Below are 57,671 nucleotides of genomic sequence, written 5' to 3'. Positions count from 1 at the left end.
GCAGGCGGAGGTCACCGGCCAGGCCGGCGGTGGCCTCGTGACCGCGACGGTGAAGGGCACGGGCGAGGTCGTGTCCGTGAAGATCGATCCGAAGGTCGTCGACCCCGAGGACGTCGAGACCCTGCAGGATCTGGTGGTCGGTGCGATCGCCGACGCCTCGGCGAAGGCCCAGGAGATCGCGGCCGAGAAGCTCGGTCCGCTCGCGGGTGGGCTCGGCGGCGGAATCCCCGGCCTGCCCGGTTTCTAGAGGTCGGCGTTGTACGAAGGACCGGTACAGGACCTCATCGACGAGCTGGGCAAGCTTCCGGGCGTCGGCCCGAAGAGTGCCCAGCGCATCGCGTTCCATCTGCTCTCGGTCGAGCCGCCCGAGATCGACCGCCTGCAGGCGGCGCTGCAGCGGATCCGCGACGGCGTGCAGTTCTGCGAGGTCTGCGGAACGGTCTCCGACCAGCGGCGTTGCCGCATCTGCTCCGATCCTCGCCGCGACCGCACGGTGATCTGCGTGGTCGAGGAACCGAAGGACGTGCAGGCGATCGAACGCACCCGGGAGTTCCGGGGGCGCTATCACGTCCTCGGTGGTGCGCTCGACCCGCTCAATGGCGTCGGCCCCGACCAGCTGCACATCCGCGAACTGCTCACCCGCATCGGCAACCAGGAGGACGGCGTCGACGTCTCCGAGGTGATCATCGCGACCGACCCCAATACGGAGGGCGAGGCGACGGCCACCTATCTGGTGCGTATGCTGCGCGACTTCCCGGGGCTGAGCGTCACCCGCCTCGCGTCGGGTCTGCCGATGGGCGGCGATCTCGAGTTCGCCGACGAGCTGACGCTCGGGCGAGCGTTGTCGGGGAGGCGGGCGATGTGACCGTGCGCAGCACGGAGGCATCGCACCGGGGTGAGCCCGAGAAGCGTCGCCGGACTTCCGACGAGACCCGGAAGCTGATCATCGAGGCTGCGGGGAAGGCGTTTGCGACGCGCCCCTACCGCGACATCACGCTCAAGGACATCGCGGAGGAAGCGGGGGTCAGCGCCCCGCTGATCATCAAGTACTTCGGCTCGAAGGAGCAGTTGTACGAGGAGCTCGTCGACTTCCAGTACGGCGCGCAGGTGCTGTTCGACGGGCCGCTCGAGAGCCTGGGGGAGCGGATGGTCGCGATGCTCGCCCGCCCGCTCGAACCCTACAAGCCGTTGTCGATGAACATCCTGTTCATGAGCGGGGGCAGCGAGGAGAGCAACCGCATGCTCCGCGACAACTACTCCGCGCAGATGGTCGACGCGCTCGCCGCGCGGCTGCCGGGGTCGGATGCCCGTCTCCGGGCCGAGCTGGCGATGTCGGCGGTGATGGGGTTGGCGATCATGCGGCGCCGCATGATGCAGGAGCGCGCGACCGGCACGGTCGAGGAAGTTGTGGCCATGTACGCGCCGCTGGTTCAGCGGTTGCTCGACGGAGACGGTTCTTAGCGGCACGAATGACCTTGGTCACTACTCTTGAGGGTAAATAGCCGTTCACCTAATGTGGTGAACGGCTATTTACCTGTTTGGCGAGAGGGGGTGTCGATGTCGATCTCGCTCCCCCTGCGCCTGCACGTGGCGGGTAGGTCCGCCGCCGCGCCGACGCGCTCAGCGTCCGGAACGACGAAGGTGAGCGGACCGGCGGAGAAGAAGACGCGCAACCTGCGGCATCTCGTCTTCCCGGTTCTCGCGGTCGGCGCCGTCTTCCAGGCCATCATGCAGACCGTTATGGTGCCGCTCCTGCCGAGCATGCCGGGCTTCACCGGCGCCGGAACCACCGCCGTCTCGTGGCTGGTGACGAGCACCCTGCTGGTCGGTGCGGTGATGACGCCCATCTTCGGCCGTCTCGCCGACATGATCGGCAAGAAGCGGATGCTCCTCATCGCGTTCTCGCTTATGACACTCGGCTCGTTGATCTGCGCGCTGACCTCGGACATCGGACTGCTCATCGTCGCCCGTGGCCTGCAGGGCGCCGGCGCGGCGGTGCTGCCGATCGGCATGGCGATCCTTCGCGAGGTCCTGCCCCGTGAGCACGTGGAGCGCTCGATCGCGATGCTCAGTTCCACCCTCGGCATCGGCACCGCGGTCGGTATCCCGTTCGCTGCCGCCATCGTCCAGTTCGCCGATTGGCACCTGCTCTTCTGGACCACCGCCGCCATCGGCGCCGGTGTCGCCCTCGCGGCGTGGATCGTCATCCCGGAATCGGACACCCGCACCGGCGGTCGCTTCGACGCCGTGGGCGCCGCCGGCCTGTCCGCCGCCCTGGTGTGCCTGCTCGTGCCCATCACCCAGGGCAGCACGTGGGGCTGGACGAGCCCCGCGGTGCTGCTCTCGTTCGCCGCGTCGGTGCTGCTGTTCGTGCTCTGGGGAGTGCAGCAGCTGCGCAACCGCAACCCGCTCGTCGACCTGCGTGTCTCGGCCCGCCGTTCCGTCCTCGCGCCGCACCTGTCGGCACTGCTCGTCGGGTTCGCCTTCTACGGCAACACCCTCATCACCACACAGTTGCTGCAGGCGCCGTCCGGGCACGGAGCCGGATACGACCTGACCATCCTCCAGGCCGCGGCCTGCCAGCTCGCCGCGAGCTTCGCGATGATGATCTTCGCGATCGTGGCCTCCCGGATCACCGAACGTTTCGGACCCAAGATCACGATCATGACCGGAGCGGTCTTCCTGCTCGCCGGCTACAGCGTCCACGCGGTGCCCGGCAAGCCGCTGTGGCTCGTCGTCGCCGCCATCTTCGTCGCGGCGATCGGCACGTCGCTCGTGTACTGCACGCTGCCGGTGCTCCTCCTCGGCGCGGTGCCGCTGTCGCAGAACGCCGCGGCGAACGGCGTCAACGTCCTGCTCCGCACCGTGGGCAGCACCGTCTGCAGCGCGGTCGTCGCCTCGGTGCTCGCGGCTCACACCCTCGGGGGCGGGCTCGGCATCGGCACCGCGGGCTTCGTGATCGCCTACCTCGTGTGCGCCGGTTGCGCCGTGGTCGTCTTCGTCTCGGGCTTCGCACTCCCGTCGAAGCAGGCCCTGCGGCCCGTCGAGAACTGACCCCGGCCCGCTCCTCCCGGAACAGTTACGGCCCTGCACCCCGGTGGTGAAACCGGAATGCGGGGCCGCCCCTCCTGTCCCCCAGGTCTGTCGGTGCGTCAGTGTTCGACGCCCAGATCGTTCGGACGGTAACCGAGGGGGTAACCCGGATACGTCCGGTTGGTGGCGTTGCCCGCCGACAGCGACACGCGTCGCTTCGGCAGTCGCCGCACGAACGCCGACCGTGCCCGCAGCGCGCCCTCGACGATCTCCGTCACCTGCGGTGAGCTCTTCGGGAAACCGAACGCCGACGCCATGCGGTCGTCGATCAGCGCGAAAACGACCTTCTCGATGCCCTTGTTCAGCACCTTCGGGTACCACGACTGGAACAGGCGCAGCGTGTAGGTGCCGATGGCGTGGTTGTCGTCGCTGTAGGTGAACTTCTCGCGCTCGTATTCGAGCTTGAACCGGTGGAACTCCTGGAACGACTCCGGGATGTCCTTGATGCCCATCCGGATGCCCACCTGGCGGTAGAAGTAGAACGACGCCAGCCGCTCCTTCGGGTGCAGGCGACGCCACCCGTAGCGGTCGATCCAGTCGAGCGGGTCGTACACGAAGGTCGACAGGACGTACAGCATGTCGTCGTTGTCGATCGAGTACTTGCCGTGCATCCGGTTGATGTTGCGCAGCGACTCGCGTCCCCGCTCGGCGTCGTAGCCGTGCTCGACCAGCTCGGCCATCAGCAGCGCCGTGTCGTCGTACCGCTTCTGCGGCCGCTTCTCGAACTCGCCGGTGCGGGCGAGCAACTCCGAGATGCTGGGCACGCAGTACGTGCGGAAGAGGGCGAACTCGAGCGACCGCTGGTAGTCCCACGGGAACTCGTAACCGGCGGTGATCCGCACGATGTCCTGGTGCTGTGTGACCGGGTCGAGCTCCTCGATCACCTCGACCCAGCCCATCCGCCCACGCTTCGGGTGCGGGTCCCTGTTCGGGGGTGGGAACGTACCGGCCTTCTCGATGCGTGCCTCGGGCTTCGCGACGACGGCGGCCTTTCGGCTGCGAGTGCGCGGGGGAGTGGTCGTCATCGGCTCACCTTCCGTGCATGAACTGGAGCATCGCTCGCGAGATTTTCAGATCGCGCTCCGGACGCTCGAGGCTCATGAGTTTGAGCGGCGAGCTGAACTTCGCCACCGTGACCGACTTGGGACGGCTGAACTCGCGCAGGCCGTCGGCGCCGTGGATGCGGCCGAAGCCGGACTCGCCGATACCGCCGAAGGGCAACGAGGCGATGGCGGCGAAGCCGAGCACCGAGTTGACCGACACCATGCCGTTGCGCAGGCGCTCGGCGAGCTGACGGCCTTTCTTCTTGTTGCGCGTGAAGATCGACGCACCGAGACCGTAGTTCGTGCCGTTCGCGCGTTCGACGGCCTCGTCGAGGTCGCGAACCTTGTTGACGACGACCGTCGGGCCGAAGGTCTCCTCGCACACCGCGGCCGAGGTCTCGGGCACGTCGGTGAGGATGACGGGCTCGACGATGCGCCCCTGCACCGAATCGAGTCCGCCGAGGACGGCCTTGCCACCGGACTTCAGGGCGTCCTCGATGTGACTGCGCACGATGTCGACCTGGCGCGGAAGCGTCATAGGGCCGTAGGTGGAGTCCTCGTCGCCGCCCGGCTTCGCGCGCCGGACGGTGGCGGTGAGCTTGTCGAGGAACTCGCGGTAGACCGGATCCTCGACGTAGATGCGTTCGACACCCGCGCAGGTCTGGCCGGCGTTGCCGAAGGCGCCGAAGGCGGCGAACTCGACGGCTTCGTCGATGTTCGCGTCGGCCGCGACGATCATCGCGTCCTTGCCGCCGCACTCGGCGACGAGCGGGGTGAGCGACTCGGCGCACACCGCCATGACCTTGCGGGCGGTGGGGCCGGAACCGGTGAACGCGACCTTGTCGACGCCCGAGCGGACGAGCGCGGCACCCGTCTCGCCCAGGCCGGTGATCACCTGGAAGACGGGCTGGGTGGGAGCGATCGAATTCCACTTGTCCTCGAGCCACTTCGCGACACCCGGAGTGAGTTCGCTCGGCTTGAACACGACGGCGTTGCCCGCTGCGAGGGAGTAGGCGATCGACCCCATCGGGGTGTAGACCGGGTAGTTCCACGGGCCGATCACGCCGATGACGCCGAGCGGCTTGTATTCGAGGGTGGCGGCCTGATTGAAGCTCGCGATGCCCGAGGGGACCTTTCGCGGCTTGAGGACCTTCTTCGCGTTCTTGGCGGCCCAGTCGAGGTGCTCGACCGCCAGCATGACTTCGAGGAAGGCGTCGCCGAAGGGCTTACCGGTCTCCTTCGCCACCACCGATGCGAGCGAGGTCGCGTCGGATGCGATGGCCTTCTTGAACTCGAGGAGCCAGTCGCGGCGGCCGCGGAAGCCCTGCGCCTCCCACCAGCGCGCGGCGACGCGGGCGCGCTCGACGGCCGCGCCCACGGCGGCCTCGTCGGCGACCGGATACTCGGCGATCACCTCGCCGTTCCGGGGGTCGAGGCTGGCGAAGGTGTCGGTGCTTGCTGCCGTGGATGCCTTGTCCGAGCTGCTCTTCGCGTTCTTCGGACTGGTGAGGTTCTGGGTCATGTTCGACACTTCCTGGTGAACCACATCACATATATTTGATGTGATAGCTGTAGTGGACATCACATTAGGCGTTCGCGGGACAATTGGACAACCCCCGTGCGCAGTTGTCCGGATTCCTACAGGAGACACGATGGCGGCACCGACACGTAGCCCCGGGACAGCGGCGGATCACGCTGCGGCATCCCGACGTTCGGAGGGGGCCGTACGGCGCCGTCCGCAGCTTTCCGACGAGGTGGCCGGTCACCTCCGCGGCTCGATCATGTCCGGCGTATTGCGTCCGGGCGACTTCATCCGGCTCGACGAGACCGCCGTCGAACTCGGCGTCAGCGTCACCCCGGTCCGGGAGGCGCTGCTGACGCTGCGCGGGGAGGGGATGGTCGAATCCGCCCCGAACCGCGGCTACCGGGTCTCGCCCCTCACGCGCGGCGACATCGACGACATCTTCTGGCTGCAGGGACAGATCGCCGTCGAGCTCGCGCTCCGGGCGGTCGATCGGGCCACGCCGGCCGATCTCGCACGGCTCACCGAGCTCAACGAGCGGCTGCGCATGCTCGTCGTCCTCCCGGACGGGGTGACGCCCGACGTCGAACGGATCGCCGATGCGGAGTTCGACTTCCATCGCGAACTCAACCGCGTGGCCGACAGTCCGAAACTGGCGTGGTTCCTCAACACCGCCTCGCGCACGATTCCGTATCGTCTCTACGCCCGCGACGTGGAATGGGGCACGCTGGCCGTTCGGTCGCACACGAAATTGATCGAGGCGATCGGTGCGCAGGACCACTGCGAGGTGATCTCGCAGACGCTCGTCCAGTTCGAGGACGCTGCCGCACGCCTGGTCGCCCATCGGAAGAAGACCGGCGCCGACCTCCCGGAGGGATAGGCACTTGCCTATCTGAGTACGGGTGTGCACAATTCGAAGGACAGTGCTGCATCCGTACTTTCACCGTCAGGAGATCTCCCATGACGATCCACGCCGAAGACCTCGCATCGAGCGCCGCCGCGCCCGACTCGGGTGCCGAGATCGAGGAGCGCGACCCGGGCGTCGCGGTGTCCTCTGCGGCAGGATCGGTCGACCTGGCCGATTTCGTCGGTGAGTCGATGCTCCTGCTCGGCGCCGGCGCGACCGTGCTCCTGCAACTCGCCTCCCCCGGCGTGGGGCACGGCGTCGCCGATCACAGCACCACGCTCCAGCGTCCCCTGGACCGGCTGCGCACCACGATGACCTACGTCTACGCCGTCACCCTCGGTACCCCGGAGGAGAAGAAGCAGATCGTCCGGATGGTCAACAAAGCGCACGTCCCGGTGCGTTCCGAGACCTACAACGCCTTCGATCCCGAGCTCCAATTGTGGGTCGCGGCAACGCTGTACCGCAACGGCGTCGAGATGTACCAGCGGATGTTCGGGCCGCTCACCGATGCCGACATCGAACGGCTCTACCACCAGTCCGCCGTCTACGGCACTGCCCTGCAGGTCAAGGAGGACATGTGGCCCCGCACGCGTGAGGAGTTCGACGAGTACTGGGACGAGATGATCTCGACCTTCGAGGTCGACGCCGAGGTGCGTTCCTTCACGCGCAACCTGCTCACCGGCGGCGATTCCCCACTGCCCGTCCGGGCGCTCATGCCCTTGCAGCGCTTCATGACCATCGGCCTGCTCCCGCAGCGCATGCGCGACGAGTTCGCCCTGCCCTGGACCCCACGCGACCAGCGCCGGTTCGACCTGTTCTGGAAGGTCGTGCCGCCGATCTACCGCGCGGTCCCCAAGCCGATCCGTCAGCTCTCGGCCACCTATTACCTGCGCGACATGCGTCGCCGGATGAAGGCGCACGGGCGAGTCATCTGACGCCCCACGCACGACGACGTGGCCGGACCCGAGGTCCGGCCACGTCCGTGTCCTGCGCCGATCCGATCACACGGCGGTGTCTCGTTCGAGACCGAACCAGTAATGCTCACCTCCGTCGAACACCAACGGACCCTTGCCGTTCATCACCCCGACCACGGTGTTGTCGTCGACCTTCTTGAAATGGTCGAAGACGGGCATTCCGTCGTAGACCATCGTCGCCGTCACCTCGCCGCGGAAGACGACCTCCCACAGACTCGCCTCGCCCCTGCCGGTCTTCTTGTCGGAGAACAGTTGTCCGTCCTCGTCGTAGCACACGAGCGGCTGCACCTCGGACGCGGAGACGAAAGTCTTCCCGTACCAGCGGGACTTGCCGAGCAGGTCGTGGGTCCGGTGGCCGGTGTCGAAACTGAATCCGCGCCACCGGTATCCGACGAGGTCCTCGATGCGGGCAGGAGTGAGCCGGTCCCAGAGGGAATCGAGCTCACGAGGATCGATCCGATCGGTACGAGCACGCAGGTCCGAGAGTCGCTGGACGATGTCCATGTGTTCCCCTAGATGTCGAAGGTGAGTACTGCCTTGACGACCTCGCCGGAGGTGACGGCCGACAGGGCGTCGTCGAGTTTCGTGAAGTCGAAGGTCTGCACGAGTTCGTCGACGGGAAAACGTCCGTCGCGCCACAGTGCAGCCAGTTCGGGAAGGAACCGCTGGGGATCGGCGTCGCCCTCGATGACCCCGGTCAGGGTGCGACCGGACAGCAGATGGGTCTGGTCGACGGAGACGGGATTGCGGCCGGCCCTCAAGCCGAGCGTGGCACACACTCCGGGGCTGGCGAGAGCCGACAGAGCTTGCCGGATGACGGCTTCGGTGCCCACGGACTCGACGGCGTAGTCGGCGCCACCGCCCGTGAGCCGGCGTACGCGGCGTCCGATGTCCTGCTCGTCGTGAGGCGAGAGCACTTCGGTGGCACCCAGTCTCCGCGCGAGGTCGTGCCTGCGCGGGTTGGGGTCGACGCCGACGACGGTCGCGCATTCGGCGATACGCGCCGCCATGATCGCCGCCATCCCCACGGCGCCGAGCCCGAATACGACGACGGACGAACCGGATTCAGGCCGCAGTACCCGCAGTACGGTTCCGGCGCCTGTCGCGATACCGCACCCCAACGGACCCGCGATCGTCACCGGAACGTCCGCCGGTATCCGCACGGCATTGCGTTCGGTGGCCACGACCAGCGACGAGAACGACGACTGCCCGAACCAGTTGCCGTGCACCGGAGCACCGGTGGCATCGCGGAGGACGGTCGTCCCGTCGCTCCGCACACCGCCGTAGTTGAGCGGGGCGAAATGTGTGCAGTAGGCGTTTCGGCCCCGTGCGCAGTTGCGGCACGTCCGGCACGAATCGAACCCCAGAACGACCCGATCCCCGACCGCGAGATCCGTCACGGCCGAACCGACTTCGTCGACCACTCCGGCACCTTCGTGACCGAGCACAGCAGGAGTGGGAATGGGAACACCTCCCGCCGCGGCGGTGAGATCGGTGTGACAGATACCCACCCCGTGGATTCGCACGAGCACTTCGTCGTCGCGCAGTTCGGGGACGGTCACCTTCTCGAGGCGCAGGGGGGAGCCGTACTCGCGGAGTACCGCCGCGGTGGCGGTGCGTGTCATCGCGTCTGCCCCTGCGCTCCGGCCTCCCCGAGCAGCACCGCGAGCATCAGTTGCTGCATCCGGCGTTGCCGGGACTCGGTGGGCAGGAAGCGCAGGAGACTTCCCGTGTCGAGGACGAGGTTGAGGGCGCCGTGGACGAGGAAACGACATTCGACGGCGGACAGTTCGGGCCGCAATTCGCCGACGAGGCGGGCCCACTCCTCGATGTTGAGTCGTTGGATGTTCCGCAGATCGCTGCGGTGGTGCGCGGGAAGATTGCCGACCTCCGCGAAGTAGACCGACATCAGTTCACTGTGCTCGAACGACAGACGCACGTAGACGTCGGTGAGAACGTCGAGAGCCTGCGCCGGGGTGGTCGACTCGGCGAGTGCCTCCCCGACGATCATCGCGACGCGATCGCCGGCCCGGTGGAAGGCGGCCGCGAGCAGGTCGGCCTTGCTCGGGAAGTGCCGATAGACACCGGAGGCGTTGATACCTGCTGCCGCGCCGATCTCCTCGATGCTCACCTCGTGATAGCCGCGTGCATCGAACAGGAGGACGGCTTCGTGGAGCAGGACCTCGCGTTTGTTCGCCACCGGTAAGCCCCGTCGTTCGGGGAGCTGTGCGGGCTCGCCGACGTCGGGTACGAGTTCGGTCGCCGCGACCGCCCGGCACGCCTCGAGCAGCAACTGCTGCAGGCGCCGGTTGGACAGTGGCGCCCGGTGGGTCGTGATCGATCCGATGACGCTGAGCATCGCACTGCTCAGGAGCACGTAGTCGGCGTCGGCGAGGTCGGGGCGCAACCGGGCGAGAGTGCGGGCGAGATGACGGTTCAGTGCCTTCATCTTCGTGCGGATCTCGCCGCGGTCCTCGTCGGTGAGATAGCGACGTTCCCAGCGGTACAACCCGCCCGTACGGCGGTTGTCGATCGTGGTGCGAACGAGGGCGAGCAGTTTGCGGTCGAGTTCCCCGGCAGGATCGAGCGGCGCCCTCCCGCCGCTGCCCTCGCCCTGCACACCGTGCTCGTCGAACTCGGCCAAAGCGCTTCCGAGAGCATCGGCCAGGGTGACCACGGCGTGGTGGAACAGTGCGTACTTGTTCGGGAAGTGCCGGTAGAGAGCCGGGCCCGAGATGCCGACGGCCGTGGCGATCTCGTCGATGCTCACACCGTGGTAGCCGCGTTCGCTGAAGGCCTCGGCCGCGACCGCGGCGATCTGCGCCTTGCGGTTCTTCGGCCGGCGCCGCACGGCGGGGGCAGGGGATTCGGTTCTCGTGACCGTTCGAGCCCCGACCTGCGCTTGTTCGGGCACCGTGCCTCCTTGTCCTGGGTCCTGCCGCGGGTCGTGATGTCGCAGTGGATGTTCGTCGGACTCAAAGGTAACAGCCACACCCTCCGCGCAGAAACACTACTTTCGAGTAAGAAAGCGTAAAACTGCAGGACAGAACGCATTGACAAACCAGTACCCAGCCAGCAAAGTTAACACCAATTCTTCAACAGCGTCACCGCTGATCACATGCGGAACCGTCTCGACGGCGGCACTTTTCGAAGGACCCAGGAGGACTCGTGAGAACCCGATTCACCGAGATGTTCGGGGTGGAGCATCCCATCGTCCAGGGCGGCATGATGTGGGTCGGCCGAGCCGAACTCGTGGCCGCCGTGGCCGAGGCGGGGGCGCTCGGCTTCATCACCGCACTGACCCAGCCCACGCCGGAGGATCTCGTACGCGAGATCGAGCGGACCCGCGAACTCACCGACAAGCCGTTCGGTGTCAACCTCACGATCCTGCCCTCGATCAATCCTCCGCCGTACGCCGAGTACCGTCAGGCGATCGTCGACTCCGGCGTGAAGATCGTCGAGACCGCCGGGTTCAACCCGGCCGACCACCTCCCGCATTTCAAGGACGCCGGTATCAAGGTGATCCACAAGTGCACGAGTGTGCGTCACGCGGTCAAGGCCGAACGGATCGGCGTCGACGCGGTGAGCATCGACGGATTCGAGTGTGCAGGGCATCCGGGAGAGGACGACGTTCCGGGTCTGATCCTGATCCCCGCTGCGACGAGCAAACTCACGATCCCGGTCATCGCCTCGGGTGGCATCGCGGATTCCAGGGGGCTCGTCGCGGCGCTCGCCCTCGGGGCCGAGGGAGTGAACATGGGAACACGCTTCATGTGCACCGTCGAATCGCCCGTGGCGCAGGAGGTCAAGGAACAGATCGTTCACAATACCGAACTCGATACCGAGCCCATCTTCCGCACGCTGCGCAACACCGCGCGTGTCGCCTCCAACGCGGTCAGCGAAGAGGTCGTCGACATCGAGTCGCGCGGAGCCGAATTCGGCGACATCGCGCACCTCGTCGCCGGCGCTCGAGGACGCAAGGTGTTCGAGGACGGCGACATCGACGCCGGTATCTGGACGGCCGGGCAGAGCCAGGGGCTGATCCACGACATCCCGACCGTCGCGGACCTCGTCGAACGCATGGTCACCGAGGCCGAGGCCGTCATCACCGGCCGCCTGAACGACATCGTCGGTGCCGACCGGACGGTGCGGGCATGACCGCGAGTACGACGGAGAGTCTGCGCTCCGAACTCTCGGACGGCATTCTGCGGCTGACCATCACACGGCCGAGGCGGATGAACGCCATCGACCTGTCGACGATGAAGGCTCTCGACGACGCGGTGAAGGAAGCCCGGGAGGACGATCGCGTCCGCACGATCGTCGTCACCGGTGAGGGATCTGCCTTCTGCACGGGCGCGGATCTGGCCGCGGGAGCGGCGGACCCTCGGGATCCCGGTGTCGTGATGGACACCGCCAACGACCTGGTGCGCACCATTGCGTCCGTCCCGGTGCCCGTGATCGCTGCCGTCAACGGCCCTGCGGCCGGTGTCGGTGTCTCGATCGCGCTCGCCGCCGACTTGACATATGCGGCCGAGAGTGCCTATTTCCTGCTGGCCTTCGTGAACATCGGACTCATGCCCGACGGGGGAGCGAGTCTTCTCGTGCCCGCGGCGATCGGCCGGGCTCGGGCGGCCGAGATGGCACTGCTCGGCGAACGTGTCTCCGCTGCCGATGCCGACCGCTTCGGATTGGTGGCGCGCACACTGCCCGATGCGGAACTCGGCGCGCACGTCGACGCGATCGCGGCGCGAACCGCGGCCGGCCCGCGACGGGCACTGGAGTTGACGAAGCGTGCCCTCAACGCCTCGACGCTGGCCGCACTCGACGCCGCGCTCGCGCGCGAGAAGGAAGGCCAGGTCGAACTTCTCGGCTCACCGGACTTCGCGGAGGGTGCCATGGCGATGCTCGAGAAGCGCCCCGCCCGTTTCGCCTGAGAGCGGCCTCCACGGGATTGACAATGCACTTCCCGGGCGGGAGCCGATGCCCGGCCCTGTCGCCGGAGCATGCGCTCCCGTCCGGTGAATTCCATGCTCGAGCACCATTTACGGCGCTCGCCGACGCCTCGGCGTCTCGTGACCACGTCGTGACGATCCGATGCGCGAATCGCGGAATCTTCGTTAACAAAACCTCTGGCCCAAACCTATCCGGGCCTGTAATGTGCCTCACACATCGACGGCTCGGCACCGGCCGTGTCCGCACTCCTGCCCCGTCACGAGAGGATCATCGATGGTTCCCCCCTCTGTCGTTTCCGAAGCGGTCGGTAACGAAGCCGCCCGCTTCCGTAGCAACAACTGGAACAATCAGCTGGCTCGTCACGCCCTGATGATTCCCGAGCGCACGGCATTCCGGTTCCGCGGTGAGAGCATCACCTGGTCGCAGCTGGACACGCGTGTCGAGAAGCTCGCAGATGCGCTCTCGCGCCGCGGTATCGGCTTCGGCGACCGCGTGATCATCCTGATGCTCAACCGGCCCGAGTACATCGAGATCGTGCTCGCCGCCAATGCCCTCGGCGCGATCGCGGTGCCGGTGAACTTCCGTCTCACGGCACCCGAAGTGGCGTTCCTCGTGTCGGATTCCGGCGCGAAGGCGATCGTCGCGGAGGGCCCTCTCGTTCCGCTCGCCGATGCCGCGCGTGCCCAGGCCGAGGGGCTCGAACTCTCCATCACGGTCGGGGTCGATCCGCAGGGCGACTCCCTCGCGTACGAGGCGCTCGTCGCCGAAGAGGGCGAACCGCACCCGCATGCTCCGATCCCGAACGACACCCCGGCCCTCATCATGTACACCTCCGGCACGACGGGCCGGCCCAAGGGCGCAGTGCTCACCCATTCCAACCTGGAAGCCCAATCGCTCACCTGTATCCGCGCCTTCCGGTTGTTCGACGAATCCGGCATCGGTTTCTGTGCGTCGCCGATGTTCCACATCGCGGCCCTCGGCTCGATCGCCCCGAGCCTGATGCTCGGTACGCCCACGGTGATCCATCCGGTCGGTGCGTTCGATCCGAACGAATTGCTCGACGTCCTCGAAGCCGAGAACGTCACCAGTCTGTTCCTCGTCCCGGTGCAGTGGCAGGCGATGTGCGCGGCACAGCAGGCGAATCCCCGGAAACTGAAGCTGCGCAACATCTCCTGGGGAGCCGCTCCGAGCTCGGACACCATCTTGCAGGCGATGGCGGAGACCTTCCCCGACGCCTTCAACGTGGCGGTCTTCGGGCAGACCGAGATGTCGCCCATCACATGCGTTCTCGACGGCGACGACGCCATCCGCAAGCTCGGTTCCGTGGGCCGGGTCATCCCCACCATCCAGGCGCGCGTCGTCGACGACGAGATGAACGACGTCGCACCCGGTGAGGTCGGCGAGATCGTCTATCGAGGCCCCACGATGATGCGCGAGTACTGGAACAACCCCACGGCCACGAGCGAGGCGTTCTACGGCGGGTGGTTCCACTCCGGCGACCTCGTGCGCGTCGACGACGAAGGTTTCGTCTACGTCGTGGACCGCAAGAAGGACATGATCATCTCGGGTGGAGAGAACATCTACTGCGCCGAGGTCGAGAACGTGCTCTTCGGACATTCCAAGGTGCTCGAAGCCGCGGTCATCGGCCGTCCGGACTCGAAGTGGGGCGAGGTGCCCGTCGCCGTCGTCGCGCTGAAGTCCGGCCACGACGACCTCAGCATCGAGGAACTGCAGCCCTATCTGAACGAGCACCTCGCTCGGTACAAGCATCCCAAGGAAATCGTGATCGTCGAGGCCCTGCCGCGCAACGCCAGCGGCAAGGTCGTCAAGGGTGAGCTCCGCGGCGGTCTGCCTGCCGTCACTCAGGGCTGATCTCGGGGCGCAACATCGCGCGACGGGGACCGGACCGTGGCAATCGCGTAGGAGGGGTGGCCGGTGACGTTCGAACTGCCCAAGGCGAAAGGGCCGGTACACGACCTGGCCATCCAGGTCGGCGCACTCGTCGGCTTCTCTCTCGAAACCCTCGTGGCCGCGGTCCGGGTTCTCGTCCGGCGTCGCCTGTCACTGGGCGAGACGATCACTCAGGCGCTGTTCATCGCAAAGGTGTGCAGCGGACCGGCCCTGCTGCTCATGCTGCCCGTCGGTGTGCTGATCGCGGTGTCGGTCGGCTCACTGGCGGGCCAGCTCGGCGCGGGCGCCTATTCCGGGGCGATCGTCTCGTTCGTCGTCGTCGGGCAGGCTGCGGCGCTGGTGTGTGCGCTCATGCTCGCCGGGGTCGGCGGATCGGCGATCTGCGCCGATCTCGGCTCACGGACGATCCGTGAGGAGATCGAGGCGATGGAGGTGATGGGACTCGACGTCATCGAGCGGCTCGTCGTCCCGCGCCTGCTCGCCTCGGTTCTCGTCTCGCTCATGCTGTGTTCGCTGGTGACCCTCGTCGGTGTCACCGCGTGCTATCTCTACGAGATCTACCTGAACGACGGTTCTGGGGGTGCGTTCCTGCGGACGCTCGGCGAATACGGGCGCTTGTCCGATTTCGCCACCGCCATGGTCAAATCCGCGTGCTTCGGCATCACCTCCGCGCTCATCGCGTCCTTCAAGGGACTGCATGCGAAGGGAGGGCCGAGCGGCGTTGCCGATGCCGTCAACGAAGGTGTGGTGCTCGCGTTCGTCATGGTCTTCGTCGTCAATACCGTGCTGTCCCAGCTCTACACGGTCATGGTTCCGGCGGTCGGTACGTACTGATGATCTCCTACACCACTTTCGAACGCGCGCGCTCGACCACTCGCAGGCCGGTCGCCGCCACCGTCGACGGCTTCGCGGCGATCGGCCGCCACGTCGTCTTCGGATGCAAGGCGATCGCCGGCATCCCCACCGCGCTCCGACGGTATTTCAAGCACGTCATGTTCCACATCGGTGACGTGAGTTTCGGCTACGCCTCTCTGCTCGCCGGCGGCGGAACGATCGGCATCGTGTTCGCGATGTCCGCCGTCGCGGCGATGATGGTCGGCGTCGAGACCCAGCGCGGACTCGAACTGATCGGCATGACCTCGCTGTCGGGCATGCTCTCGGCCATCGCCAACACCCGCGAACTCGCTCCCGTCGTCGCCTCCATCGCTCTCGCCGCCAAAGTGGGAACCGGCTTCACCGCTCAGCTCGGCGCGATGCGCATCTCCGACGAGATCGACGCACTCGACGCGATGGCGGTGCGCTCCATCCCGTTCCTCGCGAGCACGCGGCTCGTCGCCTCCGCGGTGTGCGTGATCCCGATCTACATGGTCGGCCTGCTCGCCTCGTACGTGGCCACACGTCTGATCGTCGTGAACTTCCAGGGCAACTCGGCCGGAACGTACGACTACTACTTCCATCTCGCGCTCTCGCCGTCGGATCTGTGGTACTCGCTCACGAAGGCCGTGGTGTTCGCCATGATCGTCGCGGTCGTCCACTGCTCCTACGGTTTCTACGCCTCCGGCGGACCCGAGGGGGTGGGGCGTGCAGCCGGACGAGCGCTGCGGACGAGCATTCTCGCGATCGGTGTCACCGACGTCGTGCTGACCTTCGCCCTGTGGGGGCTCGTCCCGACCATCCCGGGGGTCGGCTTGTCATGACCGCCGGCTACCAGCAACCACCGCCCGTGGCCTCCCGGACGAGGCCGGGGCGCGTGAACCGTGCGGCCGGTCCAGGTCGCGCCGCTCTCGCGGTGATCGGTCTGGTCTCGACCGTGGTCATCGTCGTCTCCGGTGCCCTGCTCGTGGCCTCCGGATCCGACATGCTCTCGCGCGATCCGGAGATCACCGCGAATCTGCCCGCCTCCGCGGGGCTGATCTACGGTGCCGCCGGTGTGCAGTATCAGGGTGTCCACGTCGGAAGCATGTCCGCCATCGACGCGGGCGTCACCACCTCGCGGGTGACGATGAAACTCGACCCCGAGGCGCTCGCCGAGATTCCCGCCGCGGTGAGTGTGCGGGTCGTGCCCCGCACACTGTTCGGGGACGTCTTCCTCGAACTCGTGCCGCCGGAGAACCCCGAATACGGTCCCAGGCTCGCGGCGGGTACCGAGATCCCTGCCGACACCTCGGCCGAAGCAGCTCAACTCGCGAATCTCTACTACCGGGCCGCCGATCTCATGCAACAGCTGCGGCCCGAACAACTCGCGGTCGCTCTCGACGCGATGAGCCAGGCACTGCAAGGACGTGGCGCCGCTCTCGGCGAGACCATCGACCGGATGGCCGTGTTGTCGGAAGATCTGGGGCCGCTCGTCGATGCCGGCATCGCCGCTGCACCCCAGGTTGCCGCTGTCACCGAGTCGATGTCCGCGGCCACCGACGACGTCATCGCCGTGATGCGCAACGCATCCGAACTGTCGCAGATCGCGCTCGGCAACGAGGACGGTATCCGCCGTCTGCTGACAGGCGGGGCGTCGCTCGGGCAGCAGAGCGCAGACCTGTTCGCCGCCAACACCGGAAACATCATCTCGGTGGTCCGCAACGGTGCTCCGGTTCTCGGTGCGTTCGCAGCCGACACCCCCGGTCTCGACGACACCCTGCGGTATCTGTCGATCTTCGGCGATGCGGGCGGGCGCGTCTTCCAGACGGGGCATTTCGACATCACCGCCGCGGTGGACTTCTCCGATCCCATGCCGTACACCTCGGCGGACTGTCCTCGCTACGGGCCGTTGGCCGGGTCCAACTGCGGTGATCCGGTACGGACCTCGCCCGCGACCGGCGGGCAGATCGTCGCTGCGAACGCCGAGCGCGGTCCGCTCGGCTTTCTCGAGCAGATCGCCAGGGGAGCGGATCCGGACGATCCGGCATCGCGGGATGCCGGCCCGTCGACCGCCGCCTCGACCCTGCTCGCACCGTTCGTCCGTGGAGCGGAGGTGAGTATTCCGTGAGGGCACCGACGTGGCCGGCCCTGCGTTTGACGGCGTTCTGTGTCCTCGGTGTGCTGGCGGCGGTCGTCGTCGGCAACACTCTCGACCGGCCGGTACGCGGGGCGACGCGCGAGTACGCGGCCGAGTTCACCGATGTGGAAGGTTTGACTCCGGGCAGTGACGTGACGCTCGCGGGTGTGCGCGTCGGGCGGGTCGCCGATGTGCGTTTCCAGCCGCAGGACGACGGAACCTCCCGCGCCCGTGTCGAATTCGAGATCGAATCGGGCCACGCGCTGACCGCCGACGTGACCGCGAAGATCAACTACGGCGACATGATCGGAGTGCGCTACGTCGCTCTCCGCCTGCCGGAGAACTCGGCCGGGAACGCGCTCGAGGAGGGGGCGACGATTCCGGTCGAGCGGACGCAGCCACCGGTGGATCTCACCGCTCTCGTGAACGGATTCAAGCCGCTGTTCGAGGCGATGGACCCGGCCCGGGTCAACTCCCTCGCCCTCTCCGTTGTCGACGCCTTCCAGGGGCAGGGAGGCACGCTCGAATCGCTTCTGCTGCACGTCGCTGCAGTGAGCACCGACATCGTCGACCAGGAGCAGGTGTTCAACGAGGTCATCGCGAATCTCGAACAACTCGCCACGGTCGTCGACCGGCGGAACGAGGACGTCGCGTCACTGATCTCCGGGCTGGGTGTCGTGAGCGAAGCCCTCGCGGGCGATTCCGCCAGGCTGGCGACACTGGTCGACCGGGGTGCTTCGTCGGTCCGTGCGACCGCCGCGCTCATGTCCGGGGGTGCCGCGCCGCTCGGAACCGCGGTGTCCGACCTGCGCACGATGACCGATGCGTGGATCCCGCAGACCGACGACTTCGACCGGGCGATGGCGAATCTGCCGCAGTTGGCCGACAGCATCAACCGGGTCGGCGATTACGGTGGCTGGCTCAACCTCTACATGTGCAACTTCACCGTCATGGCCGATGGTTTCGAGGCGAATCTCTTCGGTTCGGCGTACACGGAGGTGTGCAAGTGAACATCGTGCGGAAATCGAAGGATGCGGTCGCGGCGATCTTCTCGGGACGCCACGACCGCAATGCCGATCCGATCGCGCTCGGCATCGTCGGCATGGTGCTCGTCGCGGTGATCATGCTCGTCGCGGTCTCCCTTCCGCGAGTGAGTTATCTGATCCGTACCGGCTCGTACACAGCAGAATTCGCGAACGCCGCCGGATTGGCGCCGAACGATCCGGTCTATGTCGCCGGTGTTCCGGCCGGACGCGTCGAGACCATGGAACTGGCCGGCGACCGCGTTCTCGTGAAGTTCCGGGTCGACCGGGGGCAGGATCTCGGCGACCGCACCGCCGCGGAAGTCAAGCTCAGGACGATCCTCGGCAAGCGGTATCTGTCCGTCACCCCGGCAGGCGCGGGTGAACTCACAGGCGATCGCATTCCCCTGTCCCGCACCACGGTTCCGTACAGTCTCGACGAGCTGACGACCGACGCCCAGCGGATCGCGGAGGGCCTCGACGTCGACGCGCTCGAGGCCATGATGAAGACCCTTACCGAGACGATGCCGACGAATTCCGAGCAGGTCTCCGACGCCCTCGCCGGTGTCGAGGCCACCTCCCGGATGATTGTCCGCAACGACGAGCGGATCACCTCGCTGCTCCGGTCGGCGAAGTCGCTGAGTTCGATCGTCGGTGAGCAGAGCGAGGATGTCGCCCGGCTGGCGGGCAACAGTACAGCGGTCGTGTCGATCCTCGCGGCCCGGAAGGAAGCGCTCGTACTGCTCGTCGACGACCTGCGGCAGTTGCTCACCACGGCGGAGAGTTTCCTCGCCGACAACTCGGCCGACATCGACGCCCTGCTCGTGAATCTCGAATCGGTGACGGGAACGCTCGAGGACAATGCCGCCAACATCGACCAGGTGCTCGCGAAGTTCCCGGCGGCCCTGCGGGCAGCGGCCGACGCATCCGGTAACGGCAACTGGGTCGATGTGCACGCACCGGCCGGCCCGCTTCCCGACAACTTCCTGTGCTCCGTCGGAGTGATGGAGGGGTGCAATTGAGTACCACCGCGAAGACCTGGACCATCCGTGGATTCGTGATCGTCGTCGTGCTCGCGCTCTGCGCGGCGGGGCTCTGGTACGTGGTGGGCCCGGACCGCACTCGCACGATCGTGGCGCAGTTCGCGTCGGTCAACGGCATCTATCCCGGCAGCAGCGTCGCGGTGCTCGGTATGCCGGTGGGCACGGTCGAGGAGGTGAAATCCGCCGGTCGCGTCGTCGAGGTACGCATGAGCATTCCTCGCGACATCGTCCTGCCGGCGGAAGTGTCGGCCTTCGTGATGAATCCGTCCGTCATCAGCGACCGTTTCGTCGAGCTCGGGCCGGCCTACCGGGAGGGACCGACCTTCGAGGACGGTCACGTCATCCCCGTCGAACGTAGTCACGCCCCGATCAACTGGGACGAGCTGCTCGAGAACGTCGATGTGCTGGCCACCGCACTCGGTCCGGAGGGCGGGGAGATCGGCCGCACGCTGGAGGTCGCCGCCGACGCGACCGACGGGATGGGCGAGGAGATGAATCGTGCCATCACAGCGCTGAGCCAGGCCACCGCGGTGGTGGGCGTGAAGTCCGAGGACATCGGGCAGGTCGTCGACGATCTCGCCGTCGCCCTGGCAGCGATCGAGTCCCGCGAAGGCGACCTGTCCGAACTCGTCCGGGGAATGGGGGAACTCGGGGAAGAACTGCAGCGGCAGAATCTCGACGTCGCCGGGCCGGTCGATCAGCTCGCGGCGATCCTCGACCGGCTCGACGTTCTGCTCGCCGACCGCGGAGGCGACATCGACCGGATCATGGCGAACGCCCGCACGCTGACCGACACCTTCGCCGCGCACGAGGTGGGCTTCGCCGAGATCTTCGATGTTCTGCCGCTCACCGCACAGAACATCGACAACGCGATCGGCGAGAACGGACGTGCCCGGATCCGTCTGAGCGTGTCGACACAGATCGGCCAGTTCCCCCGGGCGCGAGAACTGTGCGAACGCGAGCCGCTGCCGCTGTGTACGGGAGCGGGATTCACCAATCCGATCACGGTGCCCTTCGACCTGGCCGACCCGTTGCAGGATCTCGTCCCGGAATCGCTCGACCGGGCGCTGAATCAGGGAGGGACGCGGTGACTGCGCCCGCCCGTCTGCGTGCGGCCACTCTCCTGACCTGCCTCGCGGCACTGACGAGTGGGTGCGGCCTGAGCCTGCAGGAACTACCGCTCGGCCGCAGTGGCCCCGGCGACACCTACGAGGTGACGGCGGTCTTCGACAGTGCCGACCGGATCGATCCCGGCGCCGAGGTGCGGGCGGGCCAGGCCGTCGTCGGCCGGGTGCGTTCGCTGAGCACCGACGGCGGTCGCGCCTATGTCCGGCTGAGCATGTCGGCCGCCGTGCAGTTCCCCGAGAACGTCGGCGCATCGGTCCGGTTGCCGTCGGCGCTCGGCAGTCCGTTCGTCCGGATCGACCTGCCCGAGGATCCCTCGCCGGGACTGTTGACGGATGGCGACAGTATCGAGCGGACGGAAGTCGGCCCCGACGTCGAGACCACCTTCGCGATGCTCGGGCAGATCGTCAACGGCAGTGGGCTCGACCAGATGCGCACCATCACCACCGAACTCGACGAAGCCTTCGGAGGGCGCGGCGAGAAGATCCGCGACATGCTCGTCCGCTTGGACACCACCATGGCGTTGGCCGACGAGAACAGCGAAAGCTTCGAACGGACGCTCGCCGCAGCCGATTCCGTCACCGAGAGGCTGGCACAGCAGCAGGAGGTGCTCGACCGCAGCATCGTCGACAGTGCCCGGATGGTGGAACTGCTCGCGGCGCAGCAGCAGGATCTCGCAACACTGGTCGCGAGCACGGCCACAGTGGTCGAGTCGGTCGACACCGTGATGGCCGAACAGCAGTCGGCCATCGGTGGCAGCATCGACGATCTCGCGCAGATCACCGCCGGCATCAGGGATTTCAACAACACCGTGGAAGCGGCTCTGGTGAACGTGAACAAGTTCGTGGACGGCTTCAACAGGTCGGTGCGCGGCGACTATCTGCTGTTCGACGGTGCGCTCGACATCCCCGGAGCCATCGATCTGCTCCTCACCGGCGGGATGCCGCTCGACGGCGGCCCTCCGGTCGAGTTGCCGCAGGCCGACGTCGCGGCCGGCCTCGCCGAACTCCTTCTCGGAGGTGTGCGATGAAGCGCGCCGTGCTCGTCCAGGTGATCGTCTTCGTCGCCCTCGGCATCGTCACCACCGTGGTCGGTGTCCGGTACGTGCTCGGGCCGCAGAGCCTCGGCGGCGCGACCCACCTGCACGCTCACCTCGAGGATGCACGGGGTATCGGATCCGGCACCTCGGTGACCTACCGCGGTGTCCAGGTGGGAGAGGTCGCTTCACTGTCGGTCGCCCCTGGCGGGCGGGGATCCGACGCCGTCCTCTCCATCGATCCGGGGGTGCAGATCCCTGCGGGGAGCACCGGGCGGGTCGTCACCGCGACGGCGATCGGCATCCTGAGCGTCGACATCGAACCCGACACCGACCAGGGGCCGTTCCTCGGCGACGGCGACGCGCTGCTCGTCCCGGCCGAGGACCAGGGGTTGCGCCTCGATCAGTTGCTCGTCGACATGACGGCGCTCGTGGAGAGCCTGGACGCGGAGTCGATCGTGACTCTCGGCGAGACGTGGGGAACGGCGCTGGACGGCACCGGACCGGAGCTGCAGGCACTGCTCGAGAATGCCGACGCGCTCTCGCGCATGGTGGCCGATCGTGCCCCGGCCATCGCGTCCCTGCTCGACGAGGGTCTCGGTCTCGTCGATGCGATGGCCGACAACGCGGGCACCTTCCCGGGATCGATGCGGGCGGTGAGAGACGTTTCCGACCAGCTGGTGGGCAGCAGGGATTCGCTCGTCTACCTGGTGGACCGGTCACCCGAGGCGCTCGCGCGGACCGAGGAACTGTTCGCCGCGACGCGCGACGACTTCGGCGTCCTGCTGACGAATCTCGTCACGGTCGGGGAGGTGATCGGGCCTCGCGCCCCGTCGCTGAGTGCCGGACTCGACGCGCTGCCCGCGGCGATGAAGGACCTGACCAGCGTCGTCGAAGGGGATCGCGGCAACTTCGCACTCGTCGCCACGCAGGGGCCGGTCTGCTACTACGACACACAGCGCCGCATGATCGGCGACGAGAGTCCTCGCGAGGCGAATCTGTCGCTCTACTGCCCACCCGGTGAGGACGTCGGTCAGCGCGGCGCGTACACGGCGCCGAGACCGGACGCGACGGGACTGACGAACTACACCACTCCGGGCAAGGTCACCGGTCCGGACATGGCCGACGATCCCCTGCTCATCCCGACCGGAGTGGAAGCGTTGAACTACTGGCAGAAGCTGTTGGAAGGACTGGGCGGATGACACCCACCGATGTGCCGACCGAGAAGGATGCCGAGGAGACCGACGCCGGTTCGGCAGGCTCTCCACCGGAGGTCCCCCGGGATGCGCCGGCTCGTGGGGGCGCGGCCGGGTGGATCACCCTCGCGGTGATCGCGATACTGCTCGCCGCCACCGCGTTCTTCGGCTTCCGGTGGTGGCAGGCCGAGCAGGACGCCGCGCTGCGGGAGGAGGCCGTCGCCGAGGCGCGTGAATACGCCGTCGTCCTCGGGACATACGACTATCGTTCCTTCGACGACAATCTCGCCGCGGTGACCGCGAACTCCACCGAGGAGTTCGCCGCCAGATACGACAGTGTGGCCGGCGACCTGCGCGGACTCGTCGAAAACGGTGAGGGTACGTCGACGGCGCGAGCGGATCATGCCGGGCTCGAGAGTTTCGACGGCGAGGTCGCCACGGTGCTGGTCTTCCTCGACCAGGACGTGAAGAACGTCGTGGTACCGGAAGGGCGTACCGACGCCACCCGCTTTCTCATCACCCTGAAGCGGATCGACGGCCGCTGGTTGCTCGACGGAGCCGACGCGCGCTGATCCTCGAAGATCGGCGTTGCACATCTCGAGAATAAGACTATCTTTCTCGGAAAGTCTTATTGTCGCGAGAGGTTCTTCGAATGACGTTGCGGTTCATCTTCCACTACCCGGAGATCAACGGGCCCGAGGGTGACGTGCTCGATCCCGGGCCCGTCCGGGATGTGGCCGTCGCCGCCGAGAAAGCGGGATTCGACGCGTTCGCGTTCAGCGAGCATCCTGCGCCCGGTGCCCGATGGCTCTCGGCCGGAGGGCACCAGACCCTCGACCCGTTCGTCGCACTCGGATATGTCGCCGGGGCGACCGAGCGGCTGCGTCTGCTGACCTACCTGGCGGTCGCGCCCTACCGGAATCCGATGCTCCTCGCCAAGGCTGCGGCCAGCCTGGACAAGCTCTCGGGTGGGCGCTTCACGCTCGGTCTCGGAGTGGGTTACCAGAAGAGTGAGTTCCACGCGCTCGGCGTCGATTTCGACGAACGCAACGCCCTCTTCGACGAAGCGCTCGACGTGCTTCCGCTCCATTGGCGCGGTGAGCCCTTCGATTACCGGGGCCGCCACTTCAGTGCCCGCGACATCATCGCCCGGCCTCGGCCGGTGCAGGATCCGATACCCATCTGGATCGGCGGGAATTCGAAGCTCACGCGGCGGCGGGTCGCACAGCGTGCGCAGGGATGGATGCCGATGTCGGGAGGCGGGCAACTCAGTGCCACCGCTCGTACCCGCACGCTCGGCCCCCTCGAAGAACTGGGGGAGCAGATCGCCGACGTCCGATCCGGCGCACTCGCTGCGGGCCGCACGGACCGGATCGACGTCGTGTATTCCTACGGCACCGAACTCATGTCGTCGACCGCAGGACCCGACCGGCACCGCGAGGTGTTCGCCGAGCTGGAGAAGGCCGGGGTCGACTGGGTGTCCGTCTCGTGCCGTATCGAGGGCCTGTCGGCCACAGTCGATTTCCTCGAGTCGTTCGGCTCGACCTATCTGTCGTGAAGGAGCCCGCAATGGGGTGGTTCGAGGAACGCGCAGGGCTCGCCGGGGCGGTTGCGGTGATCACGGGTGGCGCGGGTGGGCTCGGGGAGTCGATCGTCCGGGACCTCGCGGCCAACGGCGTGCGCCCGGCCGTTCTGGATATCGACGCGGATGCCGCCGAAGCGCTCCGCTCCGATCTCGTCGCCGCGGGAACCGAGTGTCTCGTGCACTGCGGCGACGTCCGCGATCCTGCCGTCCTGGCCGGCCTGTTCGATGCGGTGGACGAACGGTGGGGACGCGTCGACATCCTGGTGAACATCGTCGGCGGCACCTTCCGGTCGCCCTTCGTCGACACCTCGCCGAAGGGCTGGGATGCCCTCGTGCGTACCAACCTGTCCCACGTGCTGCAGGCGTGCTCGCTCGCAGTTCCCCGGATGCGGGAGGGCGGACGCGGCGGGAGCATCGTGAACATCACGACGATCGAGGCGCACCGGGCCGCACCCGGCTATGCGGTCTACTCCGCGGCGAAGGCGGCCGTCGAGCAGTTCGCCCGGACTCTCTCCGTGGAGGTGGCACCGTACGGGATCCGGGTGAACAACGTCGCTCCCGATTTCGTGCCCACTCCCGGACTGGAGAAACTCGCAGTCGGGGAGCATGCTCTGGCCGACGCCACCAGTGCCGGGATCGCGATTCCGATGGGACGTGTGGGGCACGTCCACGATGTCTCGAACTGCGTGGTGTTCCTCGCATCCGGGTTGTCGTCGTTCGTCACCGGGACGACCCTCCACCCCGACGGCGGCGTCCTCGCGTCGTCGGGGTGGTTCAACTGGCCGGGCACCGGCTGGGCGAACTACGCCCCGGCGAGCGTCCTCGAAGGGATGTCGTCGGTACCTGCCGGCTGAGGGCGCGGAACGGTGAAGGTCGCAGCCACACATGCGATCGCGACGACGAAGCACGCCAGGGTGTACCACAGGTTGCCGATGGGGTCGCCGTTCTCGGTGACCCCATCGACCGCGGCGAAGTAGTCGGGCAGCGCACCGATCCACAGCACGGCCATCACGACGAGATAGACGAGGGCGTACCAGCGGACGAGGTCGTTGGAATAGGGACGCTCGGAGCCGTTGTTGCGCAAGCGCACCCATTGGCGTGAGAGCACATAGATCGCCACGATCGACAGGATCACGAGTTCGGCCGCGTAGATCGTTGCCCGAACCGTCGTGCTGCCCATGCCGATGACGGTCGCCGGCGCAGGGAGGATCACCACACCCACGGACGCGAGTAGTCCGACGGTGATCGTGCGCCAGGTCAGTTCGAGCCCGCCGAAGGTGCGACCGGCGTCGATGTGCCGGCCGACGAAGAACTGCGCGCAGAATGCGAGCGACATCGGCCACAGGGCAGCGAAGACCACGACGCTCGGGAGCGGAACGGAGTCGAAGAAGGGCTGGTTGATCGGGTTGTCGAGCGACCACTCCCACCACCGCAGCTGCGGTCCGAGGTGATCGAAGATCTCGTAGAAGGCGTGGTGGACGAAGCCCACGCAGACGGCGCCGACGACGGTGCCGTACTGCCGGAACACCCCGAGCATCCGAACGATGTCGAACGCGATCGTCGCCATCATCGGGTAGATCGCGATGATGTACAGCGGCAGGCGTCCCCACATGAACTCGACGGTGAACACGTTGTGCGCGAACATCGTGTCGAGGTAGTCCTCCACGCCGAAGGCGTCGGGGAAGTACAGCAGCGGTTCGATGATGAACAGGAACGCGAGGGTGCCGAGCCAGACGACGAGGTTCGTGGCGTCACCGGTGCGCCGCAACCGGACGATCGCGTACACGAGCATCAGCACCGCCCCGAGCACGATGGTCAGCTCGAGGACGGGCAGCGTCCAGTTCTCCAGCGCGAACGGACTGCGCAGTTCGAAGATCCCCCCGGCTTCGTCGCACGAGAATCCGAGGCGGGTCGAGAGGTCCTCGAAGGTGGGCGAGCACAGGTCCGACATCAGTTGTTCCTCCCGCCCACGGTTTCCGCCGTGTACCAGTGCGAGACGTCGTAGCCTTCGTCGAATCGACGGAACCACACGTCGGCGAGGGCCGGCAGCTTCTCGTGGTCGGGATTGTGCTTGGGCATCTGGCTGCGGATGATGCCCACCAGCGCGACGAGCTGTTCGCCGAGCGGCAGGACGTCGAAGGCGCGCGGCATCGGGCCGTGATCCTGGTACTGGAGGAACGGCAACCGGCGCCGCAGGTTCTGCTTACGGCGGTGCGACGCGAACATCGACATCGTGTCGATCTTCCGTTCCTCCAGCGGCACATGCTTGTTGAAGCCCTCGCACGCGATGGCGATGACGTCGAGCACGTGCTTGAACACCGAGGGGGCCTGCCGCATGCGGTACAGATCGCTGCCGACCACCGCGTCGAAGATGATGAGCGCCGAACTGCGGTGTTCGACCTCCTCGACGAAATGCCAGATGAACAACGAGGCGACCCGGTCGTCGCCGGGGCGGAAGAGCGCCGCGTCGTTGTCGAGCATGAGCTTGAAGACGGGAGTGAAGGTCGCCTCGAGATCGGCGGTGTACGCGAGGCGGTATTCGGGGGAAGTCTCGGCGGTGAGCTTGTCGAAGGCGCCGATGACGTCGTCGAGCGTCTCCTGCAACTCCGGATAGCTCTTGATCAGTCCCTTCACGTGCTGCCGGTGGGCGGTGGAGTGCTGCCCCTCCTGGTACATGAAGGCGTTGGCCTCTTCGAGGACCTCGGGATCGGTGATGCGCGGGGTGATCTCGCGGATCATGTTGACGATCATCTTCTCGAAGCCGATCGCGAGGAACGAGACGGCGTTGGCCATGCTCGAGAAGGCCGGGTTCTCCTCGTTCCACAGGAACGGCACGTCGTAATCCGCGAATGCGAAACGCATCTTGCGGACCTGCAGGTTCGTCATGGGGCGGTACCTCGTCTCTTCGACGCCGGGCTGGCTGTGGACCTGTTTCGGGACACCGTCGGGAGGACCTCTAACGAGCCGGGAGGCCCCGATCGGAGTGAACATACACGAAATGCGTCATGTGTATGATAGGTGTCCCATTCGCTCGCGGGAGCCCGTTTCGCACCACATCCACCGAGGTCGGCTGTGTTACCGTCGGGCCTTCTCCAGGCGACGGCTCGAGGAAGCGCGAAGTGGCACGTAGACGTGGGTGGGGTGGGAGTCCTCCCGCCGACGACGAAGAGGCGTCGCAGCGGATCGTTGCCGCCGCCGTCGACCTGATCGACCGGACCGGCGCGGAGATCAACATCGCCGATGTGGCCCAGTCCCTCGGGGTGATCCGCCAGACGGTCTACCGCTACTTCCCCAGCGCGGACGCCCTCATGCGTGCGGCCGCCATCGCCTCGGTCGAAGGATTCCTGGAACGACTCACCCGGCAGGTCGCGGGACTCGACGATCCGGTCGAGGCCATGACCGAAGGTGTGGTCTACACGCTCGCGGAGGTGCGTCGCACCCCGCATCTCGGCATCCTGCTGTCGAGCACCTATTCGAACCCGCATCCCGAAGCGATCGCCTCGGAGGAGGCGTGGATGTTCGGCATGGCGATGATCAAGCGGTTCGACGTCGACTGGGAGGAACACGGCTACGACGACGACTCCCTCGCGGAGCTGGTCGAGTACGTGCTGCGCACGATGCAGTCGTTCTTCGTCTCGCCGGGAACCCCGCCACGCTCCGACGACGATCTGCGCCGCTACCTGCGACGATGGATGGGTACGGCGATGCTCGCCCAGCGGGAGTGGGATTCCGGCAATCCCGCGAAGCGCGACTGCTCTCCCGTAGAGTCCGGCTCGTGACGAACGAGCAGCAGATCAGGCGTGCCGATCGTACGCGCGACGGCGATCCCCAGAACGTTCCCCGCCCGCTGGAGGGTGAAGCCGACCGCACGGTGGTGGAGACGACCTGGGGCGAGGTGCAGCCGATGCAGGTGGTGGCGGGCGTGGCGACCGTCGGTGAACTCGAGGTGATCGAACTGCTCGACCGGGGCGCTGCGCTGGTGGACACGCGGGTGCCCGATTCCCGGAGCGGGGTGAGCCTCCCCGGTGCCGTGAACATCCCGCACGAGGATATCGTCGCGAGAAAGGACGAGCTCGATACCGCCCGGACGACGATCGTCTTCTGCAACGGTCCCCAGTGCCCTCAGTCGCCCGACGCGATCCGGAAGCTGATCGACGCGGGATATCCCGCGTCCGCGCTCGCCTACTACCGCGGAGGCCTGCACGATTGGGCGACTCTGGGATACCCCCTCGCTTCGGTCTGACCGGCAGCACGAAAAGGCTTGCATTCTCACTGTGACGTAGCTAACATCGAAGGTGCGAATCGAGCTTATGAGACGTCCGCGGACGACAGAGAGAAGCTCGTGAAGCAGAGATCCGGCCCGGAGAACGCGTAAAGCGAATCACCGGGCCGAACCCCTGTTCAGGGGAGGTTTCGCGGCCGATCGCCGCGACTGCAGCAGGGGTTGCACAGGGCGTCTGGGAGGCGGTCGCGCCCCACTTGCACGCCGCGGGGTTCGCACCTTCGCCCCGGATCAGCGCGGCTACTCGCCCGGCGCCCCACCACCCCGCCGCCGTGACTACGGCCTCGACCTGCTCGTCGGCGACGTCGCGGCGCTCATCGAGTCGGTACCCGGTGGTCGCGCGCACGTTGTCGGCCACGACTGGGGAGCTGCCGTCGCGGGGGTGCTCGCGGCGCATCGTCCCGATCTCGTCCGCACCGTGACGGCGGTGTCCGTTCCGCATCCGACGGCGTTCATGCGCTCGTTCTTCACCAGCGGGCGATCGGATCCGCCGGGGTCGACGCGACGGCCCACTACGTCAGTGGGCCGTACCGACGGGAAACGCTCGTCGGTACGAGCCACTGGATTCCCGACGAGGAGCCGGAGAAGCTCGCGCGGCTGGTCCTCGAACACATCGCCGCGCACGGTTGATCACTCAGGCGCGCAACCGTTCCTGCCGCAGCAGATCGACCTCGGGCAGATCCAGCGGCGGCAGCGAGTCGACTCCCAGAGCGCGCATCAGGAGATGATCGGCGAGCTCGGGATTGCGGGCGAGCACGGGACCGTGCAGATAGGTGCCGATCACCGAACCCTGCACGGCACCTTCGAGTCCGTCGCCCACGCCGTTGCCGACACCGCGGTCGACGCGGCCGAGTCCGGTGGCATCGGACCCGAGAGTCGTTCCACCGCGGTGGTTCTCGAATCCCGTCAGCGGCTGGGTGAGGCCGGAGAGGGTGGGGCGGATGACAATCTCGCCGATCGCGCGGGTCTGCTGCGGCGAGGTGGTCGCGTCGAGGATGCCGACACCGTCGACGCGTTCGCCCGAGGACGTCTCGTACCAGTGGCCGAGCACCTGGATCGCGGCACAGATGGCCAGCACGGGCGCTCCGCGCTCGGCGGCGCGCTGCAGACCCGGATAACGCTGCAGGTGCCGCGTGGCCAGTCGCTGCGCGGCGTCCTCGGCACCACCGAGGGTGTAGAGATCGAGGGACTCGGGGACGGGATCGTTCAGTCCGATCTCGACGATCTCGGCGTCGTGACCGCGCATCCGCAGGCGCTGGCGCAGCACCAGGGCGTTGCCTCCGTCGCCGTAGGTGCCCATCACGTCGGGCAGGACGAGTCCGATGCGGACGGTCGACTCAGACATGGGCAGCTCTCCTGGCGATGGCGGTGTTGAGATCGCGGAACGCGGTGTAGTTGGCGAGCACCTCCACGCGGCCGGGAGGGCACGAGGCGATGGCCTTCAGCGGATCCGGCACCAGCGTGTGCTCGACACCCGCGTAGGTCAGGCGGACGGCGAGATCGGTGCCGCGTTCTCCGGCTGCCACCACCTGCACGCCTTCGAAGTGTTCGAAGCGGACGTCCCACAGCCACGACAGGTCCTCACCGTCGGGCACCTGACCGTTGACGGCGATCACCAGGCCGTCGACGGTCGGGTCGATCATCGACAGGGCCTCCTGCCAGCCGGCGGGGTTCTTCGCGAGCAGCATGTGCACCGAATGCGGTCCGACCTGCACCGTCTTGTAGCGACCGGCGACCTCTTCGACGACCGAGGCGGCAGCGACGGCCTTCGCCGGATCGGCACCGAGGGCGACGGCGGCCGCGACCGCCTGGGCGGCGTTGCCCCGGTTGGCGCGACCGGGGAGGGTCAGCTTCAGCGGGAGGACGAGGCCGTCCGGTCCGTACAGGTTCTCGTCGTCGACCCACCAGTCCGGTGTCGGCCGGGCGAAGTCGGAGCCGGTGCTGTACCAGTGGTCGCCTTCGCGGGCGATCGGCTCGCCCGTGCGCGGGCAGCTCACCGAGTCGTTGGCCCAGCCGGCGCCGGCGGCGACCCACACGACGTTCGGGTTGTCGTAGGCGGCGGACGTGACGAGCACGTCGTCGCAGTTCGCGACGATCACGGCGTCGGGATGCCGCTTCAGGCCCTCACGCAGCTTCCGCTCGATCATGTTGATCTCGCCGACCCGGTCGAGCTGGTCGCGGGTGAGGTTGAGCAGCACGATCGCGCGGGGCTCGAGGGCGTCGGCGACGTGCGGGGTGTGGAGTTCGTCGACCTCGATCGCGGCGAGCGGCGCCCGGAGATCGGTGGCGAGCGCGGCGACGATCCCGGCGTCCATGTTCGCGCCGTCCGCCTGGGTGACGACCGAATCGATCGTCTCGAGCGCGGCGGCCGTCATACGGGTCGTTGTGGACTTGCCGTTCGTCCCGGTGACGAGCACGGTCTGCCGGCCGTGGCCGAGCTGCTTCATCAGTGCCGGGTCGATCTTCAGGGCGACGAGCCCTCCGATCATCGAGCCCTTACCGCGTCCGGCCTTCTGGGACGCCCACGCGGCGGCTCGGGCTGCGCGCAATGCGAGCCGTCCACGTGCGGTGATTCCTGTGCTGGTTCCCACGTCGGCGAGTGTTCCACAGGCGCGGGAGCGTTGTGTCGCCGGAGGAGCGTCCTGCTCGTCACACTGCGGTGTCCGCCCTGGGCGGCGAGGGCTCCGACGATGACGATCACACCGCCGATCAGGGAGGACGGTGCCGGTCGCTCGCCGAGCGTGATCCACGCGACGGTGAACCCGACGACCGGCACCATGAGGGAGAGCGGCGCGACGGCCCCGGCGGGATAGCGCGACAGCAGCGAGGCGTAGATGCCGGTGCCGGCGATCGTGCCCGCCAGGACGACGTAGATGAGTCCGGCCAGCGCCAGGCCCCCGTCCAGGGTGGTGACGACGGTATCGAGGGTCGACCACGCCTGCGGGCCCTCGACGAACCAGGAGATTCCGAAGAAGGGGAGCACGGGCACGACGCACATCCACAGCATCAGGCGCATGGGGTCGGCAGCGCCCGCCTTGCGGGTCGCGATGTTGCCGACCGCCCACGACAGACCGGCGAGCACGGCGAGGGTCATGGGGATCAGGCTCGCGTCCGCGGCGCCCTGCCCTACGGCGACGATCACCATGCCGGACACGGCGACGACGAGACCGGCGAGGCGGACGCCGTCGAGCCGTTCGCGCAGGAACAATACGGCGAGCAGGACCGTGAAGGGCGCGGACGACTGCAGTACGAGCGACGCGAGGCCCGTGGGTAGACCGGCCTCCATCGCCCAGAACAGGAAGGCGAACTGGGCGAAGCCGAACCCGGCGCCGTAGAGCAGGAGCCAGCGCAGGGGAACGGCGGGTCGCGGGATGAACAGCAGGACCGGGACGGCGATGATCGCGAAGCGCAGTCCGGCGAAGAAGAACGGCGGGAAGTGGTCGAGGCCCAGTCTGATCGCGAGGAAGTTGCATCCCCAGAGCACCACGACGGTGAACGCGAGCAGACGGTCCCGGAACGGCATGCCGTCAATTCTTTGCGCAGGAAACAATCAGTACAAGCGAATGTTTCTGAAAAAAGTGTGTAGTTTTACTACATGGACGTCGTGCGATTGCGGATACTGCGCGAACTCGCCGACCGCGGAACCGTGGCTGCGACAGCCGCAGCGTTGTCGATGACACCGTCAGCCGTCTCGCAGCAGCTCAAGGTGCTCGCCCGGGAGGCGGGAGTGCCTCTACTCGAACCCGACGGCCGACGCCTGCGGTTCACCGACGCGGGTCGTGCGCTCGTGGTGCGCGCCGACGAGGTGCTCGACGCCCTCGACCGGGCCGCCGACGAGATGACCGCCTATGCGCGGTCGCCCCGCGGACGGGTGCGCGTGGCGTCGTTCCCCTCCGGGGCGGCACTCCTGCTGCCGGCCGTGCTCGAGGCGGCCGGGGCGATCGGCGTCGAGTTGGACGTGAGTGACGAGGACGTCCCGGCCTCGGCCGCGCCCGCACTGCTCGCCGACTACGACGTGGTGCTCACCCACCGCGACGAGCGTTCGGCTCCGCTGTCCGGGCCGCGTGTCCACGTCGAGACGCTCATGCGCGAACCGATCGATGTCGTCCTCCCTCCCGGGCACCGGCTCGCGGCGCAGGACCGCGTGCAGGTCGACGAACTGGTGGGGGAGCGCTGGATCAGCGTGCGGGGTGGATTCCCCGTCGACGACGTGTTGCTCTCCGTCGCGGCGGTGACGGGCATCCGTGCTCGGGTTGTGCACCGCATCAACGACTTCCGTGTCATCGAGGAACTCGTCGCGGCGGGGCACGGGGTGGCCCTGCTGCCGCGGTACTCGGTTCTGCATCCCGCCTTGGTGCGCCTGCCGCTGGCCGGTGTACGTGCGGCGCGGATCTACGAGCTCGTCACCCGCCCGGGAGCGGCGCGACGGCCAGCCGTGGGTGCCGTGCTCGACAGCTTCCGGACCGCAGCGGCACGGAAGCTGTCGATGTGAACGAACGGGTGGTCGCGCGGGATCAGGCGAGTGCCTTGGCCTTCAGTGCGTCGAACTCGGCCTGGTCGATGACACCCTCGTCGAGCAGCTTCTTCGCGTCGGCTATGTGTTCGGCGGGCGACTTGCCGGCGACCGAGCGGATGTAGTCGTCCTGCACGGCCTTGTACTGCGCGGCCTCCTTCGCGGAGCGCTCTGCCATTCCGGTGCCGTGGACGATCAGATAGATCAGGCCCGTGAGCCACGGGAAGACGAACAGGAAGACGATCCAGATCGCCTTGACCCAGCCGGACTGTTCGCGGTTGCGGAACAGATCCCCGATGATCATCCACAGCATGATGAGGTACGCGATGAATGCGAAGCAGACGATGATGTACCAGATGATGTCCATGAACTCCATACGCACACTCCGGGTTCGAGCAGAACGACTCTGCGGGACGAAAATTGCGGAATTCGACGGATATCACCCGTGAACGGGTTCGTTCTCGTCGAACATTCGGAACTGTATCTTTCCGGAGAGTGCGGTAATTGCCCGAAACGGTATTTGCGAGATGAATTGTCGGGGTGAAAATCCCCGAAAACGACGAATGCGGTGGACCCTCATGGGTCCACCGCATTCGGTTCGGAGACGGATCAGCGGTGCGAGCGGTTCACCGCGGAGACCATCGCGCGCAGCGACGCCGTGGTGATCGACGGGGCGATGCCCACGCCCCACACCAGGACGGTCGTGCCGTCGGGACGCGTGACGTCGGCCTCGACGTAAGCCGCGGCGTTGGCGTCGTCGCCGGCGGACATGGCGTGCTCGGCGTAACCGCGAACGGCCACCTGGTAACCCAGCGACTCGAGGGCGTCCACGAAGGCCGCCAGCGGGCCGTTGCCGCTGCCGGAGATCTCCTTCTCCACGCCGTCGACCTTCAGCACGGCGGCGATGCTGTCCTCACCGTCGTCGGTCTCGGCCGCGGTGACCTTCTGCCGGATGCGCTCGAGCGGCGAGACCGGGGCCAGGTACTCCTCGTGGAAGATGTCCCACATCTCCTTGGGGCTGACCTCGCCACCATCACCGTCGGTGACCTTCTGCACGGCCTGCGAGAACTCGATCTGCAGGCGACGCGGCAGGTTCAGGCCGTGGTCGTGCTTCATGATGTACGCGATGCCGCCCTTGCCGGACTGCGAGTTCACGCGGATCACGGCCTCGTAGGTGCGGCCGACGTCCTTCGGGTCGATCGGCAGGTAGGGCACGGCCCAGGTGTGGTCGTCGACGTCGACACCGGCGGCTTCGGCGTCGACCTTCATCGCGTCGATGCCCTTGTTGATCGCGTCCTGGTGGCTGCCGGAGAAGGCGGTGTAGACCAGGTCGCCACCGTAGGGGTGGCGCTCGTGGACGGGCAGCTGGTTGCAGTACTCGACCGTGCGGCGGATCTCGTCGATGTTCGAGAAGTCGATCTGCGGGTCGACGCCACGGCTGAACATATTCATGCCCAGGGTCACCAGGCAGACGTTGCCGGTGCGCTCACCGTTGCCGAAGAGGCAGCCCTCGATGCGGTCGGCACCGGCCTGGTAGCCCAGCTCGGCCGCGGCGACACCCGTGCCGCGGTCGTTGTGCGGGTGCAGCGACAGGATGATCGAGTCGCGCTTCGCCAGGTTGCGGTGCATCCACTCGATCGAGTCGGCGTAGACGTTGGGGGTGGCCATCTCGACGGTGGCAGGCAGGTTGATGATCACCGGGTTCTCGGGGGTCGCGCCCAAGGTCTCGACGACCGCGTCGCAGACATCCTTGGCGTACGACAGCTCGGTTCCGGTGTACGACTCGGGGGAGTACTCCCAGCGCCAGTTGGTGTCGGGGTGGTTCTTCGCCTCTTCGAGCACCAGCTCCGCGGCGTCGGTCGCGATCTTCTCGACGGTCTCCTTGTCGGCGCGGAACACCACGCGCCGCTGCAGGATCGACGTCGAGTTGTAGAAGTGCACGATCACGTTCTGCGCCCCGGCGCACGCCTCGAAGGTGCGCTTGATCAGTTCGGGGCGGGACTGCGTCAGCACCTGGATGGTGACATCGTCGGGAATCGCGCCGTCCTCGATGATCTCGCGGACGAAATCGAAATCGGTCTGGCTCGCGGACGGGAAACCGACCTCGATCTCCTTGTAGCCCATGCGTACGAGCAAATCGAACATGCGCCGCTTACGGGCGGGGCTCATCGGGTCGATCAGCGCCTGGTTGCCGTCGCGCAGGTCCACGGCGCACCACGCCGGGGCGCGATCGATGATCTTGTCGGGCCAGGTGCGGTCGGGCAGCGAGATCGACTCGACTTCCTCGGCGAACGGCCGGTACCGGTAGGTCGGCATCGACGAGTTCTTCTGCTTGTTCCACGACGGCTGGTCGGCCGGGGCCGGCTTGCTCGGCGGCGTGATGGTGCGCGAGCCGGAGGTGAAAGCGTCGGCGGGTGACATGACGTAACTCCAAAGAGAAAAGGGGACCTGTGGGCCCAGATCGAATATCGACCGGCGCGTCGAAACCCCGCGACGGGAAGCCGGTCTGGTCAGATCCCGCCGCGGCGGCCGAGGAGAAGCACGCGCTGCATGCCCAGCAGTGTATCGCGCCATACCCCACCTCGACCAAGTGGCACCTCCCACACGCATGCGTCCCGTGTGACCGGGCGGCGGTGATGTCGTGACCCGATCGATACGAACGTGCCTGACAGCGGTACCTGCACTGCTCGCACTCGGACTCATAGCGGTCTCCGCCCCCCGCGGCGCACGCCCAACCCTGCGACTCGGGAACTCCGGTGCAGTTCCTGGGCGGTGAGTTCGTCATGCTCTACGGCAACGAGGCGAACGGCACGATCGAGATGAGGACGTCCGCGAGACCCGAGGGGCCGTGGAGCGAGGCCCGCGTGCTGGTCCCCCACCGCGAGATCGGTGGTCTCTACGCTCCGTTCATCCACCCGGGGTCCACGGATACGGATCTCTACTTCACCGCCTCGCGGTGGGGCGACTACAACGTCATCCTGTTGCGCACGACACTTTCCTGAGACGCCCCGGGTCGATGGAAGCCGCGGTCGGTAAGCTGGGCCACTGGACTTGTTCCCGAGACCCGGAGGTTGGCCAGCGTGGCACTCGTCGTCCAGAAGTACGGAGGATCCTCGGTCGCGACGGCCGAGCGGATCCGGCGCGTCGCTGAAAGGATCGTCGAGACCAAGAAGGCGGGCAACGACGTCGTGGTCGTCGTCTCGGCTATGGGAGACACGACCGACGAACTCCTCGATCTCGCACAGCAGGTGTGCCCGGCCCCGCCGGCCCGCGAAATGGACATGCTCCTCACCTCCGGTGAGCGCATCTCCAACTCCCTCGTCGCGATGGCGATCCACTCGCTCGGCGCCGAGGCCCGGTCGTTCACCGGTTCCCAGGCGGGCGTGATCACCACGGGCAGTCACGGCAAGGCGAAGATCATCGACGTCACCCCCGGCCGTGTGCGCACCGCCCTCGACGAGGGCAGCATCGTGCTGGTCGCCGGCTTCCAGGGTGTGAGCCAGGACAGCAAGGACATCACGACTCTCGGTCGTGGCGGTTCGGACACGACCGCCGTCGCACTCGCCGCCGCGTTGAACGCGGACGTCTGCGAGATCTACACCGACGTCGACGGCGTGTTCTCCGCGGACCCGCGCATCGTCAAGGACGCGCAGCGCCTCGAGAAGGTCTCCTTCGAGGAGATGCTCGAGCTCGCCGCGTGCGGCGCGAAGGTTCTCATGCTGCGGTGCGTGGAGTACGCCCGCCGCTACAACGTGCCCGTGCACGTTCGTTCGTCGTACACCACCAAGCCCGGCACCATGGTGTCCGGATCGATGGAGGACATCCCTGTGGAAGAGGCCCTGATCACCGGCGTTGCGCACGATCGCAGCGAAGCGAAGATCACCGTCGTCGGTATCCCCGACACCCCCGGTTACGCCGCCAAGGTGTTCCGCGCCGTCGCCGACGCCGAGATCAACATCGACATGGTGCTGCAGAACATCTCGAAGGTCGAGACCGGCAAGACCGACATCACCTTCACCTGCCCGAAGAGTGACGGCCCGCGCGCGGTCGAGCTCCTCACCAAGCAGCAGGGCGACATCGGCTTCACCCAGGTCCTCTTCGACGACCACATCGGCAAGGTCTCCCTCGTCGGTGCCGGCATGAAGAGCCACCCCGGCGTCACGGCCAAGTTCTGCGAGGCTCTCGCCGACGCCGGCATCAACATCGACCTGATCTCGACGTCGGAGATCCGCATCTCCGTGCTCGTGGATGACAACGAACTCGACGATGCCGTGCGCGCTCTGCACGCGGCATTCGAGCTCGGCGGCGACGAAGAGGCCGTCGTGCACGCAGGAACGGGGCGGTAATCGTGACCACCAATCAGGCGAGCGAAGCGACGGGCAAGACCATTGCGGTCGTAGGCGCCACGGGGCAGGTCGGTATCGTCATGCGCACCCTGCTCGAGGAGCGCAACTTCCCGGCCGACACGGTTCGGTTCTTCGCGTCGGCCCGCTCGGCCGGCAAGAAGCTACCGTTCCGCGGTGAGGAGATCGTGGTCGAGGATGTCGCGGCGACCTCCGACGAGGATCTGAAGGGCATCGACATCGCGCTGTTCTCGGCCGGTGGCACCCTCTCCAAGGAACAGGCTCCGCGCTTCGCGGCCGCCGGTGCGATCGTCGTCGACAACTCGTCGGCATGGCGCAAGGACCCCGAGGTTCCGCTCGTCGTCAGCGAGGTCAACCCGGAGCAGGTGAAGAACCCACCGAAGGGCATCATCGCCAACCCGAACTGCACCACGATGGCCGCGATGCCGGTGCTCAAGGCACTGCACGACGAGGCCGGACTCCAGCGCCTGATCGTGTCGAGCTACCAGGCGGTCTCCGGTAGCGGCCTGGCGGGCGTCGAGGAACTCGTCGGCCAGGTGCGTGCCGTCGCCGACGAGGCCGACAAGCTCGTCCACGCGGGCGACGCCGTCGACTTCCCGGCCCCGAACAAGTACGTCGCGCCTATCGCGTTCAACGTCGTGCCGCTCGCCGGCTCGATCGTCGACGACGGAACGGGTGAGACCGACGAGGACCAGAAGCTGCGCAACGAGTCGCGCAAGATCCTCGGCCTGCCGGACCTGCTCGTGTCGGGCACGTGCGTGCGCGTTCCCGTCGTGACCGGCCACTCGCTGTCGATCAACGCCGAGTTCGAGCGGCCGCTGTCGGTCGAGCGTGCGCAGGAGCTGCTCGCGAACGCTCCGGGCGTCCGCCTCGTCGACGTGCCGACCCCGCTCGCCGCAGCGGGCGACGACGTCTCGCTCGTGGGCCGCATCCGTCAGGATCCGGGTGCTCCTGAGGGCCGCGGTCTCGCGCTTTTCGTCTCGGGCGACAATCTGCGCAAGGGTGCTGCTCTCAACACCATCCAGATCGCTGAGCTGCTCGTCTAGGCGACCTTCCGACCTTCCGACCTTCTCGACGGAGCGGGTGGACCTCTTCGGGTCCACCCGCTCCGTCGCGTTTCGGGCCTGATCCGGTATACCCGAGAAATATTTACAAGCAGTCTGGACTGTTTGTTGTTTTCCCGTTACGCTGCGATGCGTGATCCAGGACACTGCGCCGAACGGTGGTCGCACCCAGGCGCAACGCACAGCCGCGACGCGAGCCAAGCTGCTCGACGCCGCGGTCGACTCGCTCGTCGAGCATGGCTATTCGGGAACCAGCACGCAGGGCATCGCCAAACGTGCCGGAGTCTCGCGAGGCGCCCAGCTCCACCACTTCCCGACGAAGGAGAGCCTTGTCGTCGCGGCGGTCGGGCACCTCGTCGACAGGCGGCTGCAGGAGATCCTCGAGACACGACCCGACCCGGAGCACGGCTTCGAAACGCTCATGGATGCCTTCTCCGGCCCGCTCTTCGCCGCAGCGCTCGAACTGTGGGTCGCGGCGCGGACCGATCCGTCCCTGCACGAGGCGATGATCCCGCTCGAACGCAAGGTGTCGGACGCGCTCCGCACGGGTTGCCTGGAGATCATGGGCGACCGGGTCTCGCCCGACCACATCGACCTCAGCATCGAGATCGCCCGGGGCTTCGCCGTCTCGGCCCTGATGCGTACCCCCGAATCCGATCGAGAATTCCGGGAGCGCCTGCTCCCGGTCTGGAAGGCGCTGGTGATGAAATGAGTCTCGCACTGCTTCCCGATCACGTGCACACGCTCGTCGTCGGCGCGGGCTTCGGTGGCATCGGTATGGCCGCAACGCTGTTGCGCGAGAACCCCGACGCCGACGTCCTCGTCCTCGAGCGCGGTGACGACGTCGGCGGAACCTGGCGCGTGAACACCTATCCCGGTGCCGCATGCGATGTTCCGAGCGCGCTGTACTCGTTCTCCTTCGCGCCCGAACCCGACTGGTCGCGAGCGTACGGCACCCAGGAGGAGATCTACGCGTACCTCCGCCGTGTTGCACGTGAGCAGGGCGTGACCGACCGGACGATGTTCGGGTGCGAACTGCGCGCGGCGCAGTGGGACGCCGAGCGTGCCGTGTGGCGGATCTCCACCTCCCGTGGCGACCTGACGGCCGACGTGCTCGTCGCCGCGACCGGCGCCCTCTCCACACCCACCTATCCGAAGGTTTCCGGCCTGGAGTTGTTCCGCGGCAAGAAGTTCCATTCGGCCGAGTGGGATCACGACCACGACCTCACGGGTGAGCGTGTCGCCGTCATCGGTACCGGCGCGTCGGCCATCCAGTTCGTGCCGGCGATCGTCGACCGCGTCGAACATCTCACGCTGTTCCAGCGCACGGCCTCCTGGGTGATGCCCAAGCACGACCACGTCATCGCGCGGTCGGTCCGCACGCTCTACCGGCGCTTCTCCCTGGTCCAGAAGCTCATGCGCGGATTCGTGTACGGGCAGAGGGAGATCTACGTCGTCGGCATGACGAAGCCCTTCGCCCGCAAGTACCTCCTGCCGCTGTTCGAGGTCCGGGCACGCCAGGTGCTGCGCAAGAACGTGCGCGATCCTGAGCTGCGCAAGCGCCTGACCCCCGATTTCGCGATCACCTGCAAGCGGATCCTGTTGTCCAACGACTGGTTCCCGGCCATCACCCGCCCGAAGGTGGACGTGGTGTCCTCCGGGCTGGCAGCGGTCACCGAGAACGGTGTCGTCGACGACAAGGGCACCGAGTACCCGGTCGACACCATCATCTTCGGTACCGGTTTCACGCCGACGGAACCGCCGGTCGCGCACCATATCCGCGGTGGCGACGGCCGCACCCTCGCCGAGACCTGGGACGGCAGCCCCTCGGCCTATCTCGGCATCACCGTGCCCGGCTTCCCCAATCTGTTCCTCATGTACGGCCCCAACACCAATCTCGGCCACAGCTCGATCGTGTACATGCTCGAATCCCAGGCCAACTACATCTCCGACGCGCTGCGCACGATGGAGCGTCACGGCATCTCGGCCGTGGAGGTGCGCGACGACGCGGTGCGCCGCTACACCGCCGATCTCGACCCGGCGCTGAACAACACGGTCTGGAACCAGGGTGGCTGCAGCAGCTGGTACATCGACGAGAAGGGCCGCAATTCCGTGATGTGGCCGACCTTCACGTGGCAGTACCGGGCGCGGACCAAGCAGTTCGACCCGGAGAGCTACACGGAACACCGAGCGACGGCAGGAGCGGGCGCATGAAGCAGAGCGACGGCAGGAGCGGGCGCATGACCCATTACGACGTCCTCGTCATCGGATCCGGATTCGGCGGCAGCGTCGCAGCACTGCGCGCCACCGAGAAGGGATACAAGATAGGAGTTCTCGAGGCCGGACGGCGTTTCGAGGACGACGAGCTGCCCGAGACGAGTTGGCGGCTGCGCAAGTACCTGTGGGCGCCGCAGGTGGGATGCTACGGGGTACAGCGCATGCACCTGCTGCCCAACGTGCTCGTCATGGCGGGAGCCGGTGTGGGCGGCGGGTCGCTGAACTACGCCAACACCCTGTACAAGCCGCCGACGCCCTTCTTCCGCGACCCGCAGTGGGGTCACATCACCGATTGGGAAGCGGAACTGACGCCGTACTACGACCAGGCGGCACGGATGCTCGGCGTCCGCCCCAATCCCAGCATCACGCCCGCGGACGAGGTGATGCGCCAGGTCGCCGACGAGATGGGTGTCGGCCACACCTACACGACCACCCCGGTCGGTGTGTTCTTCGACGAGCCCGGCAGGACGGTGCCCGACCCGTTCTTCGGTGGAGCCGGCCCCGACCGCACCGGCTGCACGGAGTGCGGCAGCTGCATGACGGGTTGCCGTGTGGGAGCGAAGAACACGCTCGTCAAGAACTACCTCTACCTCGCGGAGAAGGCCGGCGCGCACATCCACGCCCTCACGACGGTGACCCGTGTGGTGCCCCGTACCGGTGGTGGGTATGAGGTCCACACCCGCAGCACGAACGGCATCAGGAAGCGCCGCAAGGTCTTCACCGCCGACCAGGTGGTGATCGCGGCCGGTACCTACGGTACGGCGCGCCTGCTGCTCGCGAGCCGCGAGACCGGCGACCTGCCGAACCTGTCTCCGGCCCTCGGCACCGTGGTGCGCACCAACTCCGAGGCGGTGCTCGCCGCGACCGCGCAGGATCGCGTCGTCGACTACACGAAGGGCGTGGCCATCACGTCGTCCTTCCACCCGGACGACCACACCCACATCGAACCGGTGCGGTACGGCAAGGGCAGCAACCTGATCGGTCTGCTCCAGGCGCTGCTCGTCGACGGTGGCACGCGGATGCCGCGACTGCTGAAGTTCTTCGGTGTCGCCGCGAAGAATCCCGCCGCCTTCCTCCGCTCGCTGTCGGTCCGGAACTGGTCCGAGCGCACGGTCATCGCTCTCGTGATGCAGACCGACGACAACTCTCTCGAGCTCGCGACCCGGCGCACGCCGATCGGCCGGGGCCTGACCAGCAAGCAGGGGCCGGGCACTCCGCCGCCCGAGTGGATTCCGGTGGGCCACGAAGCGGTCCGCCGCGTCGCCGACAAGATCGACGGCGACGCCGGTGGTTCGATCGCCGACCTGTTCGACATCCCGATGACCGCGCACTTCCTCGGCGGGTGCGCGATCGGCGATTCGCCGCGTACCGGCACCGTCGACCCGTACCTGCGTGTCTACGGGCACAAGGGTCTGCACGTCGTCGACGGCTCCGCGGTGAGCGCCAACCTCGGCGTGAACCCGTCCCTCACGATCACCGCGCAGGCCGAACGTGCGCTGGCGCTGTGGCCGAACAAGGGGGAGAAGGACAACCGGCCTCCGCTCGGGTCGGCCTACGAACCCGTGCAGCCCGTGCAGCCCGTGCGTCCGGTCGTGCCCGTCGAGGCCCCGGCGGCGCTGCGACTGCCCATCACCCCCGTTCGGAAGGAGAGCGCCCGTGCTCTGGACAGTGCCTGAGAGCGAGGACGAACGCACCGACTATCCGGTCTCGCCGCCACCGCCATGGCCGGCCTCCGTGCGGGCCGCCCTGTGGTGGCATCGCAGCACCCCGGACGCCTCCCAGTACGGGCCGACCGGCGCGACCCTGCCCATCACCCTCGCGATGATGGTCGACTACCTCGACTCGCCGGTCGGGCCGTACCGCGAGGTGCTGGCCAGCCCGGTGCTGCGCCGCGACCTGATCCCGGCGATGGCGGTGCCGTTCATCGCCGTCGACTCCGAGCCGTCGGTGCACGGTGGTCGCGAACACTGGAAGCTGCCGAAGGTGCTCGCGAAGTTCGACGGCGACGTCCTCGGCGATTTCTCCGCGACCGGCGCCCGATGGAGCGTGGCCACCTCGGCCGCGCCGAAGGGCCCGGAACTGCCGATCGCAGGTGGACTGACCTTCGCCCAGCCGATCCCCGGCGGCGCCGTCGAACGCGCCACCGCCCGGCTGCGGGGGAAGTTCCGTTACGCGCGGGTGACCGTCGCGGCGGAGGGACCGACGCTGAGCCGCTGGCTTTGCCCCGGCACCCACCACGGCATCGTCATCACCTCCGGACGGATGTCCACGGGCGCGTCGCGAGTCGTGTCGCGTATGTAGGTCAGCCGGTCTCCGCCGTCGAGGAGATCGCCGATGCCGACGCACACGCGATGTTCGACGTGCAGATCTTCGGGGTGCTGAACGTGATGGGGCGGCGTTTCCGGTGTTCAGGAGCAACCGTCGCGGGCACATCGTCAACGTCTCGTCGATCCTGGTGCTCACGACCTTCCCGGGCTGGGGGCTCTACAGTGCGGGCAAGTTCGCGCTCGAGGCCCTGACGGAAGCGCTCGCCGCGGAGGTCGCCGATCTCGGTATCGGGGTGAATCTGATCGAACCGGGATACGTGCGGACCGATTTCCTGACGAAAGACTAGCTCGCACTTCCCGATTCGACACTCGGTGAGGATCCGGCCGTGCGGAGAGACGACCGAGGCGCGCCGGGCGCTGGCGGGCGCCGACCACACCGACCTCTGATCCGATCGGAGACCCGAAGTAGGCGTGACAGGCACCGCACCGATCCTTTTCTTGACTTATTCCAGAAAAGGGGCATACTTGGTGTCATGCAACAAGGACACGAGCATCACTTCGACCCCAAGGAGCAACTGCGCTCCGTGGGTCTGCGGGTGACCGCTCCCCGCGTTGCCGTACTGAGAACCGTTGCCGAGCATCCGCATTCCGATGCGGACGGAATTGCCGCCCACGTGCGCGACGAACTCGGCTCGGTGTCGACGCAGGCCGTGTACGACGTACTCAAGGCATGCATGGGGAACGGGTTGCTCCGCCGGATCGAACCGGCCGGATCACCCGCACGGTACGAGACCCGCATCGGCGACAACCACCACCACCTCGTGTGCCGCGCATGCGGCACGGTCGTCGACATCGATTGCGTGGTCGGGGCCGCGCCCTGCCTGACGCCGTCCGACGACCACGGCTTCGTCATCGACGAAGCAGAGGTCACCTTCTGGGGCCTGTGCCCCGATTGCCGCGCCGACTAGCGCCCACTCGCTTCACCGGTGGTCCGGCCCCTCCGCGGGCCGAACCACCGGCTTCGTGTCCCGAGACCCGGAACATCCGTATACGGAGGTCACCATGACGAATGCCCGTTACACCACGAACAACGTCGGTATCCCCGTCGCCAGCGACAACGAGTCGCTCACCGCGGGCACCCAGGGGCCGATCCTGCTCCACGACCACTACCTGGTCGAGAAGCTCGCGCACTTCAACCGCGAGCGGGTGCCCGAGCGCGTCGTGCACGCCAAGGGCGCCGGCGCGTTCGGTGAGCTCGTCGTCACCGAGGACGTCTCCGCCTACACGAAGGCCAAGCTGTTCCAGCCGGGCGTGAAAACCGAGATGCTGGCACGCTTCTCGACGGTCGCCGGTGAACAGGGCAGCCCCGACACCTGGCGCGACCCGCGCGGTTTCGCTTTGAAGTTCTACACCGAGGACGGGAACTACGACCTGGTCGGCAACAACACGCCGATCTTCTTCATAAAGGACCCGATCAAGTTCCCCGACTTCATCCACTCGCAGAAGCGCCTGCCCGGCTCCGGCCTGCGCGACCACACGATGCAGTGGGACTTCTGGACCCTGCGCCCCGAGACCGCACACCAGGTCACCTGGCTGATGGGCGACCGTGGCCTGCCGCGCACGTGGCGCCACATGGACGGCTTCGGTTCGCATACCTACCAATGGATCAACGCCGACGGTGAGCGCTTCTGGGTGAAATACCACTTCAAGACCGACCAGGGCATCGAGTTCCTCACCCAGGACGAGGCCGACCGCCTCGCCGGCTCGGATCCCGACTACCACCGCGCCGACCTCTACAAGGCGATCGAGCGTGGCGAGTTCCCGAGCTGGACGCTCCACGTGCAGATCATGCCGGTCGCGGAGGCGGAGAACTACCGGTTCAACCCGTTCGACCTGACCAAGGTGTGGTCGCAAAAGGACTACCCGTTGATCAAGGTCGGCACGATGACCCTGAACCGCAACCCGCGCAACTTCTTCGCAGAGATCGAGCAGGCCGCGTTCGCCCCGTCGAACGTCGTGCCGGGCATCGGTTTCTCGCCCGACAAGATGCTGCTCGGCCGCGTGTTCTCCTACGCCGACGCCCACCGCTACCGCATCGGCGTCAACCACGCACAGTTGCCGGTGAACTCCGCGAAGGCCGCCCGTGTCGACTCCTACAGCAAGGAGGGCAACATGGCCTTCACCTTCAACGATCCGCAGACCCCGGTCTACGCACCGAACAGCTTCGGTGGTCCGCATGCCGATCCCGAGCGGGCCGGCGACGAAGGTCTGTGGAACTTCGGAACCGAGGCCGTGCGCGCGGGCTACGTGCAGCACCCAGAGGACGACGACTTCGGTCAGGCGGGCACCCTCGTCCGCGACGTGATGGACGACGCGGAGCGCGAACGCCTCGTGAACAACATCGTCGGACACGTCCTCGGCGGTACCTCGGAGGCGCTCTACGAGCGGATCTTCGAGTACTGGCGCAACGTCGACGAGGAGCTCGGCAAGCGGGTCGAGGCGGGCGTGCGCGCCGGAGCCTGACCCGTCACCGGGGGAGGTGCGGCGGGATCAGAGCAGTCCCCACCAGTAGATCAGGGCTGCCAGCGCCAGCACGATCAGCGTGGTGTCCATGTCGCTCTCCCTCCATCCGACGACGACAACTCCATCTTCCTCGCAAACGAGGAATCCGGCACAGACGCCAGGGCCGTCCACCTCTCCGGTGGGCGGCCCTGCCGGCGTCTGCCGAGCATATCGGCTGTTCGAACACGCGTGTGACAGGTGTGTCGGCTGTGGTTGTTAGGTTGGAGATCCGGGGCCGGCGTCGTCACGCCGGGTCGGGTTCGCGCTCGTTCGTCGAAAGGTGTTGTCCGACATGGTGATGGGTCCTACCCATGCAGTATCCGGGGCGCTGGTGGGGCTCGTCGTCGCAGATCTGCTTCCTACCGACTGGGGTGCACCCGCGTCCACCGCGGAGACCTTCGCCTTCGCGGCGGTGTGTTCGGGGGCGGCCCTGCTTCCGGATCTCGACACGGCACAGTCGACGGTCGCGAGGTCGTTCGGGCCCGTGAGCCAGACCTTCGCCAGGGGCATCGACGCGGTCTCGCTCGGCTACTACTCGCTCACCAAGGGCAGCCGCGACCGGAAGCGGCGCGGCGGGCACCGCACCATGACGCACACCGCGCTGTTCGCGGCACTGCTCGGAGCCGGAGTCTCGGCACTCGTCGCGAGCTTCGGCAGGGAAGCGATCATCGGGGTCTTGTTCGTCACTCTCGGTCTCGCACTGCGCGGGTTGTTCGGGTCGTGGGCGAAGAAGCGCGGGTGGGTGGTCGTCACCCTGAGCGCGGCAGTGCTGTCCATCCTGTCGTGGACGTGGTTCCCGCAGGAGGTTGCGTCGACGGGCCTGGGGGTCGCGGTGGCCCTCGGATGCGCGACGCACTGTCTCGGCGACGCCATCACCAAGGAGGGAATCCCCTTCCTCGCTCCGTTCGTGCCCTGGCGCGGGTCGCGCTGGTGGGAGATCAAGTTGCCGTCGGCGTTGTCCATCCGTGCGGGTGGCCCGTTCGAGCTCGGCATCCTCGGTCCGGCCCTCACCGTGGCGGCGGTCGCGATGGCGGTCTGGTCGGTCGACGGCGCTCCCGAACACATCCTCGGCACGTTGGAGGCGTCGGGTCTGTCGTTCTGGAGCGAGGGTGCCGCACACCGGTAGCGGTACTGGAGAATAGAGAGAACTTGTTCTATTTTCGCGGAGTCCGCGCCCGCAGAACAGAACGGAACCCGCCCTCGTGAGCGCTCGAGCCTCTGGTCCCACCCTCAGCCGTCGCGGTCTTCTCGGAGCAGCGGCCGGAGCAGCCGTCCTTGCAGGCACGGGATGGACGCTCGCGGGTGCGGTACCGCTCGGCGACCCGGCAGCTACGATCCCGGCGCCGCCGGACTTCCCGGCCGACATCCCGCTCTCGCAGCAACAGTTCGTCAACTGGGCGAAGACCATCCGGTTCGACGCGGTGTGGACCGCGACCGCGCGCACCGCCGACGACGTCGTCCGCCTCGCGAACTGGGCGCACGCCCACGGCTTCCGCATCCGTCCCCGCGGATCGATGCACAGCTGGAGTCCGCTCACCCTCGAGGCCGGGCAGGACATCGAGAACGTCGTGCTGGTCGACACCATGTCGCAGCTGAACCAGGTCGTCGTCGACGCGGACGCCGCACCTCCGCGCGTGACGGCCGGAGGGGGCGCGAGCATCGAATCCATCCTCACCACGCTCGAAGCGAACGGACTGGGCTGGGCCAACTCGCCCGCCATCGGCGACATCTCCATCGCGGGGGCACTGTCGATCGGTGCCCACGGAGCCACCTACCCGGCGGCGGGGGAGACGGTGATCCCCGGCCAGTCGTTCGGCTCCCTGTCCAATCTCGTCCTGGCTCTGACCGCCGTGGTGTGGAACCCGTCGGCCGCTGCCTACGAACTCCGCGAGTTCCGCCGCGCCGAACCGGAGATCAGACCCCTGCTCGCCCACCTCGGACGCACCTTCGTCACTTCGGTGACGCTGCAGGCCGGAGCGAACTACCGGGTGCGCTGCCAGAGCTTCACCGACATCCCGTGGCGCGAACTGTTCGCCCCGCCCGGCTCGCCGGGGCGCACTTTCGAGCGCTACGTCGAGGAGCACGGGCGGGTCGAGGCGATCTGGTTCCCCTTCACCGAGACACCCTGGCTCAAAATCTGGTCGGTCTCCCCGGAGAAGCCCGCCGCCTCCCGCGAGGTGCAGGATCCGTACAACTACTACTTCTCGGACAGTCTGCCCGAGGAACTCACCGACCTGCTGGGACAGGTCGTGCGTGGCGCCCAGGGCGTCACACCGACCTTCGGTGCGTCGCAGTTCGGTGCGGTGGCAGCGGGACTCGCAGCGACCGGCACGAAAGATCTGTGGGGCTGGTCCAAGGACCTGCTGTTCTACCTGCGCGCCGCGACCCTGCGCGTGGTCGCCGGTGGCGGTGTCGTCGTGACGAGACGCGACAACATCGCCCGCGTCATCAACGAGTTCACGACGTGGCTGCACGAGCGGATGACGCACTACGCCTCGCTCGGGCAGTACCCCGTGAACATGCCGTTCGAGGTACGTTTGTGCAAGGTCGACGACGCCGACGAGGTGCTCGTCGACGCCGCCGGTGTGCCCGACCTGTCGCCGGTGCGTCCCCGCCCCGACCGCCCCGACTGGGACACCGCGATCTGGATGAACGTGGTCTCCATCCCCGGAACGGCCGGGATGCCGGCCTTCTTCCACGAGATGGAGCAGTGGATGGCCGCCCACTACTCGGGCGATTACGCGACCTTCCGGTCCGAGTGGTCGAAGGGTTGGGCGTTCGACGACGAGGGCGGCTACCGCGACCCCGGTTTCCTCGGTGAGACGGTGCCGGCCATGTACCGCACCGGCCTACCGTCCGGGCAGGGTTGGGACGCCGCGCTCGCGGCTTTCGAGCAGTACGACCCGCACCGGGTGTTCAGCAACCGGTTCCTCGACCGGTTGCTGCCCTGATCGACGGCCGAGAACTGAATCAATCCTCGTCGGACTCCGTCCGTAGCGGCGCTGAATGCTCCGTCTGCTGTGGAGCGGCGGGAACCCATACCCGTAGCGGCTGAACGACCTCGCCGTAGAAGACGTCGGCCGAAGCGGTCACGCTCGTGATGAATCCCGTCGCCGTTCCGGACGAGCGGCGACTGCCCAGCGGGAACGTCTGCTCGAGGGTGAAGGACACGATGTCGCCTGCACGTCCCTCGGTAAGCACTCGTGGATCCGCGCGCACGGTGTCGAGATGTTCGCACGCTTCGTTACCCCGTACCGAGAACGCAGCTTCGAGCTGCACGTTTCCGGGTGCGGTCTTCAGTTGCTTGACCAACCACGACACTCTCTTGCGTGAAGTCCCCTCATCGGGCGCATCGACGGTTGTGCGACAGCGGACCTTGTTGGTGCGCAGATCCGCCGAGACCACGAGATCGCCTGCGGTATCCGGGATTCGTAACACCGCTTCGAAAACCCCGTCGGTCGCGAGCCGGTCCGCGATAGAGGCGTTCCGTGCGTCCGGATCGGTCGTGAAACGACGCGGCAGAACATGCGTCACCGGGACGCCGAGTTCTGCGGTGAACCGGAGCGCCAGGTGACGGGCCAACGCGACCCAGGTGCTCGCAACCGTGAGCGCTTTGGAATCACTGGCGCGAAGCGTGCCGGCAGTGACCGCGTCGCGAACAGCGACCCAGTGCCGTCCCATATCGACGAATTCCGAAACCCCACTGCGGGGGTGATCGATGTAGCGGAGGAACTCACGCAGGATCCAGTCCTGGAGATCGCTCTCCAACTCTCCATGGGACAACACCATGCGTGCTTCGTGAGCGATTTCTGCCCATGCGAGGTGTCGAAGCGTGACCTTGGTGAGTTTGCGCCGGTCCACGGCGACGGGGAGTTCCCCCGCAGCGGCGGGAATGTCGTTGGAAATGCTGACGACGACGTCGTACTTCTTGCGGCGCGCGACATCGAGATAGTTCTCGAGCTGTTCGCGCTTGAGTTTGCCGTTGCCCGTCTTCACCTCGACCAGGCCCGTCCACCGGCGGCTTCCGCGTGCGACCTTGAGTACCGCATCGGGCACCACCCGCGATTCGCCTCGCTCGTAAGGCACCTCCAGGTAACCCTCGAAAGCGCCGGCGGGCGCGCCGAGACGAAGGCACACGGCACGCGCGAACGGGGGAACTGCCTGCATGGTGGCGACGAGCGCGGAAGTCGCTCGACGCTCCTGCTCGTCTCCCGCGCCGATTCCGGCCACGGAGAAGAGACGGGCGGGTTGCCAGCTCTCCTGCTCGGCCTGGGAGAAGGTGATCGGCTTCGGCTTCCGGGCAACTCGCTTGGTCGTGCGAACGCCGGATTTCTGCCGCGCGGTAGGGGCGGTCGTCGCGACAGGGGCGGGCTCGGGAATCTGCGCAGAAACCGGATTCTCCGCGTCGGTAGGGGAGGGATCGACCGGGGACGGTTCCTGAACCTCGCCGCCGTCATCCACCTCCACGCCGTAGTCCTGTGCGAGTCCTGCCAGACCGGACGCCCATCCCTGTCCGACCGCACGGACCTTCCAGGCGCCGTCCCGGCGGTAGACTTCGCCGAACACGAATGCGGACTCGGTGTCCGCATCCGCAGTGACGTACTCGGCCACGGGACGCCCGGTCGGATCCACGACCCGCAGAGTGAGCTTGCCGAGGTCGCCGAACGTGCCGTCGTAGAGGCTGCCTGCCAGCGCGATCGTGTGTACATCGTCGGGCACCGTCGCGAGATCGATGCTGATGCGTGCCTGCGCGCCTTCCTCCGTCGCTCCGTTCCCCAGGAACCGGACGGAACCGTCGGCCGATTCCGGCTGGTTGTAGAAGACGAAATCCGCGTCGGACCTCACCTTGCCCGAATCGGCGAGGAGCAGCGCCGAGGCGTCGACCTCGGTGTCCGCTTCCGTCCAGCCCAGGACGATGTCGACTTGCGAGACGTCTGTCGGAAGCGGCATGTTCTGCCCCTTGACGAGAACCGGGAAATCCATCGGGGGCACCTTCGTTCCAGTGTCGGTCGTGCGCGCGATATCGAGCGCTACGGACACATCGAAGGGAACGGCTCCGATGTTTCACGGTGCACGCGAGTAGCTCGTCAGGACCCGGATGCGCCGCAGCAGGCTCGCTCAGCACCCCGTGTGCGAGAAGGCCCGCATGTAGCCGGCGGTCTGGTAGGCGTACGCCCACGCCCAGTACGACAGGGCGATGTCGGCAGGGCTGGCGGCCATGATGAGTTCGCCGTCGAAGCATCGGTCGAGGATGAAGCGCGCGCGGGAGACGTGAGGTACGAACGTCACGACGATGACGCTCTCCCAGCCGCGCTGCTCCGCGAGGCGACGCAGTTCCATCGCTTCACCGCGAGTGGTCGGCGGATCCGGCTCGAAGCACGTGACGGGGAATTCGTAACGCGGGTGGTCGCACAGGTCCGTCAACCAGACGTCCTTCGTGCCGTTGGGATTCGACACCACGACCTCGGGTGCGAAGCCTTCGAGTGCGAGTTCGAGCGCGTAGGGATAGCGCTCGTAGATCGCACCGCCGAGGACGAAGATCGCATCGGCCCGGCGATACGGGCTGAGGTTCTCGATCTCGATCTGCGGGGCCACGTAGACGGGCACTCCCGCGGCGATGAACGCGCACGCGACGAGCACGAGGACGGCGGGCCACCGTCGTCGCCGTGGTCGTGACCTGGTGAGTGTGGAACCTCCGGAGTTCTCCGGCGCGCCCTGCTGGGAGGCCCTGTGTCGTCGCGTCATCCGCTGATTTCCGTTCCCCCCGACCGGAGTCGGAGCGTCTCGCGAGTGCGGTGCCGCATTTCAGTTTAGGGCATGCAAGTCGGTTTTTCGCGCCTAAAACAAACTTGAAGAATCTTTTGCGCGAGCGCGGCGTGCTCTTTTCTCTGCACAGAAGCACCGTTCCAGGAGCAGATGGCGGCCTATTCTGCTCTTACGCCCTGCGGCAGAACAGCTCGCAACCTCGGGTCGTGCCCGAAGCGATGGGGTTCCCTCCGGGGAGAGGATCGCGATGACTCGGATCGGTAGGACCCCGAGGGCCGGACTCCTGCGTGCCAAGTCGGTGGAGCAGTCCATCCGCGACACCGACGAACCGGATTCGAGGTTGCGTAAGGACCTGACCGCCTGGGACCTCATCGTGTTCGGCGTCGCAGTCGTCATCGGCGCAGGCATCTTCACGCTCACCGCCCGCACCGCGGGTAACGTCGCCGGTCCGTCGGTGTCCCTGGCCTTCGTGTTCGCTGCGATCGCGTGCGCGCTCGCAGCCCTCTGCTACGCCGAGTTCGCCTCGACCGTGCCTGTCGCCGGCAGCGCCTACACCTACTCGTTCGCGACCTTCGGAGAGTTCGTCGCGTGGATCATCGGATGGGATCTCATCCTCGAGTTCGCCCTCGCCGCAGCGGTGGTGGCGAAGGGGTGGTCGCTCTACCTCCACGAGGTCGTGGCCGTGTCGTCGAGCGTCATGATCGGACCGGTGAAGATCGACTGGGGTGCGATCCTGATCGTCGCGGTGATCGGCGTGCTGCTCGCCACGGGAACCAAACTCTCGTCCCGGGTCTCACTGGTCATCACGTCGATCAAGATCGCAGTGGTGGTGTTCGTGGTGGTTCTCGGCGCCTTCTACATCGAGACCGAGAACTATTCGCCGTTCGTCCCACCCTCCGAAGCCGGCGACACCGGTGAGGGGTTGCACCAGTCGTTGTTCTCGTTCGCGACCGGGGCAGGCGGCAGCACCTTCGGCTGGTACGGGTTGTTGGCTGCAGCCAGCCTGGTGTTCTTCGCGTTCATCGGATTCGACGTCGTCGCCACCACGGCCGAGGAAACGCGCAACCCACAGAAGGCGGTGCCGATCGGCATCCTCGGCTCGCTCGCGATCGTGACGGTGCTGTACGTGGCCGTCAGCCTCGTCCTCACCGGCATGGTCGACTACACCGAGCTCGAAGGGGACGAGTCGACGCTGGCGACGGCCTTCGCACTCAACGGGATGGACTGGGCCAAGAACCTGATCTCGATCGGTGCCCTCGCGGGTCTGACCACGGTCGTGATGGTGCTGATGCTGGGTCAGACGAGGGTGCTGTTCGCGATGGCACGGGACGGACTCGTGCCACGCGGGCTCTCCCACACGGGCAGCCATGGAACTCCGGTACGTACGACGGTGCTCGTGGCGGTGATCGTCGCAGTACTCGCGGGGCTCGTGCCGCTCGGCACTCTCGAGGAGATGGTCAACATCGGCACACTCTTCGCGTTCGTACTCGTGTCGATCGGCGTGATCGTGTTGCGGCGCACGCGACCGGACCTCGAACGCGGGTTCCGGGTGCCACTGGTACCTCTGGTGCCGATCCTTGCTGTGATCGCATGCGTGTGGCTCATGGTGAATCTGTCCGTCGAAACATGGCTGCGGTTCGTCGCGTGGATGCTCCTCGGCCTGATCATCTATTTCGTCTACAGCCGGAACCACTCGGTCCTTGCGACCCCATCCCGGGTCCGGGCAGGCCCGGAAACGTAGTCGGGAAAGCAGTCAGGGCACCTTCTCCGTGAGGAGAAAGTGCCCTGACGAGTTCTTCCACGAGTCGGGGTGGCGGGATTCGAACCCACGACCTCTTCGTCCCGAACGAAGCGCGCTACCAAGCTGCGCCACACCCCGTATTGAACCTCGGTCAGCTTACAACACGAGTCCGCAGAAGATTAAATCGGCTGGTCAGCGACGTAACCCGGCGCGCTCTGCCGAATCACCGCTGGCCTGCTGCGCGGTGTCGCGCGAGGCCGGAACGAGGGTCAGCAGGGTGGCCTCCGGACGGCAGAAGAACCGGGCGGGAGCGAACGGCGACGTGCCGATACCCGCGGAGACGTGCAGTCGCATGTGGGCACCCCAGCGCGACGCGCCCTTCACCCGCGACCGGTCGATCCCGCAGTTGGTCACCAGCGCGCCGTAGAACGGCAGGCACAGCTGGCCGCCGTGGGTGTGGCCCGCCAGAACGAGGTCGTAGCCGTCCTCGGCGAAGCGATCGAGCACCCGCGGCTCGGGGGAGTGAGTCATGCCCAGTCGCAGATCGGCCGAGGGATCGGCCGCACCTGCGATCGTCTCGTACCGGTCGCGGTCGAGATGCGGGTCGTCGACACCGCCGACGGCGATGCGCACGCCGCCGATCTCGATGTCGCGGCGCACGTGCGTCATGTCCTGCCAGCCACGTTCGGTGAACGCCGCACGCAGGTCGCCCCACGGGAGCGGAGGCCCGTAGACGCGGTCGTGGTCCTTGTCGAAGTAGGCCAGCGGATTCTTCAGCACGGGAGCGAAGTAGTCGTTGCTCCCGAAGACGAACAGACCCGGGCGGGCGAGGAGTCCGCCGAGGGCCTGGACGACGGCCGGAACGGCCTTCGGGTGCGACAGGTTGTCGCCCGTGTTCACGACGAGATCGGGCTCGAGGCCGTCGAGTTCGCGCAACCAGTTCTGTTTCAGCTTCTGATTGGGAGTCATGTGCAGGTCGCTGATGTGCAGGACCCGCAGTGTCGACGCGCCGGGCGCGAGCACCGGCACCGTGACCTCGCGAAGGGTGAACGCGTTCCGTTCGATCAGCGTGGCGTAACCGAGGCCGAGAGCGGCGGCGCCGGCAGCACCGAGGGTTACGCGGCGAATTGCAGACAGGTCAGGCACTTCTCCAGCGTACCGCCGTGCGTGGTCCTCGCACGTGGTTCGCCTGCCCCGCGTAGCGTTTCCGGCATGAGCGACACCACATCCTCCCTCGAATCCAGGCTGCGGACCGACCTGACCGCAGCGATGAAGGACAAGGACAAGCTGCGGACCGAGACCCTCAGGATGCTGCTCGCGGCGATCCGGAACGAGGCGGTGTCCGGCAAGGAGGCGCGTGAGCTGTCCGACGACGAGGTGCTCCGGGTCCTCGCGAAGGAATCGAAGAAGCGCGGCGAGGCCGCCGAGGTCTACACCGAGAACGGACGCGGAGAGCTCGCGGCCAAGGAGCACGCCGAGGCACGGATCATCGACGAGTACCTGCCCACCCCGCTCACCGATGCCGAACTAGTCGACGTCGTCGACACCGCCCTCGCGCGCGTTGCGGAGGAACTCGGCACGCGGCCGGGTCCGAAGAACATGGGCCAGGTGATGAAGGCCGCCACCGAGATCGCGGCAGGCAAGGCCGACGGCAAGCGCCTGTCCGCAGCCGTGCGTTCACGCCTGTAAACCGACCGTGGAAGCCCTGCGGCTCAGTTGTCGGGGCGGCTCGGTGTCGTCGTGGGAGTGGACTCCTCCTCCGCCGGCGGACTCGACTCGCTCTGCTCGAGCTCACGTCCCGGGATGGGCGCGGGCGTCGACCGGCGGGTCGTGTCGGGCACCTCGCGGTCGCGCGGGCGGGCCGGGGTGGCGCTCGTGGTGGGAGCGACGCGGACCGATCCGTCGCTGATGAACAGCGTGACCGTCGATCCCGGGACGGCCGAGCCGCTCGGGGACGTACCCGTCACCGTTCCGGCGCGTTCCTCACCGGCGATCGTCGCCTCCGAGACCGAGAATCCGGCGTCCTGCAGTCGCTGCACCGCGCGGTCCTTCGACAGGCCCGTCACGTCCGGAACCTGGGCGTTGCCCGCGCCGCGGACGTACCGGGGATCGGGGGCGGGCAGTTCGATGGAGCCGAACTTGTTCGCCACCGGCAGCATCGCTGAGAACCATGTCCGCGCCGGTTCGGTACCGCCGAAGAGGTTGCCGTCGTAGCAGGGGCGGACCGGACCTGAGCAGATCTGGCCGGGAGTGGGGGAGTCGCCGTAGGTGTAGACCACGCCGGCGAACCGGTTGGTGAAGCCGAGGAAGGCCGACGACATGTGCGACTCCGTCGTACCGGTCTTCGCCGCGACCGGCAGGTTCCAGCCCACCGACCCCGCGGCGCCCGAAGCGGTACCGCCGGCGGAGGTGTCCTTGCTCATCGCCGTCGCGAGGGTGTCGGCGAGACCGGGCTCGACCGCCTGCTCGCACGCCTGCTGCGTGATCGGCACGGGCTTGCCCTCGCGGTCGAACACTTCCTCGATCGGGCTGGGCGGGCACCACTTGCCGTGCGAGGCGAGGGTTGCCGCGACGTTCGACAGCTCGAGCGCGTTGATCCACGTCGGGCCGAGCGTGTACGAGCCGAGGTGCTGGTTCTTCTGCATCTCGGCCATCGACTGGTCGCCGAAGCCGGAGGTGCGGGGCTGCAGGTACGACCGCAGACCCAGGCGCACCGACATGTCGACAACCGCGTCGACGCCGGTCGCCTCGATGAGCTTGACGAACGCCGTGTTCGGTGACTGTGCCAGCGCGTCGGTCACCGACAGTCGCGACGGATACGGCGCGGCGTTCTCGACGCAGTAGTAGTTGGCCGGGCAGCCGCGGGCACCGCCGTCGCCCAGACCGCGGGCGTTGTAGCGGGACGGGACGTCGAGCACGGCGGAGGTGCCGAGACCCTGTTCCATGGCGGCGGCGACGGTGAAGATCTTGAAGATCGACCCGGCGCCGTGACCGGCCAGCGAGTAGGGCTGCGGCTGGACCGTCTCCTTGGCCTCGGCGTCGAGACCGAACTTGCGGCTCGACCCCATGGCGAGGACCTTGTGCGAATCCTGGCCCGGCTCGATCACGTTCATCACCGAGGCCACGTCGTCGACGGTGGGGCTGGTGAACCGGTCGAGCGACTCTTTGACGGAGTTCTGGACCTCGGGGTCGAGGGTCGTGCGGATGAGATATCCGCCCCGGTCGATCTGCTCGCGCGACAGGCCCGAGTTCTCGAGATACTGCAGCGCGTACTCGCAGAAGTAACCGCGGTCGTCGGCAGCGATGCAGCCGCGGGGGAGCGTGTTGGGCTCGGGCAGCACGCCGAGCGGCAGTTCCTTCGCGGCGCGGATCTCGTCGGCGCGCTCCGGGATGTTGTCGATCATCGTGTCGAGCACGATGTTGCGACGGGCGAGCACGCCGTCGGGATTGGTGTACGGGTTCAGCGCCGAGCTGGACTGCACCATGCCCGCGAGCATCGCGGCCTGCGGGATGTTCAGGTCCTTGGCGTCGATGCCGAAGTAGGTCTGGGCGGCGTCCTGGATGCCGAACGAACCGTTGCCGAAGGGGACGAGGTTCAGATAGCGGGTGAGGATCTCGTCCTTGGTGAGCTGATCGTCGAGGGTCAGCGCCATGCGGATCTCACGGATCTTGCGGGCCGGCGTCGTCTCGATCGCCGCGCGGCGTTCGGCGTCGGTCTTCGCGATCACGTGGAGCAGGTAGTTCTTGACGTACTGCTGGTCGATCGTGGAGGCGCCCTGCTCGACCTGACCGCTCGTGGTGTTGGTGAGGAACGCGCGGATGGTGCCCTGCCAGTCGACGCCCTGGTGCTCGGGGAACCGCTTGTCCTCGATCGAGACGATCGCCAGTTTCATCTCGTTGGAGATCTGGTCGCTGGGCACCTCGAAGCGACGCTGGTCGTAGAGCCACGCGATCGGCTCGCCCGCCTTGTCGACCATGGTCGTCACGGCTGGGACGACACCTTCGACGAGCTCTGCGGAACTGTTGTCGACGGTGTCCGCGGCTCGGTTCGAGACGTACCCGAAACCACCCGCGGCCGGGAAGAGCATCCCTGCTACGAGAACGCCGCCGAGGGCCGTGCAACCAGCGAGCTTCGCCACCGTTCTTCGGATCGACACGCCTACACACTACGTGGCGAGGGACCGGCCGGCCGTTTCCAGGGAGCGGGCGTGGCACGACGGGCGAGGTGAAAACGCCTCCGACGTGGGACTTTGTACGTGCGTACCAGAAAAGGTTTCGTTCGCCTTGCGCGTGGGCATCAGTTTACCTAGATTGAGAGCGTCCGGCAAATGATGAGCCCGCCCAACGCAGGGAACGTTCCGGCGTGTCGATACAGGTAGAGGCACGGGTACCGAGTCGATCATGTGATTGCTGAAGTCCCACGATCACCCGGA

Annotated in this window: 54 protein-coding genes, 1 tRNA gene and 1 pseudogene (1 of these 56 running past the window's edge); 38 read left to right on the top strand and 18 right to left on the bottom strand. The window is 67.1% G+C overall.

Annotation, left to right across the window (positions count from 1 at the left end; all coding sequences use genetic code 11):
- The 4 genes from K3M35_RS20500 to K3M35_RS20485 form a co-directional block, all read left to right on the top strand.
- On the top strand, nt 1-247 hold the 3' portion of the coding sequence (locus tag K3M35_RS20500; protein ID WP_019290262.1) for a YbaB/EbfC family nucleoid-associated protein. It extends 77 nt beyond the left edge of the window; 247 of the gene's 324 nt are visible here — the last part of the coding sequence; the start codon falls outside the window, past its left edge; the stop codon is at nt 245-247.
- A gap of 9 nt (nt 248-256) precedes the next feature.
- Entirely contained in the window at nt 257-865 is a 609-nt protein-coding gene (gene recR / locus K3M35_RS20495) for a recombination mediator RecR (protein ID WP_019290261.1), read from the top strand.
- Nucleotides 862-1,461 carry a TetR family transcriptional regulator gene (locus tag K3M35_RS20490; RefSeq protein WP_006552470.1) on the top strand — a complete coding sequence of 200 codons (600 nt, stop codon included), beginning with the start codon at nt 862-864 and terminating at the stop codon, nt 1,459-1,461. Before recR ends, K3M35_RS20490 begins: the two co-directional genes overlap by 4 nt.
- A 96-nt stretch (nt 1,462-1,557) precedes the next feature.
- Nucleotides 1,558-3,054, top strand: a complete 1,497-nt coding sequence (locus K3M35_RS20485) for an MFS transporter (protein ID WP_230810448.1) — start codon at nt 1,558-1,560, stop codon at nt 3,052-3,054.
- A 98-nt stretch (nt 3,055-3,152) separates the two neighbouring features.
- On the opposite strand, the gene K3M35_RS20480 is transcribed toward K3M35_RS20485, so the two are convergent.
- Both K3M35_RS20480 and K3M35_RS20475 read right to left on the bottom strand, forming a co-directional pair.
- A complete protein-coding gene (locus K3M35_RS20480) occupies nt 3,153-4,118 on the bottom strand; it encodes an oxygenase MpaB family protein (protein WP_006552468.1) in 966 nt (321 codons plus the stop codon).
- Between the two features lie 4 nt (nt 4,119-4,122).
- Nucleotides 4,123-5,658 (bottom strand): aldehyde dehydrogenase family protein, encoded by a 1,536-nt coding sequence (locus K3M35_RS20475; protein WP_220666921.1) that lies wholly within the window; start codon nt 5,656-5,658, stop codon nt 4,123-4,125.
- 130 nt (nt 5,659-5,788) lie between these two features.
- On the opposite strand from K3M35_RS20475, the gene K3M35_RS20470 reads away from it, so the two are divergent.
- Both K3M35_RS20470 and K3M35_RS20465 read left to right on the top strand, forming a co-directional pair.
- Nucleotides 5,789-6,538, top strand: a complete 750-nt coding sequence (locus K3M35_RS20470; protein WP_220666920.1) for a GntR family transcriptional regulator — start codon at nt 5,789-5,791, stop codon at nt 6,536-6,538.
- An 80-nt stretch (nt 6,539-6,618) separates the two neighbouring features.
- Complete coding sequence (locus K3M35_RS20465; RefSeq protein ID WP_259444295.1) at nt 6,619-7,500, top strand: oxygenase MpaB family protein; 882 nt, start codon at nt 6,619-6,621, stop codon at nt 7,498-7,500.
- A gap of 66 nt (nt 7,501-7,566) precedes the next feature.
- Here the strand turns inward: K3M35_RS20465 and K3M35_RS20460 are convergent, their stop codons facing one another.
- The 3 genes from K3M35_RS20460 to K3M35_RS20450 are packed head-to-tail and all read right to left on the bottom strand — an operon-like array spanning nt 7,567 to nt 10,453.
- Entirely contained in the window at nt 7,567-8,043 is a 477-nt protein-coding gene (locus K3M35_RS20460; protein ID WP_220666919.1) for a DUF4334 domain-containing protein, read from the bottom strand.
- Between the two features lie 8 nt (nt 8,044-8,051).
- Nucleotides 8,052-9,164 (bottom strand): NAD(P)-dependent alcohol dehydrogenase, encoded by a 1,113-nt coding sequence (locus K3M35_RS20455; protein ID WP_220666918.1) that lies wholly within the window; start codon nt 9,162-9,164, stop codon nt 8,052-8,054.
- The gene (locus K3M35_RS20450) at nt 9,161-10,453 is read right to left on the bottom strand and encodes a TetR/AcrR family transcriptional regulator (RefSeq protein WP_220666917.1); all 1,293 of its coding nucleotides are present in this window, start codon (nt 10,451-10,453) and stop codon (nt 9,161-9,163) included. The genes K3M35_RS20455 and K3M35_RS20450 overlap by 4 nt, the downstream gene beginning before the upstream one ends.
- Nucleotides 10,454-10,707: 254 nt before the next feature.
- On the opposite strand from K3M35_RS20450, the gene K3M35_RS20445 reads away from it, so the two are divergent.
- From K3M35_RS20445 to K3M35_RS20380, 14 genes are all read left to right on the top strand, one after another.
- Nucleotides 10,708-11,697 (top strand): nitronate monooxygenase family protein, encoded by a 990-nt coding sequence (locus tag K3M35_RS20445; protein WP_308257097.1) that lies wholly within the window; start codon nt 10,708-10,710, stop codon nt 11,695-11,697.
- Nucleotides 11,694-12,473: an enoyl-CoA hydratase gene (locus K3M35_RS20440; RefSeq protein WP_220666916.1), complete on the top strand. Its 780-nt coding sequence runs from the start codon at nt 11,694-11,696 to the stop codon at nt 12,471-12,473. Before K3M35_RS20445 ends, K3M35_RS20440 begins: the two co-directional genes overlap by 4 nt.
- 292 nt (nt 12,474-12,765) lie before the next feature.
- Nucleotides 12,766-14,364, top strand: a complete 1,599-nt coding sequence (fadD5, locus tag K3M35_RS20435; protein ID WP_064061156.1) for a fatty-acid--CoA ligase FadD5 — start codon at nt 12,766-12,768, stop codon at nt 14,362-14,364.
- A 63-nt stretch (nt 14,365-14,427) separates the two neighbouring features.
- On the top strand, nt 14,428-15,237 hold the full coding sequence (locus K3M35_RS20430; RefSeq protein WP_220666915.1) for an ABC transporter permease: 810 nt from the start codon (nt 14,428-14,430) through the stop codon (nt 15,235-15,237).
- Complete coding sequence (locus tag K3M35_RS20425; RefSeq protein ID WP_064061154.1) at nt 15,237-16,100, top strand: ABC transporter permease; 864 nt, start codon at nt 15,237-15,239, stop codon at nt 16,098-16,100. Before K3M35_RS20430 ends, K3M35_RS20425 begins: the two co-directional genes overlap by 1 nt.
- A 53-nt stretch (nt 16,101-16,153) precedes the next feature.
- On the top strand, nt 16,154-17,386 hold the full coding sequence (locus tag K3M35_RS20420) for an MCE family protein (RefSeq protein ID WP_308257096.1): 1,233 nt from the start codon (nt 16,154-16,156) through the stop codon (nt 17,384-17,386).
- Nucleotides 17,383-18,405 carry an MCE family protein gene (locus K3M35_RS20415; protein WP_220666914.1) on the top strand — a complete coding sequence of 341 codons (1,023 nt, stop codon included), beginning with the start codon at nt 17,383-17,385 and terminating at the stop codon, nt 18,403-18,405. The genes K3M35_RS20420 and K3M35_RS20415 overlap by 4 nt, the downstream gene beginning before the upstream one ends.
- Nucleotides 18,402-19,439 (top strand): MCE family protein, encoded by a 1,038-nt coding sequence (locus K3M35_RS20410; protein WP_220666913.1) that lies wholly within the window; start codon nt 18,402-18,404, stop codon nt 19,437-19,439. The genes K3M35_RS20415 and K3M35_RS20410 overlap by 4 nt, the downstream gene beginning before the upstream one ends.
- Complete coding sequence (locus K3M35_RS20405) at nt 19,436-20,551, top strand: MCE family protein (protein WP_232512434.1); 1,116 nt, start codon at nt 19,436-19,438, stop codon at nt 20,549-20,551. The genes K3M35_RS20410 and K3M35_RS20405 overlap by 4 nt, the downstream gene beginning before the upstream one ends.
- The gene (locus tag K3M35_RS20400; protein ID WP_308257095.1) at nt 20,548-21,615 is read left to right on the top strand and encodes an MCE family protein; all 1,068 of its coding nucleotides are present in this window, start codon (nt 20,548-20,550) and stop codon (nt 21,613-21,615) included. The genes K3M35_RS20405 and K3M35_RS20400 overlap by 4 nt, the downstream gene beginning before the upstream one ends.
- A complete protein-coding gene (locus K3M35_RS20395; RefSeq protein ID WP_220666912.1) occupies nt 21,612-22,823 on the top strand; it encodes an MlaD family protein in 1,212 nt (403 codons plus the stop codon). Before K3M35_RS20400 ends, K3M35_RS20395 begins: the two co-directional genes overlap by 4 nt.
- Entirely contained in the window at nt 22,820-23,389 is a 570-nt protein-coding gene (locus K3M35_RS20390) for a hypothetical protein (RefSeq protein WP_064061150.1), read from the top strand. The genes K3M35_RS20395 and K3M35_RS20390 overlap by 4 nt, the downstream gene beginning before the upstream one ends.
- A gap of 80 nt (nt 23,390-23,469) precedes the next feature.
- On the top strand, nt 23,470-24,375 hold the full coding sequence (locus K3M35_RS20385; RefSeq protein ID WP_220666911.1) for an LLM class F420-dependent oxidoreductase: 906 nt from the start codon (nt 23,470-23,472) through the stop codon (nt 24,373-24,375).
- 11 nt (nt 24,376-24,386) lie between these two features.
- Nucleotides 24,387-25,256 (top strand): SDR family NAD(P)-dependent oxidoreductase, encoded by an 870-nt coding sequence (locus K3M35_RS20380; protein ID WP_064061149.1) that lies wholly within the window; start codon nt 24,387-24,389, stop codon nt 25,254-25,256.
- On the opposite strand, the gene K3M35_RS20375 is transcribed toward K3M35_RS20380, so the two are convergent.
- Complete coding sequence (locus K3M35_RS20375) at nt 25,205-26,353, bottom strand: hypothetical protein (protein WP_220666910.1); 1,149 nt, start codon at nt 26,351-26,353, stop codon at nt 25,205-25,207. The two genes, K3M35_RS20380 and K3M35_RS20375, sit on opposite strands and share 52 nt — an antisense overlap.
- Entirely contained in the window at nt 26,353-27,288 is a 936-nt protein-coding gene (locus K3M35_RS20370) for a metal-dependent hydrolase (protein WP_064061147.1), read from the bottom strand. The genes K3M35_RS20375 and K3M35_RS20370 overlap by 1 nt, the downstream gene beginning before the upstream one ends.
- A 233-nt stretch (nt 27,289-27,521) precedes the next feature.
- Here K3M35_RS20370 and K3M35_RS20365 point away from each other — a divergent pair, with 233 nt between their 5' ends.
- From K3M35_RS20365 to K3M35_RS20355, 3 genes and pseudogenes are all read left to right on the top strand, one after another.
- Entirely contained in the window at nt 27,522-28,181 is a 660-nt protein-coding gene (locus K3M35_RS20365) for a TetR/AcrR family transcriptional regulator (RefSeq protein ID WP_006552456.1), read from the top strand.
- Nucleotides 28,178-28,645: a rhodanese-like domain-containing protein gene (locus tag K3M35_RS20360; protein ID WP_064061146.1), complete on the top strand. Its 468-nt coding sequence runs from the start codon at nt 28,178-28,180 to the stop codon at nt 28,643-28,645. The genes K3M35_RS20365 and K3M35_RS20360 overlap by 4 nt, the downstream gene beginning before the upstream one ends.
- Nucleotides 28,646-28,799: 154 nt before the next feature.
- Nucleotides 28,800-29,171: pseudogene (locus tag K3M35_RS20355) on the top strand (alpha/beta fold hydrolase); the annotation flags it as partial.
- Nucleotides 29,172-29,318: 147 nt separating this feature from the next.
- Here the strand turns inward: K3M35_RS20355 and K3M35_RS20350 are convergent.
- Genes K3M35_RS20350 through K3M35_RS20340 form a run of 3 tightly spaced genes read right to left on the bottom strand, consistent with a single transcriptional unit; the run spans nt 29,319 to nt 32,207 of the window.
- Nucleotides 29,319-30,029 carry a type 1 glutamine amidotransferase gene (locus K3M35_RS20350; protein ID WP_006552453.1) on the bottom strand — a complete coding sequence of 237 codons (711 nt, stop codon included), beginning with the start codon at nt 30,027-30,029 and terminating at the stop codon, nt 29,319-29,321.
- Complete coding sequence (locus K3M35_RS20345) at nt 30,022-31,275, bottom strand: Mur ligase family protein (protein ID WP_024102795.1); 1,254 nt, start codon at nt 31,273-31,275, stop codon at nt 30,022-30,024. The genes K3M35_RS20350 and K3M35_RS20345 overlap by 8 nt, the downstream gene beginning before the upstream one ends.
- A complete protein-coding gene (locus K3M35_RS20340; RefSeq protein ID WP_220666909.1) occupies nt 31,170-32,207 on the bottom strand; it encodes an EamA family transporter in 1,038 nt (345 codons plus the stop codon). Before K3M35_RS20340 ends, K3M35_RS20345 begins: the two co-directional genes overlap by 106 nt.
- A 72-nt stretch (nt 32,208-32,279) precedes the next feature.
- On the opposite strand from K3M35_RS20340, the gene K3M35_RS20335 reads away from it, so the two are divergent.
- Nucleotides 32,280-33,176 (top strand): LysR family transcriptional regulator, encoded by an 897-nt coding sequence (locus tag K3M35_RS20335; protein ID WP_220666908.1) that lies wholly within the window; start codon nt 32,280-32,282, stop codon nt 33,174-33,176.
- Between the two features lie 22 nt (nt 33,177-33,198).
- Here K3M35_RS20335 and K3M35_RS20330 read toward each other — a convergent pair whose 3' ends face one another.
- Entirely contained in the window at nt 33,199-33,573 is a 375-nt protein-coding gene (locus tag K3M35_RS20330; RefSeq protein WP_006552449.1) for an SHOCT domain-containing protein, read from the bottom strand.
- Between the two features lie 233 nt (nt 33,574-33,806).
- On the bottom strand, nt 33,807-35,618 hold the full coding sequence (leuA, locus tag K3M35_RS20325) for a 2-isopropylmalate synthase (protein WP_024102798.1): 1,812 nt from the start codon (nt 35,616-35,618) through the stop codon (nt 33,807-33,809).
- A 335-nt stretch (nt 35,619-35,953) separates the two neighbouring features.
- Between leuA and K3M35_RS20320 the strand changes: the two genes are divergently transcribed.
- The 10 genes from K3M35_RS20320 (at nt 35,954) to K3M35_RS20275 (ending at nt 45,692) form a co-directional block, all read left to right on the top strand.
- Nucleotides 35,954-36,199 (top strand): DUF4185 domain-containing protein, encoded by a 246-nt coding sequence (locus K3M35_RS20320; protein WP_308257094.1) that lies wholly within the window; start codon nt 35,954-35,956, stop codon nt 36,197-36,199.
- Between the two features lie 78 nt (nt 36,200-36,277).
- On the top strand, nt 36,278-37,543 hold the full coding sequence (locus tag K3M35_RS20315) for an aspartate kinase (RefSeq protein ID WP_006552446.1): 1,266 nt from the start codon (nt 36,278-36,280) through the stop codon (nt 37,541-37,543).
- A gap of 2 nt (nt 37,544-37,545) precedes the next feature.
- Nucleotides 37,546-38,607, top strand: a complete 1,062-nt coding sequence (locus tag K3M35_RS20310; protein ID WP_071936173.1) for an aspartate-semialdehyde dehydrogenase — start codon at nt 37,546-37,548, stop codon at nt 38,605-38,607.
- A 151-nt stretch (nt 38,608-38,758) separates the two neighbouring features.
- Nucleotides 38,759-39,337, top strand: coding sequence for a TetR/AcrR family transcriptional regulator (locus K3M35_RS20305; RefSeq protein ID WP_064061142.1), 579 nt, complete (start codon nt 38,759-38,761; stop codon nt 39,335-39,337).
- A complete protein-coding gene (locus tag K3M35_RS20300; RefSeq protein WP_220666907.1) occupies nt 39,334-40,839 on the top strand; it encodes an NAD(P)/FAD-dependent oxidoreductase in 1,506 nt (501 codons plus the stop codon). The genes K3M35_RS20305 and K3M35_RS20300 overlap by 4 nt, the downstream gene beginning before the upstream one ends.
- Nucleotides 40,840-40,865: 26 nt before the next feature.
- Nucleotides 40,866-42,578, top strand: a complete 1,713-nt coding sequence (locus K3M35_RS20295) for an FAD-dependent oxidoreductase (RefSeq protein ID WP_006552442.1) — start codon at nt 40,866-40,868, stop codon at nt 42,576-42,578.
- Nucleotides 42,571-43,203, top strand: coding sequence for a hypothetical protein (locus K3M35_RS20290; protein ID WP_094979548.1), 633 nt, complete (start codon nt 42,571-42,573; stop codon nt 43,201-43,203). Before K3M35_RS20295 ends, K3M35_RS20290 begins: the two co-directional genes overlap by 8 nt.
- A gap of 103 nt (nt 43,204-43,306) precedes the next feature.
- Nucleotides 43,307-43,516: an SDR family NAD(P)-dependent oxidoreductase gene (locus tag K3M35_RS26320; RefSeq protein ID WP_052227363.1), complete on the top strand. Its 210-nt coding sequence runs from the start codon at nt 43,307-43,309 to the stop codon at nt 43,514-43,516.
- Between the two features lie 186 nt (nt 43,517-43,702).
- A complete protein-coding gene (locus K3M35_RS20280; protein WP_220666906.1) occupies nt 43,703-44,137 on the top strand; it encodes a Fur family transcriptional regulator in 435 nt (144 codons plus the stop codon).
- 94 nt (nt 44,138-44,231) lie between these two features.
- Complete coding sequence (locus K3M35_RS20275; RefSeq protein ID WP_094979547.1) at nt 44,232-45,692, top strand: catalase; 1,461 nt, start codon at nt 44,232-44,234, stop codon at nt 45,690-45,692.
- Nucleotides 45,693-45,719: 27 nt separating this feature from the next.
- Here K3M35_RS20275 and K3M35_RS20270 read toward each other — a convergent pair whose 3' ends face one another.
- Nucleotides 45,720-45,863, bottom strand: a complete 144-nt coding sequence (locus tag K3M35_RS20270) for a hypothetical protein (RefSeq protein WP_019290230.1) — start codon at nt 45,861-45,863, stop codon at nt 45,720-45,722.
- A 160-nt stretch (nt 45,864-46,023) separates the two neighbouring features.
- Here K3M35_RS20270 and K3M35_RS20265 point away from each other — a divergent pair, with 160 nt between their 5' ends.
- Nucleotides 46,024-46,857, top strand: coding sequence for a metal-dependent hydrolase (locus K3M35_RS20265; protein ID WP_024102807.1), 834 nt, complete (start codon nt 46,024-46,026; stop codon nt 46,855-46,857).
- Nucleotides 46,858-46,933: 76 nt separating this feature from the next.
- On the top strand, nt 46,934-48,682 hold the full coding sequence (locus K3M35_RS20260) for a cholesterol oxidase substrate-binding domain-containing protein (RefSeq protein ID WP_220666905.1): 1,749 nt from the start codon (nt 46,934-46,936) through the stop codon (nt 48,680-48,682).
- A 19-nt stretch (nt 48,683-48,701) separates the two neighbouring features.
- Here K3M35_RS20260 and K3M35_RS20255 read toward each other — a convergent pair whose 3' ends face one another.
- The gene (locus K3M35_RS20255; protein WP_220666904.1) at nt 48,702-50,714 is read right to left on the bottom strand and encodes a TerD family protein; all 2,013 of its coding nucleotides are present in this window, start codon (nt 50,712-50,714) and stop codon (nt 48,702-48,704) included.
- A 135-nt stretch (nt 50,715-50,849) separates the two neighbouring features.
- A complete protein-coding gene (locus K3M35_RS20250; RefSeq protein WP_120281212.1) occupies nt 50,850-51,371 on the bottom strand; it encodes a YdcF family protein in 522 nt (173 codons plus the stop codon).
- A 373-nt stretch (nt 51,372-51,744) separates the two neighbouring features.
- On the opposite strand from K3M35_RS20250, the gene K3M35_RS20245 reads away from it, so the two are divergent.
- Nucleotides 51,745-53,238: an amino acid permease gene (locus tag K3M35_RS20245; RefSeq protein ID WP_220666903.1), complete on the top strand. Its 1,494-nt coding sequence runs from the start codon at nt 51,745-51,747 to the stop codon at nt 53,236-53,238.
- A gap of 64 nt (nt 53,239-53,302) precedes the next feature.
- Here the strand turns inward: K3M35_RS20245 and K3M35_RS20240 are convergent.
- A tRNA-Pro gene (locus K3M35_RS20240) sits at nt 53,303-53,376 on the bottom strand.
- Nucleotides 53,377-53,430: 54 nt separating this feature from the next.
- Nucleotides 53,431-54,384 (bottom strand): metallophosphoesterase, encoded by a 954-nt coding sequence (locus K3M35_RS26720; protein WP_006552435.1) that lies wholly within the window; start codon nt 54,382-54,384, stop codon nt 53,431-53,433.
- A gap of 66 nt (nt 54,385-54,450) precedes the next feature.
- On the opposite strand from K3M35_RS26720, the gene K3M35_RS20230 reads away from it, so the two are divergent.
- Nucleotides 54,451-54,927, top strand: a complete 477-nt coding sequence (locus K3M35_RS20230) for a GatB/YqeY domain-containing protein (protein ID WP_220666902.1) — start codon at nt 54,451-54,453, stop codon at nt 54,925-54,927.
- A gap of 23 nt (nt 54,928-54,950) precedes the next feature.
- Here the strand turns inward: K3M35_RS20230 and K3M35_RS20225 are convergent, their stop codons facing one another.
- A complete protein-coding gene (locus K3M35_RS20225; protein WP_041803539.1) occupies nt 54,951-57,377 on the bottom strand; it encodes a penicillin-binding protein in 2,427 nt (808 codons plus the stop codon).
- Between the last annotated feature and the right edge of the window lie 294 nt (nt 57,378-57,671).

It is taken from the genome of Rhodococcus sp. DMU2021, assembly GCF_019641445.1.
GTDB classification, from domain to species: domain Bacteria; phylum Actinomycetota; class Actinomycetes; order Mycobacteriales; family Mycobacteriaceae; genus Rhodococcus; species Rhodococcus pyridinivorans.
The sequence above is the reverse complement of the archived record's forward strand: the minus strand, read 5'-3'. Positions and strand labels throughout refer to the sequence as shown.

What these genes read in the sequence shown, in the direction of transcription:
- K3M35_RS20485 (WP_230810448.1), top strand. Translation starts at nt 1,558, where the DNA reads ATGTCGATCTCGCTCCCCCTGCGCCTGCACGTGGCGGGTAGGTCCGCC.
- K3M35_RS20480 (WP_006552468.1), bottom strand. Translation starts at nt 4,118, where the DNA reads ATGACGACCACTCCCCCGCGCACTCGCAGCCGAAAGGCCGCCGTCGTC.
- K3M35_RS20475 (WP_220666921.1), bottom strand. Translation starts at nt 5,658, where the DNA reads ATGACCCAGAACCTCACCAGTCCGAAGAACGCGAAGAGCAGCTCGGAC.
- K3M35_RS20470 (WP_220666920.1), top strand. Translation starts at nt 5,789, where the DNA reads ATGGCGGCACCGACACGTAGCCCCGGGACAGCGGCGGATCACGCTGCG.
- K3M35_RS20465 (WP_259444295.1), top strand. Translation starts at nt 6,619, where the DNA reads ATGACGATCCACGCCGAAGACCTCGCATCGAGCGCCGCCGCGCCCGAC.
- K3M35_RS20460 (WP_220666919.1), bottom strand. Translation starts at nt 8,043, where the DNA reads ATGGACATCGTCCAGCGACTCTCGGACCTGCGTGCTCGTACCGATCGG.
- K3M35_RS20455 (WP_220666918.1), bottom strand. Translation starts at nt 9,164, where the DNA reads ATGACACGCACCGCCACCGCGGCGGTACTCCGCGAGTACGGCTCCCCC.
- K3M35_RS20440 (WP_220666916.1), top strand. Translation starts at nt 11,694, where the DNA reads ATGACCGCGAGTACGACGGAGAGTCTGCGCTCCGAACTCTCGGACGGC.
- fadD5 (WP_064061156.1), top strand. Translation starts at nt 12,766, where the DNA reads ATGGTTCCCCCCTCTGTCGTTTCCGAAGCGGTCGGTAACGAAGCCGCC.
- K3M35_RS20425 (WP_064061154.1), top strand. Translation starts at nt 15,237, where the DNA reads ATGATCTCCTACACCACTTTCGAACGCGCGCGCTCGACCACTCGCAGG.
- K3M35_RS20395 (WP_220666912.1), top strand. Translation starts at nt 21,612, where the DNA reads ATGAAGCGCGCCGTGCTCGTCCAGGTGATCGTCTTCGTCGCCCTCGGC.
- K3M35_RS20390 (WP_064061150.1), top strand. Translation starts at nt 22,820, where the DNA reads ATGACACCCACCGATGTGCCGACCGAGAAGGATGCCGAGGAGACCGAC.
- K3M35_RS20385 (WP_220666911.1), top strand. Translation starts at nt 23,470, where the DNA reads ATGACGTTGCGGTTCATCTTCCACTACCCGGAGATCAACGGGCCCGAG.
- K3M35_RS20380 (WP_064061149.1), top strand. Translation starts at nt 24,387, where the DNA reads ATGGGGTGGTTCGAGGAACGCGCAGGGCTCGCCGGGGCGGTTGCGGTG.
- K3M35_RS20375 (WP_220666910.1), bottom strand. Translation starts at nt 26,353, where the DNA reads ATGTCGGACCTGTGCTCGCCCACCTTCGAGGACCTCTCGACCCGCCTC.
- K3M35_RS20370 (WP_064061147.1), bottom strand. Translation starts at nt 27,288, where the DNA reads ATGACGAACCTGCAGGTCCGCAAGATGCGTTTCGCATTCGCGGATTAC.
- K3M35_RS20350 (WP_006552453.1), bottom strand. Translation starts at nt 30,029, where the DNA reads ATGTCTGAGTCGACCGTCCGCATCGGACTCGTCCTGCCCGACGTGATG.
- K3M35_RS20340 (WP_220666909.1), bottom strand. Translation starts at nt 32,207, where the DNA reads ATGCCGTTCCGGGACCGTCTGCTCGCGTTCACCGTCGTGGTGCTCTGG.
- K3M35_RS20335 (WP_220666908.1), top strand. Translation starts at nt 32,280, where the DNA reads ATGGACGTCGTGCGATTGCGGATACTGCGCGAACTCGCCGACCGCGGA.
- K3M35_RS20330 (WP_006552449.1), bottom strand. Translation starts at nt 33,573, where the DNA reads ATGGAGTTCATGGACATCATCTGGTACATCATCGTCTGCTTCGCATTC.
- leuA (WP_024102798.1), bottom strand. Translation starts at nt 35,618, where the DNA reads ATGTCACCCGCCGACGCTTTCACCTCCGGCTCGCGCACCATCACGCCG.
- K3M35_RS20300 (WP_220666907.1), top strand. Translation starts at nt 39,334, where the DNA reads ATGAGTCTCGCACTGCTTCCCGATCACGTGCACACGCTCGTCGTCGGC.
- K3M35_RS20295 (WP_006552442.1), top strand. Translation starts at nt 40,866, where the DNA reads ATGACCCATTACGACGTCCTCGTCATCGGATCCGGATTCGGCGGCAGC.
- K3M35_RS20280 (WP_220666906.1), top strand. Translation starts at nt 43,703, where the DNA reads ATGCAACAAGGACACGAGCATCACTTCGACCCCAAGGAGCAACTGCGC.
- K3M35_RS20275 (WP_094979547.1), top strand. Translation starts at nt 44,232, where the DNA reads ATGACGAATGCCCGTTACACCACGAACAACGTCGGTATCCCCGTCGCC.
- K3M35_RS20265 (WP_024102807.1), top strand. Translation starts at nt 46,024, where the DNA reads ATGGTGATGGGTCCTACCCATGCAGTATCCGGGGCGCTGGTGGGGCTC.
- K3M35_RS20255 (WP_220666904.1), bottom strand. Translation starts at nt 50,714, where the DNA reads ATGGATTTCCCGGTTCTCGTCAAGGGGCAGAACATGCCGCTTCCGACA.
- K3M35_RS20245 (WP_220666903.1), top strand. Translation starts at nt 51,745, where the DNA reads ATGACTCGGATCGGTAGGACCCCGAGGGCCGGACTCCTGCGTGCCAAG.
- K3M35_RS20230 (WP_220666902.1), top strand. Translation starts at nt 54,451, where the DNA reads ATGAGCGACACCACATCCTCCCTCGAATCCAGGCTGCGGACCGACCTG.